This is a genomic window from Vibrio sp. HI00D65, assembly GCF_001635455.1.
Lineage (GTDB): Bacteria > Pseudomonadota > Gammaproteobacteria > Enterobacterales > Vibrionaceae > Vibrio.
The window spans coordinates 57,672-115,342 of the sequence record NZ_LWEH01000005.1 but is presented as its reverse complement, the minus strand read 5'-3'; the positions used below and the strand labels follow the sequence as shown (position 1 = coordinate 115,342).

Sequence of the window (57,671 nt, the reverse complement as noted above, 5' to 3'; positions counted from 1 at the left end):
TAAGATAAATACCTTTTGTTTTCATACCAAAGTATTTCATGGCTCTAATATGTCCGTATTCATGGAACATCAAGCAAGCGATCAAAGCGAGAGCGAACTGGATAGAAAATAGCCACGAATATGCCGCTAAACTTGCAGATGCAAGTACTACTTTAATCAACTTAGCGCTCTTGAGCGCTTTCATTCCAAGTGATATTAACCCAATCAGGCTAAAGCGCTTTTCAGGTTTAGGTGCCACAACCGGAGTTTGCTGCTCGATGTCTTTAGTATTACGGCTTCCTTCGGTGACGACTTGTCCGTTAACCAGCGCCTTATAAGCCATCTCAAAAGGTTGCCACTGAACCGTAGACTCAACGTGACACTGCAACGTTTCTTCACCAGAACGAAGCAAAAATGTGTGTGTACGCACATCACCGTCTTCCGAAGTCGCATCTAATTGAGACACTAATGTGTTGTCCCAAAATAGCTGCTGCCATCCTGCCATCGATCCTTCTAAACGAAGCGGTTTACCAAGAAACTCTATCGCGAGTAATTCCAAACTATAAATTCCAATTAAAAGACCATCAAAATGAGCCAATATTATGCCGATTTAGGGAATTGCGGTAAACAGAAACAAAATCGTTACACATTGATCTGTTGAACACTATTTATACCGCAATGGTGTATAAATGCTCTGGTCACACCTCCAACCACAAATAAATCATTGATTGCATTTATAATATTGATGTTAAAGTGCCGCCCCTTAAAAATATAAGTTCACAAAATAACAACTCTTTCTTTGACTTTATATAAAACATGAATTTAACATGCTGTTTACATTGGAGCTTCAACACCAAAAATGCTCAGTGTGTTTTCAAACAAAAATAATGAAATTTGATGCCCTAGGAGGGTCAAGGATGAAAACAATACAACGCTCTCTCGTTTCACTATCAGTGCTATTTGCATGTAATTCGCTTGCCGCTGGCTTCCAAGTTGCTGAGCATTCTGCTTCAGGTCTTGGTCGCTCGTTCTCAGGTGAAGGTGCAGTAGCTGACAACGCGAGTGTACTAGCGAGAAATCCCGCTGCAATGACCCTATTTGATACAGCCCAATTTTCAGGCGCGGTTTCTATCGTAGATCCTGAGGTTAATGTCACGCAAAACGACGTACCCGGTTCAGGTGGACAAAGCCAATCGTCCGATGACGTTGCACCATTGCAAATCGTACCAGCGGCTTACTACATCAGCCCGATAAATGACAAGTGGGCTTGGGGCATCGGTATGTTTACTAACTACGGTGTTGCAACAGATTATCCAGATGATATTTTTGCAGGTGATCTTGCTGGTGATACAGCGCTAGTGTCTGTCAACCTTAATCCTAACATAGCTTATCGTGTAAGCGAGCAAATAAGCATTGGTGGCGGTGTTAATATCGTCTATGCACATGCGGAACTAAACCGACATGTAGGTGCTATTTCTAACGTCACTGGAAATCCCGCATCTAAAAAATTAATTCAGATGACTGGGGAAACATTCGCTTATGGATGGAATATCGGTGGCTTATATGAACTAAACGAGAATAACCGCTTCTCGATTGCTTACCGCTCTGAAGTCGATCTCGACTTTGATGATGGTGAGTTCACCGATTACACAGGTGGAATCGTACAAGGTAGCGCAACCAAAACGACAGGAAGACTTCAAATCACCCTACCGTCGATTATCGAAATTTCAGCATTCCATCAGTTGAACGATCAGTGGGCAGTCCACTATGGGTGGCAACAAACACATTGGAGCAGCTTTAAAGAACTTAAAGCAACAAGCCCAGACTGTACTAGTGACGGTGTTGCTGGGCAATGTTTCCAGAAGTCAGAAAAGTACAACGACAATAATCGCTACTCTTTAGGGGCGACATATACACTAAACCAACAGTGGACACTTCGCGCAGGTTTTGCCTATGACGAGCAAGCTGGTGAAGCAACTCTAAGTATCCCTGATAGCGATCGTTATTGGTATAGCGCTGGCCTGACTTACACGATCAACCCAGACCTAACTCTCGATGCAGGCTTTGCGATTGTTCAGAGTAAAGAAGGTGACTTCACCGAGACTAACCAATTATTCCAAGACCTTTCATTCAGCGCGGAAGGTACAGCTTACCTATCTGCTGTTCAACTAAACTACACCTTCAACTAATGGAATGATGCTATGAAAAAGTTATTTAAAGTTTCAGTCTTGGCGTCAGCCATTATTCTTGCTGGCTGTGGCGACGATACATCCAGCTCAGGTGCTTCAACGACACCGCAATACGAACAACACATTCAAGACTCGTTAGCTCAAGCGACGAATATTAAGTTCCACTTGTCAGGAGAAAATACTTCGGTTCCTCTTCCAAGCTTTGCGTTGATGGATACGACAGACGGCACACTTGGCCTACCGACAGGCGGTGATGACTCATTGACTAACCCTATTGCCGCAATGAATACCATGGATGGTTGGTCGACCTCTATGCCGATCACCATGGATTTTGAAGGTGCAGGATTAGGGGATGGTGCTGCGACTGGTGGCGTTTACCTTTTACAACTTAGTGGTTCACTTACATCTGAAACCACACCAAGTGTTACAAAAGTATTGACACTAGGTAATGAATTCAGGGTTCTATCTAGTGCTACAACCGACACATTCACGATCGTATTTAAAGATTCACTTGATGCATCCAGTGAATATGTGTTGGCACTATCAAATGAACTTACGGATGTGAATGGTGACCCTGTTGGTATGTCAGCAAGTTACGCAGCACTTAAATCGAGTGCCGTGATTTATACCGAAGGTAGCCTTGCACAAGCTCAACAAGTCACTCAAGGTGTAGAGAAGATCTTCGCTGGCGCGACAGCAACAGGTGCAATTAACCTTGATATTGAGGACATCATTTATTCTACGTGGTTTACTACTGAGTCTGTGGGAGACACGCTATTTGCTACTAAAGGCGCTACGGCAACAGGATTGGCAGCGACAAACCTAAATGGTGTCTGGAAAGGCAGCGCAAACCCTAACTCTGTCGATCTTACAGCAGCTTACACAATGCAATTCGGTTCTACAGAACTCTTCACTACAGCATTAGCAAACGATACAGACTTTGATAAGTATGTTGCTGGCGGTGACGCGAAAACTATCGCTACTCTAAAGGTTGCGATTAACGAACTATACGGTGGTACTGACAACGTTGATGTGACTCAGGGTTTCGTTCAGTTACCTTATTACCTAGAAACCAGTACTAGCGAATGGAATTCTCAGCCATTCGAATCAGGTATGCCTAGCTTAGCTAAAGTATCAAATGCTCTAAGTGATGCTAACGAGCAAGCTAACATGGCTGCTCAATTAGTTGCAGCAGGTATTGATACTAGTGTATTAGCGACTGACCAAACAGAACAGCTTAAACTTGTTGGCCTAAACCTGACTCTAGCAGATGGTTCACCACTTGATAGCGAAAGAGTTATTACGAAATACTCGCTAGTTCCTCAGGTAAAATCATTAGAGTCTGTAGAGTTTTTGTTATTTACACCTAATGGTGCAGATCCTACTGATGTGGTGATTTACCAACACGGTATAACCTCCGCTAAAGAAAATGCTTATGCGTTCGCTTACAATTTAGCGAGAGCTGGCGTTGCTGTTATCGCAATTGACTTACCAATACATGGTACGCGCAGTCTAGATGATACCCGTTCAGCAAACGCAGATGTGTTGGCTTACTTGAACCTTGCTAACCTACCTGTAGCTCGCGATAACGTACGCCAAAGTTCATTGGATGTAATGGGCTTAAGAGCCTCTTTAACTGCTTCTTTGCAAGCTGGTTTACTTGCCGGTTCGCCTTTGAAAGCATTTGCTGGATCACAGGTTAAGTTCTTGGGACATTCATTAGGCGGTATTGTTGGAACAACTGCTGTCGCGGCTTCAAATCGCTCGCTGGGAAACACAAGTGCCGATGCTTTATATAGCTTCAGTGCTGCAGCTATTGAAAACTCTGGCGGACAAATATCTAACCTTTTGTTGGGTTCACCGTTCTTTGGACCGCAAGTTAAGCATAATGTAGCTTTGGGTGCTTCTACTGATTATGCAAGTTTCGCTTCTGCAAGCTGTACAGGTTTAACAGATCAAGTTTGTTATAGCACGTTTGAAGGTAATGCTACGCCGGAACAACTAGCTGCAATGACGGCCGCGTTCCAACAGTTCGCTTATGCGGCACAAACCGTGTTGGATACTATTGATCCATACACTAATGTTGATTACTTGCTAGCAGCTTCTACTCAGATGCCTATTTATATGGGGCAAGCACAAGACGACCAAACAGTGCCAAATACTGTTGCGGATGCACCTTTTGCTGGTACAACACCGCTCGCTACGAAACTTGGCTTAACTGTGGTAGATGCAAGCAATACATCACCAAACGGCACTAAAGACTTTGTAAAGTTTAGTGATGTGGAATCGCATAGTACATTTGTTGCTCCGCAAGATGACACTACGCCTATGCCACTAGATTTAAACCATCACATTAGCATGCAGACACAAGCTACAGATTTCTTGGTAAACAACGCTTTATCAGCAGGCTCAATTAATGGAGCGGTATTGGAATAATAACTCTCCATCACTAAAACTAAATGCCAGCCTAACCGCTGGCATTTTTGTATCCGCAATTTTTACCAAAGCCTAATTAACCGTATGCATAAAACTTTAAAACACAAATGGTTGATCTCGGCTAAAATTAATCAAGACAGAATGCCGTACGACCTCTTTATTTATTGTAAATAAAGTGGATAATAGCCCCGTATATTAATACCTAATAAATGTGAGTCCATTATGTCTTCTGAAGCTACTATGCTAGAACGCTGCCAATCTAAATGTGAACTATGTGGTTCTGATTCTTCTCTTACTGCATACGCAGTACCTCCACACAGCCACGTAACAGTGGATCACGGCATCATGGTATGTGACAAATGTCTTGGTGAGATTGACGAGCCTAAAGATATTAACCACTGGCGCTGCCTAACTGACAGCATGTGGAGTCAAGAAGCCCCTGTTCAAGTAACAGCATGGCGCCAACTAACTCGTCTTAACTCAGAGAGCTGGGCTCAAGACGCGCTAGACATGATGTACATGGAAGAAGAAACATCTGTTTGGGCTCAGATCGGCATGTCTGCTGATGACAAACCGCTTGATGTAAACGGCGTTGAATTGAAGAAAGGTGACGACGTAACAGTCATTAAAGACCTTCCAGTTAAAGGTACTAACCAAGTAATTAAGCAAGGTACTGTTATCCGCGGTATTAGCGTTGGTGACGACCCTAAGCTTGTTTCTGGTAAAACAAACGGCGGTCAATCAATGTACGTAATCGCTGAGTTCTGTCGTAAGAAGTAATCTCGCATTAAGTAATTGATAAAAATGAAAAGGCGCTCGATTGAGCGCCTTTCTTGTATCTGCTATCTAACTATTTTCAATTTAGTTGTTTTTCAGCCAAACATCTTGATTTTGTGCTGCTTTTTTCTTCTTTTTCTTCTTGCCTGTGCCAGCAGGTGGAGCAACAGGTTTAAGTGCTGCAATCAGTTCAGCAACCGCTTCAGCATCGACTTCAAAGCCTTCGATTTGTTCACGCTCAAGACGAATCTTGTTCTTCTTCTCGATGATTTTGAAGTGATGGTAGTCTTCGTGATCGATCAGAGATAGTGCTAAACCAACCTCACCGGCACGACCACTTCGGCCAATACGGTGTATGTAATCTGATGGGCTACGCGGTAAATCAAAGTTGATAACAACTGGAAGCTTTTCGATATCCAGACCACGTGCTGCGATATCTGTCGCGATCAGAACGTCGATCTCGCCAGATTTAAAATCTTCAAGGATACGTGTACGAGAACCCTGCCCTTTATCGCCGTGGAAGACTTCTGCAATAATACCGCGCTTATAAAGCTTGTCTGCTAGGTGTTCACAGCTGTTCTTTGCATTCACGAAGATCAGAACTTGGCGCCATTCGTGTTGCTTGATCAAATGTGCTAATAGAGCGGTTTTGCGGCCTTTCTCTACTTCGAATACACGCTGAACCAATGTACTTGCGTTAGCGCTTTGCAGTTGAACCTCTAGAGGATTATTAAGTAGCTCTTCAGTGAGAGCTTGAACTTGCTCAGGGAAGGTTGCTGAGAACAAAAGAGTTTGCTTCTTGCTCGGTAATAGCCTCAAGATAGCGCCTAGTTCTTCTGTAAAACCAAGGCTTAACATACGGTCGGCTTCATCAAGCACTAGTGTTTTGACTTTATCAAGCTTAATTGCATTGCTTGAGATTAGGTCAAGCAGACGGCCTGGCGTCGCCACTAGGATATCCGTACCGCCGCGTAACGCTTGCATCTGCGTGTTCACAGACACACCACCAAATACACAAACTGTCTTAATCGCACCGTTAAAGTGAACAGCGTAAGACTTAACGCTGTCAGCAACTTGTTTCGCCAGTTCACGAGTAGGCATTAAGATAAGACCAGAAACGAAGTTACCTTTGCCCGAACGACGGTCTAAAGGTGCGCCTTGGTGGATCTGTTGTAACAGAGGAAGTGCAAATGCAGCGGTTTTACCAGAACCCGTATTCGCGCCTGCAATCAAATCGCGTCCTGCTAACACACAAGGAATAACTTGCGCTTGAATAGGTGTTGGCTGTTGATATTCGAGCTCTGTAAGGCGAGCCATCAGCGGAGAAATTAAGCCAAGATCAGAAAAGTTGGTTGGTGTCGTGGTGTTAGTCATTAATTGCAGGAACTCAAAGCTAAAATAATAGCGCGCTATATTAACGCACTTCAGCACTATTACGTAACTAAATCGCCTCTTTCTCACCAGTCACGACAAACTAAACCAATTCACACGCTATGTAGAACGACAGCGCGAGCAGCTTTATCGCCTCTATAGGTTTATAGAAGCTACTTATCTAAAGGCCGCGGCACATAACTCTTTCTTTCAGAAACTAAGTTATTTAGATACAAAAACGCCAGCTTAAGAAGCTGGCGTTTTTTAAAATCTTTATTTCATCTATTCTATGCGTTTACGCTGATATTAACGGTTGATACCGATATCGCGCTGCATGTGACCTGATAGGTTGCTTTCGTAGTAACTACGTGGAGAGTTGTCTACGAAAAGAATATCAAAAATGTGTGCAATCAATCCTTTGAAGTTAACCGAGTAGGTTTTCTTATCCATAGAGTTAGGAACAGCGATAGTATTCATTTGTATTGCTTGAGCCATGATTGCCTCTCTATAAATTTGTTTGTATGTTTCATTCTGATGGCAAGAATAATAAGTGATCTTTTGCAAGTTAAAAAATGACTAAATTTAGATTTATAGATTAGTTTTTCTAATGAAACAAGCCATTAACAATGCTCAAAAATACCTATTCAGCAAATCTGACTAAAAATTCATAATAATGCTTAAATCATGAATTTAGTCTAAAAAAACCACAAACAAAGGTGGTCAATATCACAAAATATTTACATAAATAAATTTCTTGCTTCATTGACCACGTATTGCTTATCGAGTTTTCGATAAGTTATATTTGTTTCAATTTACTTGTTCAATAGCTGGCTTCTTTGCATAAATCGACGCTATAACCGCAATCGTCATGGTAGAAACCAATACCGCTAAAGACCAATGTGTCGGGATAGCCCACTCGCTATCAACCAATAGCATTTTCACACCAATGAACACCATGATGAATGAGAGTGCAGGCTTCAAGTAGATGAACTTGTCCATCATGCCTTGAAGTACAAAGTACAACGAGCGAAGACCAAGTAACGCAAACACGTTAGCCGCAAGTACCAAGAACGGTTCTTGTGTTACCGCGAAGATTGCAGGGATAGAGTCCAGTGCAAACATCACGTCCATGACTGCAATCGCACCAATCACCAACATCATTGGTGTTAGTACCCATTTGGTGCCCTGCTTAATCATTAGTGCAAGACCATGGAAATCTTCTGTCACTGGCATAACTTTACGAAGTAGCTTTTCAGGTAGTGTATTCACACTCTCCTCTTCGCCCTTGTCTAATGCTAGCTTAATACCTGTACCAATTAGGAACGCAGCAAACACATAAAGTACCCAGTGGTATTCAGTAAGTAACTGCGCGCCTAACGCGATCATGATTGCACGTAACATCAACGCACCAATAACCCCCCAAAGAAGCGCACGAGGTCTTAAATGTTCAGGAACTTGGTATTGCGCGAAGATCATCGCAAACACGAATAAGTTATCGATACTAAGTGATTTTTCCAACAAGTAACCCGTGATAAATGATACGGTCGCTTTCTGCGAAGTGTAATCACTGTTTGGCGCGTAAATATTCCAAAACAGGTAGATAGAACCTGCAAACAAGAATGCTAGCAAGAACCAGAAAATACTCCAGATTGCCGCTTTTCTGATTGTGACGTTGCCACCACGAGTCTGATAAATGTCAATAGAAACGAGAATGACTACCAGTAGGAAAAAGCCCACATACGTCGTCATGATTGACGATGAGAAAAAGGATTCACTATTGGTAGATAATAGAGATTGAGTTGAGTTCATTATTCCTCCGGGCGGAAGAACTGTTCAAAGACCTTCCGCAAACAAAACATATCAAGCTCCACGACGGATCTTGATTGTGATTGCGTTGGTCTCGTTGAAGTGAAATATGGGATTTCACCTTTACGCACCGGATAGACAATTGGCCTAACGAGATGACGATACGTAAACTTGCGCTAACTACTCCCCAAACACATGGATAGTATTCGGCAAACTTTGTTCCGTCTAGAAAAATTTTCTGAAATTAATAAAAAAGGAGCAAAGCGCTCCTTTTTTATTTGTGCCCGTCTGTCAATAAGAGTCTCGTATTGATTCAAACAATACCACTCATGCTGATAGCTCGCCCTGAAGCCTGCTAACAATACGTTCAATGACATTCGTTCAGTTATTGAGTCTCGTTGAGATAATGAGCCTAGGTATGCTATATCCCCGCCATTGGAATGAGATACACTAATGCAGACCAAACGGAAATCCAGCCAACAACAGCGGCTGCATCCAACCAATCTTTCCTATTCATGCTTTGCCTCCACAGGAACTTGCCCTAGAAACCTAGCATAAACAGTGCCAATTTTATAAATGGTTATTTTTTGGAATGTTTACCTAAAACACTCCATGCAATTTAGTGGCTCGTTGTATTTTAGTGACTCTGGGTTGTCTTGTAAGAACGCAATAAAACAATCGGCCATCGAGTAAGTCGTTACAATTCCGTCACCAATCATATCCAACACAGCGTTGTAACCCTCTTTCCCTTTCATTGTGTAAGCCGAAGATGTACCTCGGTAAATACGTTCACGGGAAACTGGCTGCCAACCTGACTCGTCTGAATGAATTTCCAAGTGATGGATGCGATGCCCGATTGGCGCTTCTTTGTGGTAACAAAACCTTAAGTTATGGGTATATGGAAAACTTCCTGATCCTGTCCCTACCACGCCGTTATCTAACGCATTATTAATGGCACCTTCTAGCATAGCGGCGATTGTCTCGCCTTTTATCTCATACATCCCAATAGGTACGGCAAACGGTAGTAGCTTTCCGGCAATATCGGCAACGGACACATCACCGCTATTGAGTGAGTTTCTTACACCACCAGAGTTATGGATTGCGAAGTCTACCCGATGACCTTTTTGGTTCATTAAATAGTGGAATGATTGTGCGACAAGCGGTGCAAGTTGGCTTGGTCCGTTTTCGTCAGGGATTCGAACATGGCGAAGTTTTGTGTCTGCATGAGCAATCACTTGTTGCTGCAGTTTACGAACCCTAGGTTGATACTTATCCGTAAGGATGCTTTGCAGCTTAGGATCTTTCTTACACACCGAGATGTTTGGGTGGTTATTAAGATACTCGCACGCCATATCATAAGCATCGTCCTGCCCGACCTCACTCAACTTAGCATCTATAAATAGTCGACGCCCTAACAGCAGTTCATTTTTGCCATTGAACTGAATCACTTTACCTTGTGAATCAAACTCTATTTCGCAATGACCCAGACTCATTGCGTGGAAACCCGCTTGCACAACGTAGGTGTCGCCCACTTTAACGCCGTAATCATCGTCCTTGACCAAGCCGATATCCGAGAAGTCGCCTTGTAATCGGTGACTATGCCCGCCAACAATCACGCCAATACCAGATACATTAGCCGCAAGATCTAAATCGGCTTCGTAACCGAGGTGGCTGAGTAAAACAATTTTATTGATACCGGCTTTATGAACCTGCTCTATGGTCGATTTTGCTGTTGCTAGAGCATTTTCAAATGGTGTATCGATATCAGGGTTAGCAATACTGGCCATCTTGTCGATACTCAATCCGAAAATAGCGACTTTTTCGCCACCGAACTCCTTCGTTATAAAAGAAGCACTTCGTGTTTCAGTTAAGTAAGGCTTAACAATTTCGTTGTCCGCTAACGTATGAGTTTTATTGATATCCTCATTCGACAAATTCCAGTTACCAGCTAAGAGTGGAAATTGGATCTTCTTTGCGAACATAGCAACAGGTTCATTACCCATGTCCAACTCGTGATTGCCAAGGGTCATTGCATCTATATTCAGCGCATTCAGTAGATCGGCGTTGGCTTTGCCTTTGAAGAGTGAGAAGTACAAAGTGCCTTGAAAGCAGTCCCCGGCATGAAGGAAAAGGGTTCCAACCTTTTGTCGCTGAGCGTCTTGTTGGAGCTGTTTAAAGCGTGTTGCAATTCGTGCGAAACCACCGGCACTGACATAAGGTTCGATGATGTGGTTGTTCATTTTAAGTGATAGCTGTAATGACGTTGGTTCAAAGTATGAGTGGGTGTCGTTAATGTGTGCCAACACAATCTTTGTCGGCTTGTTCTTTTTAGTCATATTTTCTTCTCTCTTTGTCCCTTCATACTAGGTCGGGAATCATGACAGAATCGTGAATTTTATGAAACTGCACTGCAAAAAAATACTCGATATAGATCAAAAACCTCATTTTGCGGCGTATAAATGAAGTGTGGGTTTTGTGACAAACGAGCATACCGAATATCTATTTTTCGATTATGATTAAAGATATCTGTTAGCTTTCAAACAATTAGCAGAACCTTCCCTTAGGAGTAAGCCTATGCAACTAGAAAGAATCGAGATTTCTGGCTTTAGAGGTATCAAGCGCATGTCATTGGCATTTGACGAGCTAACCACGCTTATTGGCGAAAATACTTGGGGTAAGTCTTCGTTACTGGATGCCCTGTCCGTCGTTCTTCCTTCAGACGGTGTGCCATACCGCTTTGAAATGACCGATTTTCATGTCGATTACTCAGTTTCACACCCGCAGTCTCAACACCTTCAAATCGTCCTGTCGCTCAAAGCTAACGACAAGAGCGAATTGAATGCAGGCCGTTACCGCAAGCTCAAGCCTATCTGGGTCCAAGATGAATTTGGTGTTTATCGCATTTATTACCGAATCAGCGCGACGTTGGAGCAGTACGAAACCACCACCCACTATGCATTCTTAGGGTTAGATGGTAATCCTCTCAAACTGCACCATTCAGAAAAGCTCGCACAAGAATTGATGACCTTGCATCCGGTCATTCGCTTACGCGATGCAAGGCATTTTGATCGCCCTTTCAACGCTAAGTCGGTCACCCCAAACGGAAACGGAAACGGAAATTCAAATAATGGCAATAGCAATAATGGCAATGGCAATGCGCGCCAAGCTAGAATCGAAAAACGAATCGATAATACCTGCCGTCGTTTAATGGCGATCCCTGGTCATGTAAACAAAGGTGAAATGCGCAGTAGCTTACAGTCAATGCAAAGCTTGGTTGAACACTACTTTTCTTTCAAAAGTAATTCTCGCCGAAACCCAAGAAAACAAAGAGATGGATTGCTTTATTCTGCTGGTGCTAACGACCAGAGTATCCATCAGCTCGTAGAAGAAACTAATAATAAACAAACACGCCTGTTGTTCATGGGTTTATTGAACGCATATCTGCAAGCCAAAGGACCAAACGACTTGAGGCGTTGCGCGCGTCCACTTTTGATCCTAGAAGATCCCGAAGGTCGATTGCACCCTACTCACTTAGCAAGAGCTTGGAGCCTGATGCAAAAGCTGCCAATGCAGAAAATCCTCACTACTAATAGTGGTGAGCTGCTTGCCGCAGTTCCATTGCAATCTATTCGCCGTTTGGTTCGTCAATCAGACAAAACCATCGCTAATCAATTGAACATGAATCACTTTAGTAAAGATGAACTAAGGCGAATAGGTTTTCATATCCGATTCCATCGTTCTGGTGCACTGTTCGCTCGGTGTTGGTTGTTAGTCGAAGGAGAAACAGAGGTTTGGCTGTTTAACGAGTTGGCAAACCAATGCGGATATAACCTTGCAGCCGAAGGTGTACAGATCATTGAGTTTGCACAGTCTGGACTAAAAGCGCTAATTAAAGTCGCACAAGAGTTTGGTATTGATTGGCATGTGGTTACTGATGGTGATGCGGCAGGAAAAAAGTACGCCGCCACAGTTCACTCTAAACTCGGGAACGACCAAGAGCGTCACCGCTTAACAGAACTACCCGATAAAGACATCGAACACTATTTGTATATGAATGGGTTTGAGAGCTTTTTCAGGGACATGGTTAAGATCCCATATGACCACCCTATTCCTCCGAAAAAAGTGGTGGCTAAAGTATTGAAGAAACATGCAAAACCTGACCTCGCTTTGGCGATTGTTTCGCATTGCGAAGATCGAGGCCAAGAATGTATCCCACTGCTGTTGAGGTGGACGTTGAAACGAGTGATCACCATGGCAAATGGGAATACCTAAGCCTCTAGCTTTTCTGATAGACGGTATAAGTCCTTCTGCGAAAAAGCTTATTGAATTCTTACAACCACCAAAAACAAAAAAGGCACACCAAATTGTGTGCCTGTATAAATTGATATACAAATTAATTGGGGGTTATCTTGCAAGAGTTCACAGTAACTAGAGCATCTTTGCTTAACGCATTCGTTAGGCTTTTGCTTGCTCAGCGTGTTGTTCAACAACTTCCAAAGATTGAGTTGATTTTGCGTGAAGCCACAAGCCCGTTGCTTTCATTAAGTATCCAAACACGCCACCAAGCAGCAAAGAAGGCACAACCAGTTGCCAATCACCGCCTGCAGCAAATGTCGCGCAACAACCAATGAAGGTTCCGGGTATATATCCTAACCACGCTTGTTTTGCTTGAATACACATAAAGAAAGCGACAATAGCAGTAATTACATAGCCAAGAATCTCTAACCCAGCGAAGGCTGAGCTTTCGATGATTACCATTGCCCAGAATACGCCTGTCATGTTGGTTAATAAGCTATACGCCAACCCTTTAATACCACCGGTTGGCGAAGCAAAGTAACTGGTGCAACCTAAGAAACCCGCCCATGACAATAAGCCAAAAGAGATAGCTATCCATCCCCAAAGACCTGATAAAATACCTGTTGTTAATGAAATCGCGACTAATGCACTCATACTATTTCTAAAGCCTAATTACGTTATTGAACGCAACCGGTTTTAGCCTCACTTAAAATCAAGTAAGCATACTATGGTAAGAACGCCTTCTTTGGGGCGATCGTGATCACATTAATAATGTATGCAAATATGCATTTATCACCAAATAGAGACAGGAATCGCCTTTTCAACATATTTGGTTATAAGGGCTATTAACCTTTCGAGCTTTATTTTGTAGATTTTGTGGGAAATTTAGACAAGACAGAGGCTTTAACGTGCAGCTAACCTAAATGAAAAGCCGATAACGCAGTAGAAGTGAACTATCAAGCAAATCATGAACACTCAACCAATTACACTAAGCGTAGAGATGCTTACATCAGTGGCAATTGATTCACTTTTAGACGCTCAACTGGTTAGCGCTCCTGTTTGCGGTGTTGAAGGTCGTCTTGTTGGTATCTTCTCTGTTCACGACGTAATGGTTGATTTATGGTGCTAAGACTACATCCCAACTAAAGGCCAAAAAGTCGTAGACCTAATGAGCCGTGACGTTGTGGCCAGCGATGCAAACGACAAGCTAGTTGATGTGGCTGAGTTCCTATGTATCGACAAGGAGCAACTGTACCCTACTACTAGCATCGGCTTCGCGACTCGACTGACTTCTCTTTCTCTAGAAGAACGAGCTAAAGCGATGAAAGTAAGTCAACCACATATGTAGAAAACGGTGTAATGGTGGGTGTTCTGACTCGAACTGAGGTGGTGCAAGCACTTCGCACTATTTACGGTGACCGTCTAAACGTGGTTGCTGAAGCTGAATTAGAAAGAGCATAACTAGTTTATCGTCAAACTTACAACAGTTTAGCTAGGAAGAATTTAGCTAGCGATGGGATATGCGAAGGCAAAGGTAGTCGATTAGAGATTAGTCGCTTTCGTAAATGAATTAGTCATAGCAACGTTGACAGGCTAATAGTAAATGATGGCTTAAAACGCGACTAAAGATATGACACAAAACAGATTAAAACGCGTTGCCATTTACGTTAATAAAAAGGCGCAAGGTGAATACTTTGCGCCTTTCTCTATTTCTAATTGTCGTGTTTAGGTAAAAAGATTGATACCTACAAGGGACCATTAATCGTGAGATTACTTCTTGATACCTTCAACATGTAGATCCATATCTACATAGCTTGAGGCACCCATTACTGGAATGTTGAAGTCAGCAAGTTCTAAACGAGTTGTACCAACGAAACCAGCACGCTCACCACCCCATGGGTCTTGACCAGCACCGATGAATTCAGCTTCGATAGCGATTGGCTTAGTTACACCGTGAAGTTTAAGGTCACCCATAACTTCAAGTTTGCCGTCGCCTTTATCAACAACTTTCGTGCTGTTGAATGTAGCGTCTGAGAACTTGCCAGCGTCAATGAAGTCAGAGCTACGAATGTGCTTATCACGCTCAGCGTGGTTAGAGTCTAGACTCGTTGTATCAACAATAACGTTTACTTTTGATGCTTCAACGTTGTTTGCGTCATACGAGAAATCACCAGAAAATGTGTTAAAACGACCTTGGATAAAGCTGTAACCTAGGTGGCTAACTTTAAAGTTAACTGATGCATGTGCACCTTTTGTATCAATCACGTAATCAGCAGCGTTAGCAGCGAAAGGCATTGCCATTGCGAATGCTAATCCTGTAGCGATAATTGACTTTTTCATTTTGAAGCTCCTATCATTTTTCGTAGCGTATCGTCTTTGTCGATAGCGTGGTGTTTTATCGCCGCTAAAGCGTGCACTGATGCCATAATGATCAGTACCCAGGCAGCATAGTAGTGAACCGTTCCTGCAAGATCAGATTGGTTGGCAAATAGTTCGCCCATACTAGGCACGGTGAACCAATTAAAAACATCGATCCCACGGCCATCTGATGTAGAAATCAAATAACCAGAGATAAATAAAACCGCTAAGTTAAGGTACATAAAACCATGAGCAATCTTCGCAGCTACCACTTCGTGAGCCTTACCTTCCACTTTCGGTGACGCGGTAACTAACTTCCAAACCAAGCGAACGACAGTAACTACAGCCAAAAGAATGCCTGTCGAACGGTGGTAGTCTGGTGCTGTTTTGTACCACTCGCTGTAATATGAAAGGTCAACCATCCACAGGCCAACGCCAAATAAACCAAAAATTGTTAGCGCTGAAATCCAATGCATCGCTCTTGCTAAAGGGTTGTAATTTCTAACGTTGTTTTCCATACATCTATTCCGAAAGTTAACGAGTCGTATAGTTTTCAAAGCGTACCCTACACTCAACTTGTGTAACATAGTATTTACTAAGCTTTACATTGGTAACATCATTTCCAATTAAACAAGTTATTCAAAATTTTTGAATAAGTTTGGGCACGACGTTAGATTTCAATGATTTGTTCAATCTCATACAGTTCATCTGAGATATCCATCATCTTCTGTTCCATGACCTTTTGTGCGTCTTCTATCCCCTTGTTGTAGTAGACCGCACCAAACTTTTTACTGATGAAGTCAACCAAGAATTCAGCGTCGAACTGACCAAGTTCCACATCAAGTTCATCCTGAAGGTACTTCTGAAGCGTATGAGTAAGTTCTGACTTCTGTTTCGAATCTAATTGAATGGTCATTAACGTGTCCAAATAAAATGTAAGTAGAAGAATTGTGATTAACTGACTAAGCTTACGATAACTGGCTGCCACTTTGCTAACTAACCAAATCCTTCTAACTGGTTAGAATTCCTCATAATTTAGAATACAGACCTACGAAGTGCCAGTACTATCCAGAAAATCACCCGGCAAACGCTAATTTTGATATAGGGATCAAGAACTCGGACTTTGCTAATAGGTAATGACACATCAATTACCGTACTATTGCCCATCAATAAGATAGTAACTATGTATAAGGGACTTCATTGTTATTAGATCTCGTGATTAAAAGCGTTAATCAGTTTCAAGACGATTGCCTAAAGCTATGTGAACACCATTACCCTACAGTGCACAACCAAGGGATCAGTGAGCATCACATTGGCAAAGCATTTGCACGCCGAATGGAACACACCTTCATTAGCTTTAATCATGCAAGTATCATCAGCTCTTTAGAGATGCTTTCTTCTGGAGATAACCCACGACACTTTCGAATCTCGTCTGAGGTCGGGACCGTTTGGATGATAAGCCATCATATGGTCAGCGCAGGAAAGACCTGTCGAAAAAAATTGATGTTAGATATTCATAACTGGCAACAGGAGTACGGGTTTGCAATTCAACCCAATGACCTTCTAATTATCGTTTCTGACCATTGGATTAGCCGCAGCAAGAATAGTGGAGAGTTACTACACTGGTGGATGGGCGAGTTGCCTGATGAAATAAACGAGTACAGCCAGCAAGGTATTACACTTAGAGAGAGCGATTCTCAATTTTCGGCTGAACTAAATAATAACTTTAGGATTAGCCCCTGTTTTATAAAATTTGGACATCCCTTAAAACGTTCAGGTAATCAGCAATTGGTCCGCAAATACCTACAGCTTTATGCTGTACTTCAGTGGCAATAAAAATATCTGCCAGCTTTTCTCTTCGTGCTTAAAATACAAATTCTAGACCTTCATCTCGATATTTTACAAAAATCTATTTTCCATGCGCTTATTATTTATCCAAAAGTTAGCTTAGGTTAAATAATAACGACTTGGTGTTTCGAATGTATTTTGAGAAGTAGATATCATTTCTATGCAAAAATCAAAGCTGTTCGATTTTACAACTTTTACATTCACCCATTAACTAGTCTTTTAACCCTATTTTTCTCTTGTGTATAGTCCGTACTGCCTAAAAAATTGGTGCATCTTGATGTGGACAATTGTGCCCACCAAATGTCGCCTTCGGACGATAGCTATTTGAGCGCATGTTAGGGCTAATAGACGCTAAAATCGAATCTGACACCTGTATACGTACATACACTTTGTCGTTTTGGTACAAGCTTAATAACGTTTCACCCGGTGTCACGTTTTCAAAACGTTGTTTGTCTACGTTAGAAACGGTACCCGCAAAAGGTGCAGCAGCTTGGTGTAACTGAGTTTACGCTCCGCCGATGCCAAGTTCGCAGAAGCGAGTTTGTAGTTGGCTATTAGCTGATCGTGCTCAGATTGCGATAGCATCTTGCTTCTCAACATTTCGTTACCACGAGCAAGTTGCTTACTGGCAAGTTCAAACTGTGATTTAGCGTTTGTCAGCTCCTGGATGTAGGTTGCATTGTCCAACGTTGCGAGCAGCCGCCCTTTTTCTACATCGTCACCGGCTTCTACTGTCACTTGTTGAATCTCACCTGCAAGCTTGAATGACAATGGGGTCAGTTCTGCAGGCATTACCTGACCATTAAAGCTTCTGAATTGCTCCGTCAGTGGCGCACCAACTTCAAAAGTAGAAACCAGTAAAGAAGGTTGTTCGCGGTGTTCGATTTCACTATTACAAGCTTGGAGCAGCAACGCAGATGCAACGACTACCAATAATTTAGAAAGGTTCATTAAATACCACCCTCGCGTAACCATGCTTTTACTTGTTGCCCTTCAGATAAAACGTCTACACCAGCTTCAACGATTAAGTCGCCAGACGTAAGACCATCAATCACATTACCTTGTTTATTCAAGGTTACTTGTACCTTAGAAATCAATTGCGAATCTGGGTTTTAACGCCACAACTTACCATGGTCCGCGTCTTTGCTTAACCAAGCAGAATCAACAATGCCGATGCCCGATTCTGATCTGTTTTTCTGCACTTCAACTTGCGCTGTCATACCCGACAGTAAATTGATACCGTTAGGTTTTTCGATAGATACAACCGCTTGATAACTGTTGGTATCTTCGTCTGGTTGAGTAGAGATTTCTTTAAAGCGTGTAGGAATACGAACACCATGATGTCTATCTATTATACTACCCACATATTTGAACCGACAAAGTCTTGAATCGAGCGGTCTTCAAGTTTTGAAACTGGAATAGAGAACGTCACATCCATTTCGCCATTATTCAAAATATTAAGAACGGGTTGTTTCTCGGCAATCAACTGATATTGCTTACCAAACACCATGGATACCACGCCATCGAAAGGAGCAACTAATCTTGTGTAACCAAGGTTTGTTTTCGCTTGCTCCAACTCAACTTCAGCAGCAGTAAAAGTGTTTACGGCTTGGTCGTAGTAATCGGTACTCACGAGTTTCTTCGAGTACAACTCTGACGCCTGTTTGTATTGGCTATTGGCTAGGTCGAATTTAGCTTGCGCAGCATCGACTGCAATACGGTAATCCATTGCGTCTAATACAGCTAAAACTTGGCCTTTTTTAACTTCTTCTCCCATGCGTGCGAAGAACACTTCAATATCGCCCCCCACTTGGAACGATAATGCCGCGCGATCAGTAGCATCGACTTTTGCAATAAAGCTATCAAGCTCGATATCTGTTTGCTGAGGGGTTTCAAATAGCTTTACCGGCTTTACAACTTGAATACTTTCTTCTGACTGAACCTTATTACATCCGCTCAGTGAACCAGCGAGTAATAGCGCGGCAGCTACCGCTCCTAACTGCTTACTCGCTTTGCCTTGAATAGACACCTTGGATTGCATCTTGCGTGTCCATTTAACTACTATGACTTACTACACAGGTGTGCAGAATATTGAAAATTTTAAGATCCTCAAGATTTACTTTCCACTTGTGCAGTATTTTTTATTTGAGTAAAAACAGTGTAGAATGTGTTAATCAGATAAGTGTGTAAAATGAAGATGACTGAAAAGAAACAAGGTAGAAGAAGCGCAAAAGACGCTGAACAAACTCGATTTCAAATAATGACTGTGGCTGCAGAGATGTTCTGTGACTTAGGTTACGAGCGGGTATCATTACGTAATATCAGTGAGAAAGCGGGTGTGTCTCATAGCCTTATTCGCCACCATTTCGGTAGTAAAGAGAAGATATGGCATGCAATAAGTGATTGTTTGCACGTATATTTCCAGTCTTACATCAGTAAAATCATGCAAGAACTACCGAAAGACGTCGCACCGAATATCGCTATCTATATGTTTTTTATGCGTTTGTTTACCAACATGCTCCATTCACGCAGACCAATGCAACTTCTGTCTGATTCGGTACGTCAAGAAGACAACTTGGTTGATTATTTTATCGACAACGTGGGTGACCTCGAATACGAGATCAACATGCTTGCTGACCAGTACAACCAACAAAATCCAGACAGAGCCATCAATATCTTCGAAATTAGGTGGCAAATGATCATGTTTGCTAATGGTGCAGTCTGCCTTACTCCATTCATGGAGAGCACGTGGAACGAAGGTGATATGGAAGCAACGGCAGAAGAAGCGCTAATGAAGCACTGGCAGATGTTCAATAAACAAATGGTCAATCAATTTGCTATTGAAGAAGAATGGGTACTTAACCCGAACACTCTAGAAGAATTAATTTATGAAGTGCCGTGCGAGTGGAAATGCAACCCATAACACAACCACGACTAACATCAATTCTATACAAAAAATAATTTGAACGAGACAAAAACGCACCGTTACCTCACTTATGTAACGGCGCGCTTTGTTAGAAAAAGTTTAGATAGCCCGATTAACGGCGTGCTTTACCACGGTTTTGGTGGATCTTAAGCTTTGCTTTCATCTTACGTTTTTCTGAAGAACGGCTCTTGCTACGTCCACCTCGGTCAGGGGTAACATCTTGTTCTAAGCTAGGTTCAAAACCTTTTAGCCACTCTTGCGGCAGGCGAGTATCAAGTAGATGCTCAATAGCGCCAAGTAAGTACTCTTCGTCATTGCTCATAAGAGAAATAGCTAAACCACTATTACCAGCACGGCCTGTACGGCCAATACGATGAACATAGTCTTCCGCTTTGTAAGGCATATCATAGTTCACCACTTGCTCGAGCTGCTGAATATCAATACCACGAGCCGCTACATCAGTTGCAATCAATGCTCTTACTTTACCTGATTTAAAATCATCGAGAGCCTTTTGGCGCGCACCTTGGCTTTTATCACCGTTGATTGACGCCGCTTTGATCCCATCTAGTTTAAGCTCTTTAACCAACACATCAGTGCCCTGCTTAGTTTTGGTGAAAACCAATACTTGTTGCCAATTATTTGAGCCAATTAGGTACGCCAGTAATTCGCTTTTACGCTTTTTATCGACTGGGTAAACCATCTGCTTAACAGCCTCAGCAGTGCTGTTAGTAGGCGTTACTTGGATTGCACTTGGTGATTGCATCATACGATGTGCGATCGCCTTAATTTTGTTATCAAATGTTGCAGAGAAGAACAGAGTTTGACGAACCTCGTTCATACGCGAAAGAATGCGTTTAATGTCGGGCATGAAGCCCATATCTAGCATGCGGTCAGCCTCATCAAGTACCAATACTTCTGTTTGGCTTAACATGATGTTCTTAGTAAACATATGATCAATTAAACGACCCGGTGTCGCGACTAAAATATCAGCGCCTTGACGAAGGTTATCAGTTTGGACCTTCATACTGACACCACCGTAAGCCACGACCACTTTAAGATCGGTACCTTTTGCATAACTGGTTACGTTATCAAACACCTGTTGTGCAAGCTCACGGGTTGGCACTAAAACCAAAGCGCGAACCAGTTTAGGATTTGGAATTACGTTATCTTTATTGGCAAGTAATCTTTGAATAATTGGTAAGCCAAAAGCCGCCGTTTTACCCGTACCCGTTTGAGCACCAGCCAGTACATCTTTGCCTTCTAAAACCAAAGGAATCGCTTGTTCTTGAACACTGGTCGGAGCCGTAAAGTTGAGCTCTTCTAGTTTAGCAATTAAATGCTCAGACAATCCTAGTTGGTTAAAAGATTTGGTAGATTCAGACATAGTAAGATGCTCAAAGATTAAATAGGCGCGGATTGTAGCAAACCTACATTACACTGTTTACCTTTCCTTTTGATTTTTCTTCAATTGAAGCGTATTAAACTCTCTTGCTTCCTTTAAAACCATAGGATAAAGCTCATTAAAGTGACACTGCAACGTATCATAATGGTTTTCCAGGTCAGCGTAGCATGCTTTTAGCATGCCAAGCTTTGGCCGTCTCAACGCCATTCGCTGTAACACCATTTCGATGGACTCCATATCCTGATAACTCTCCAGCCAGCGTTGTTCTGCCATTTTCTGATGAATGACCACAAATCTTTCTGGCCAATGAGGTTCTTGATGAGCAAATATTTGTTGATGGCTATCGAGACAAAAACGCTTTAGTGATTGCTTAGAAAAATGAGCCCAATGATTGGCTAAACAGTGATCCCAGAATACATCAAGTGCGATAGGTGCAAAGCGTTTCGTTTGATTTGAAAAGAGTGATTTAGCAGAACGAGAAACATTGTGCCTGTCTGTATAGCTGTCTACAAACCGATGAAGTCGAATGCCATCGGAAAGCGAATCTGAATAGTGTTTATTTGGGTCGCCTTTCACAAAATCACCTAACAAGTTGCCTGCTAGGTTGCTGTTACAGTGTTTGGCGATATGAAGGTGTGCGAGAAAGTTCATTGAACCTCATTAAAGTGTCGAGAACTAAGTAACATGGTAAACGTACTTGTTTAACTTCGCGAACTTTAATGAGGATAGCTTTTGGTATGACGAATGAGCGAATCAGATTTACTCAGTACAAGAATCGAAATGAAACGTTAGTTAGAAGACGGAAAAAGCTCTTCAGCTAACTGTTTAACTGTTTGTTCGTAGTCAGATAAATCAATGCCAATTTCCATAGCATCTAACAACTCTAGACTTTCGTCATTTAAAGATTGGTCACTCATAGTGCCCCCTCTATTCCTTTATGTGGACGTTATGTCCAATTAACCAGTGCACCATCTTGGACTTATATTATGTCACTTTGATGAACGCACTCTACTCTACCCATTCCATATTTATAGCTTGAAGCTACACGCGATCATTAACGGTTATTTGCGTTAAAGGGGTATACGCGAACGACATATGTACTGCCAGCATACATCAAGTACAATAAATTACTCTAATTATTTTGAAGCCGATCATGGTCAAACGTTTGCTCACCTCGTTTTCAGCACCTCAACGCCATTGATGTAAAAATAAATTTACAGTGGATACTTAAGATTACATTTACCGTTGCAATTGGAATTAAACTCAATCAGAATACTCCAAAATCGAGATATTCTTTGGGTTTACGCGCTTAAGCTAGAAGAATTACAATCAAAACACAACATAACGTAAAGAATTATATACAATGAATAAATCAAAGGTTTTTGGTAGTACTTTGATCATTGCTGGCACAACAATTGGCGCCGGCATGCTCGCTCTTCCTCTTGCTTCTGCAGGTATCGGCTTTTCAACTTCACTTTTCTTGATGCTTGGTTTGTGGGCATTAATGGCGTTCACAGCGTTATTAATGGTGGAACTACACCAATTCGTTGAATCTGATGCCACCCTACACACTTTGGCTCACACTATTCTAGGAACAAAGGGAAAGTGGATTGCGAGCTTCGCCGTTATGTTTTTATTCTACGCATTGTGTGGCGCTTACATCGCAGGTGGTGGTACGCAGTTTAATCAGCGAATTGCCGACATTGCAGGAATTGAGCTCAATGGCCAAGTGACGACTTTGCTGTTTACATTGTTGGTGGCTGGCGTTGTAACTATTGGGACGCACAGTGTTGATAAGGTTAACCGTGTATTATTTGGGCTAAAACTGGTCACGATGGTTTTGGTTCTGAGCTTCTTAGCGCCCAACATCACTTCTCAATACCTATTGAGCATGCCTTTACAGCAAGGTCTGATTGTGGCGGCAATTCCAGTCGTGTTCACGTCTTTCGGCTTCCACGGCAGTATCCCTTCTATCGTTAGATACCTTGATGGTGATGTACGCTCTCTACGCAAAGTTATGATTGTAGGTTCCGCGTTACCTTTAGTTATCTACATTTTTTGGCAAGGCGTTACTTTAGGTGTTGTGAGTCAAGAGCAGTTGCTCTCTGACACTAGCTTGGGTGCACTTTTGGTATCGCTGTCGCAAACTGTGCATCAGTCAAATCTCAGTGTGATCGTTGGTGTGTTTGCTGACCTTGCACTTCTTACGTCTTTTATCGGAGTTAGCTTAGGTCTGTTCGAATTTATGGGCGACTCATTAAGCAATAAACTCGGTAGTGCAAAACGAGTAAAGACTGCCGTTATTACTTTCTTACCACCGCTAGGCTTCGCGTTATTTTACCCACAAGGCTTCATCATGGCTTTAGGTTACGCAGCCATTGCACTTTCTGTACTAGCCATTCTTTTACCTACTGTCATGGTCTACAAAGTACGCTACACAGGTTTCACCGTTGCGACTAACGGCTCACAATCTAATTACCAAGTTTTGGGCGGGAGCAAAGCACTGTTTTTAGCGGGCGGCGTTGGTGTATTTATCATTGCGATTCAAATCCTTATATCTGTAGGGTTATTACCGTCACTCGGCTAATAAAACAATTCACCAATGATATGATCGATCAAGCTCTCATTTATGGAATTTCTATATCATTAGTTTTCACAATTACTTGGCTTGCATCACATTTTTATTGATGTCGGTTATTTAGAGTCCACGGTAAAGGATTTACCGTGGAGTTTTTATGAAAGAAGTACAATTTCGAACGATAGACAAACTATTTATCAAAATGTCTATTAACGACAAATTTTGGGTTATTTTCTTAATCTTTCTCGCCGCTGTGGCAAGCTTGTCAGGCTTAAATTACGTTAATAAAGTGGAATATATTGACGCTAGTGCGAAGCATCAAGCTGAGTATAAGCTCCAAGGCATTTTGTCAGCATCAGATATCCCTACAAACGTGAGTGGCATTGCTCAACAACCTCGTCCACAACAAACTACGATTTCAAGTAAAGGTATTGTTACTGCAACGGCAATCGCTAATGATGGCAATTATTACTCACTAACCGTTTCTAATAACGATATTCAAAACCAAAAGCAGCAAGCACTGTACACCTTATTACTCAGCTTTTTATGGTGTGTGCCTTTTGGTCTTTTCTGTTACTGGGTCGCTACTTTCTTAGGTGGTGCACTTTGGGTCCTTTACACAACCACTCAAAAGATTGGTGACGGTGATTTAACCTCACGACTCGGCTTCCATCCTGGACGCGATGAGTTTGGTACGATCGGCTGCGAGCTAGATCGTTCAATGGATACATTAACTAAGCTTGTGAATAATGTGAACCAAAGTGCTGCAACGCTAAGTGAAACCTCCTCTTCCTTCGAAACGGAGATGAAGCGCAGCGAAACACAAATCATGAGCCAGAACGCTTCTCTCGATTCTGTTGCAACGGCTATGGATCAAATGACGGCTTCAGCAAATGAAGTGTCAAACATTTCTGCACGCTCTACCGAGCAAACTGAGCAAGACGCACAACAAATCAATAACAGCCACGCTAAAGTTCAGCAAGCTATCTCAGAGATCACCACACTTTCCTCTTTGATTGAGCAAACCTCTTCTTCAGTAACAAGCCTGAACGTTAACACTAGCCAAATTAATGAAGTAATCACCACAATTAACGCAATCTCAGAACAAACAAATCTATTAGCACTCAACGCAGCGATCGAAGCCGCTCGTGCTGGAGAACAAGGTCGAGGGTTTGCAGTTGTCGCCGATGAGGTAAGAACGCTTGCAAGCAGAACTCAGTCTGCAACGGTAGAAATCCAAGCGATGATAGAGCGTTTGCAACAAGAGAGCCGAAATATCGCTAAGATCACTGAGCAAACGGTCGACCAAGCACAAACTAGCAGCCAGTTGATTTCTAATATCGGTGACGACGTAAACTCAATCGCAGATTCAGCTCAAGCGCTGATGGATATGAGTATTCAAATCGCCACATCAGCGAATGAGCAAAGCAACGTTGCAAATACCATTGCAGCTGAACTTAACGATATTCGCAGTCAATCAGATGTGATTAAAGACGTGGCACAAAACTCATCGAGTGGCGTGTCTAAGTTGACAGAAGCGTCTGTAACCCTATCGCAAACATTGGCGAGATATCGCACCTAAACGTTTGTAGATAAGTGGCACCTAGCTCGCGAGAAAGAATCATCCCGTTTTAGAGTAAAGGGACAACAACAAATAAGGGCTCACATGAGTCCTTTTTTATTGGATGGCGTTAATACCATAAGAAAAATGCGCTTACTAACGATGAAGTTATCATTACCATGAAGCAAGTCGTAAAGGAGAGAATATAAAGGAGCAAAACTGTCCAATAAACGAGCTTAAGAGTAGTCTATCTATGCGGATCTTATTTTCGCTTACCCTCTTGTTGCAGGTGACACATAATGAATAATACAGAAGCACCAAACATCGAAGACGTGACATGCCCTTTATGCCAACATGACGAATACTTACTTTCAGAAAGTGGACAGAAGTTTACTTGCGCATCCTGCGGGTTTCACACAAAACAATTTAGTAAAGTAATCAGCCTTCAACTCTTCGCTAAACTACCAAAGCTGCAGAGTTCGGTTTATACCACTTGAGCAATGCTTGCCATTTATTGATTCGTCTAGATTTGGTCTTAACCTAAATGACTGAATGCCAGCACGGACCCCAGCTTCTATGCCTTTCAAGGTATCATCAACATAAATACACTCATTGGGCAAAAAGCCCATATTCATTGCTGTGTACATGATCAAATCAGGTTCTGGCTTCCAGCTATTTGCGTCGAATGCAGAAAACACCTTACCTTTAAAATCGTCGAGCATACCTGTCATCGCAAGGGAAGATTCAACACGAGATCTAGGTGCGTTTGAGGCGATACAAAATTCTATGTCTTGTTTCTTTAGAAACTCAATCAGTTCAACGGCCCCATCCATTGGCTTTAGGTGACGTTGAAACAGTGCTTCTAGTTCTGCTCGATATAATGGCTCTAGTGTGTCAATGGAGATAGACAGACCCAGGCGTGTCTGTGTGTCCATTAAAATATCGGCTAGCTTTCCCCCTTGAAAGTGAGTGTAGCAGTCGTTGAGGCTTAGCTTGGCCCCAAATTCGCTGAAGACATTGACTAAGGCTTGGCAGCACAGCTTTTCACTGTCGATAAGCGTGCCATCGCAATCAAATATCACACATTTAGTCTGTTCTAACCGCATAGTTCTCTCACTCAGATTAAATCCAAGTTTTATCCTATAGGGTTATTTCAAAGTGAGAGATGACTGAGGTAACAGTTTATTGATGTGTACTTATTTCTCTTCGCGAAATATGCAGCAGATCACCTTCTGTGTCGACACAAGCAAAAGTTTTCGTCAAATTATCAGCAGACTCGCAGTATCAATGCCTGAAAGCTTTACAAAAAACTGAGGTTAATAGGAGAAAATATAAATATTAGAATGCAAAAATCATTGTACGAAGTACTAACTGATAGCCGACTCTTGTTCGACTCTGGATTTATCTTCTATCTTGAAGCTATATTCAAAAACTGCGGTGTCAGGGTAAGTATCACGTATCGCGACAAACTCAGGCAAATGTTTTAGAAGTAATCGAGTGAGTTGTGGGTCGAATTGATAACCGCACCCGCGTTCGAATAAATCGACAACCATATCTGTGTCTAAGTCATTAATACCAACCGCAACAACAGGTGTTGAACGATCTATGATTGCACCTAGTGACTCAAGGAAATTGGCGGCATTATCATCAGTCGCGATAACCCCATCAAACTCATAACCTGAATATTTTGCTTCGGATTAATCCACGAGAGAGTCGTGGTAGTCTTGGTTATGGATGCGTTTGGTATCTAAATACTCGATAGAGAGCTTTACTGCGCCATGGGATTACTTGAACGCGTTGTCGATCTCCTTTTGGAAATCAGCGGCCCATTGATAGGAAGGTTCGTAGGAGTGTAATACTAGGATTTGTTTAACATCCCAGTCGTTAGCATAAATTGCAGGAGAAAAAGCGCTAGCACACAATACAGCGATTGAGATGAATAGCTTGTGCATACCGAACCGTTTTTAAAATACGGTGCATTGTAGTCAGATTAACGCTTTCTCAAAGAGTCATTAGTTCTCGAACAATACTTTATAGTTATTATCTTGATCTTGAGCCCAAAAATCATGTAACTGTTTAGCAAACCCGACAATATTTTGATCGTCCTGGTTAACAATATCTGATATCAGCAGTTCATCGTCACTCACCGTGACGATAGCACTCGCCATCACATCACCGCTCTTAGTACCTACGTACAGCTCATGTTCATCTGACAGCATGATTTGGCTTAAGAATTCGAGGATGTACGCCCTTTCCGCTTCATCTTGATAAGCACTAGCTTGGTTCAGAGAGAAAAGAACCGTTAGTTTGTGAAAATCTACTTTATGCAGTTCGTCAATTTGTGAGGGCGCTTGGTCTTGCGGGAGAGGTTGGTAAGTCTTTTGAGAAAGCTGATTCTTATAGATACCTAGACCTAAGAGGCTTTCTTTTGCGGGGTATGCAATATCAAGCTGGCTAAACAGCCACTGATTTTTCTTTAATGCGATTTCAGGTATTTCGTTATTCATTCTTTTAGTACCTACAGTTAGTATCCCCAAATATCACAGTTATTTGGCAGACATACGGTCGGCTGAGGCGCCGAGCTACATGCAGAGAGCATACAGAGCATCACCAAGGCCAACAAGTACTTTAAATGCTTCATATTTTTCATTATCCAACAACATCCTTTAAGAAATTAGCGAAAAGCTCTACACTCGTGTTCAAGCTTTCGATTTTCCTTATAGTAAACAGAACTATACAAATAAAAAGGACTTCTTATGAAAAAAGCCTTAATAGCAGCCGGTATCATGACAATGTTAGCAGGTTGTTCGGACAATGAGGTTGGCGACGTATCTTTAGGTTTCTTCACAATGAAGGACATTAAGATGTCATCTTTAGACGATGATAAAATCCCGGGCGTAACGTGTCACATAGCTTCCATCGAAGCGAACCTGAGTCTTTCAGATCCAAGTGATAGCTCTATTTCTTGCCGCCAAACGGGTGATATCACGCCTGAAATGATTGCGCAAATTGACAAAAGTAAATCTGGCGAAGTGGTATTCAAGCAGTCGAAGAGTATTTTCTTCAAAACCATGAAAGTTCGCCGTATCTACGACGCAGAAAACCAGTCCCTACTCTACTTGTCTTACACCACTAAAGAGACTGAAGGCAGCTTCAAACACAGCCTATCTACTGTTCCGCTGTGGGGTACTGCGGCTTACGTTGATCCAGCAACACTCGTACCAACAGAATAATCAATATGAATCACCTGTACAGACATTGTGCAGGTGATTCAAAATGTAATAAAAATGAAAGAAACAGAAACAAAATGTGATATCATGCGGCAAAATTTTTTCACTGTATTTTTCATATGAAGTTTCCTGGACAGCGTAAATCTAAGCATTACTTTCCAACTCACGCACGTGATCCGTTGGTCAACCAAATTCAACAAACACCTAAACTGCACCGCGCAACGATTGTTGGTGTAGGCCAAACCATAGTTGATATCGAAGCCCGTGTTGACAGTGCGTTCCTTGATAAATATGAGCTGAGTAAAGGTCACTCACTGGTATTGGAAGAAAGTAAAGCTGATACGCTGTATGAAGAGCTTGTAGAGCGCGGTTTGATTACGCATCAATACCCTGGCGATACTATCGGCAACACACTGCACAATTATTCCGTACTTGCAGACAGCAAATCTGTACTGCTTGGCGTTATGTCTAAGAAAATTGAAGTTGGCTCATTCGGTTACCGTTACCTTTGTCGCACTTCTTCTCGTATGAACCTAAACCACCTACAAACAGTAGATGGTCCAATCGGTCGTTGTTACACGCTAATTACCGAAGATGGCGAGCGTACATTTGCGATTAATGAAGGACACATGAACCAGCTGCTTCCAGAAAGCATTCCTGAGAAAGTGTTCGAGAAAGCATCTGCGTTAGTCGTTTCTTCGTACCTAATGCGCGGTAACCCTGAAGATCCAATGCCAAAAGCAGTACAAAAGGCGATTGAATATGCGAAAGCGCACAACGTGCCTGTTGTTCTAACGCTTGGTACTAAATACGTGATCAAAGGTAACGCTGAATGGTGGCAAGAATACCTGAAAGAGAACGTAACTATCGTTGCGATGAATGAAGACGAAGGTGAAGCGTTAACAGGCGAAAAAGATCCACTTCTTGCAGCGAACAAAGCACTAGAATGGGTTGACTTAGTACTGTGTACTGCTGGTCCAATCGGCCTTTACATGGCAGGTTACACAGACGAGCTAGCAAAACGCGAAACTACGCTTCCACTGTTACCAGGCAATATCCCTGAGTTCAATAAATATGAATTCAGCCGCGCTATGCGTAAGCAAGACTGTGAAAACCCAGTTAAAGTGTACTCTCACATTGGCCCATACCTTGGTGGTCCATTAGAGATTAAGAACACTAATGGTGCGGGTGATGGCGCGCTTTCTGCTCTGTTACATGACATGGCAGCAAACAGTTACCACTTCGTTAACGTACCAAATTCAGAGAAACATGAACACACGTGTCTAACATACTCTTCACTGTCTCAGATTTGTAAGTATGCAAACCGTGTAAGCTACGAAGTGCTTACACAGCACTCACCTCGCCTTTCTCGTGCACTACCAGAACGCGAAGATAGCTTAGAAGAAACATACTGGGATCGTTAATCCACGTTACTCATTACGTGAGTTACCTCTCCTATTTTAAAGGGCTGCGATATGCAGCCCTTTTTGTATTCAGCGTAAATACGTACACTTATTACAAAATCAAATCGAATATTTTGCTCATTTAAGATTTGATCTCGCGCAATGACTCTTCAGATCTGTTATCTTCCAGCACATAATCTGCGTGGTTTGCCTTTATACAGCACCATCGCTACACAAACGTTTACGTACCACCTTTCGGTTCTGATATAAGGATCAAATATGCTGTCTGATATCGATATTTGTCGCTCGACTCCACTTAAAAACATCAGTGAGGTTGCCAAGCACGCTGGCCTACAAAACAATGAACACCAGCCATTAGGGCAATTCAAGTCAAAGGTGTCTCTAGCATCACTCGAACGCCTATCTCAAAAGCCAGACGGAAAATTGGTTGTCGTGACAGCAATTACACCAACACCACTTGGTGAAGGAAAGACCGTGACGACTATCGGTTTAGCACAAGGATTAGCGAAGATTAACCAATCAGCAATGGCGTGTATTCGCCAGCCTTCCATGGGCCCTGTATTTGGTGTTAAAGGTGGTGCTGCTGGCGGTGGTTATTCTCAAGTTGCTCCTATGGACGAGTTGAACCTCCATCTGACTGGTGACATCCATGCCGTGACAGCCGCTCATAACCTTGCCTCTGCTGCTATTGATGCACGCTTATATCATGAACAGCGTGAGGGCTTACAAGCATTTGAAAGTCGCTCAGGATTGAAAGCACTGGATATAGACCCTAGCAGAATCGTTTGGCGACGTGTACTCGATCATAATGACCGTGCCTTACGTATGATTACCGTGGGTAAAAACGAAACGGGTAAAACGATCAACGGCTATGAACGCGAAGATGGATTTGATATCTCAGCTGCCTCAGAGCTTATGGCTATTTTAGCACTGGCCGATGACCTGCAAGATTTACGTAAACGTATCGGTCGTGTTGTACTGGCATACAATAAACAAGGTCAGCCTTTAACCGCAGAAGACTTTGATGTTGCAGGTGCAATGACAGTAACAATGAAAAACTCTATCGAACCAACATTGATGCAGACACTTGAAGGGGTTCCGATACTTATACACGCAGGCCCTTTCGCGAACATTGCTCATGGTAACTCTTCGATAATTGCAGATAAGATCGCACTGAAACTCAGCGACTTCGTTGTAACTGAAGGTGGATTTGGTTCAGATATGGGCTTCGAAAAGGCCTGCAATATCAAAGTCAAAGCATCTGCTAAGAAGCCCGATTGCGCGGTAGTCGTAGCGACATTGCGTGGACTCAAGGCGAACTCTGGTTTGTATGATTTGAGACCAGGAACACCACTACCCGATTCGCTCTTCAGTAACGACAACGACGGGTTACTCTCTGGCTTTGAAAACCTAAAGTGGCATATCAATAACGTTAAGCAATACGGTGTGCCTACCGTAGTCGCGATCAACCGCTTCCCGCAAGATTCACAACAAGAACTCGACAAATTGAAACAGCTGATTATAGAGTTCGATAGCAATGTCGCTGTAGAAGTCAGTGAAGCATTTGGCCAAGGCGGTGACGGCGTTACTAAACTTGCACAAGCGGTTGTCAAAGCATGCCAAAGTGACAGTGACTTTAAGCCACTCTACGAAACAGCTCAAAGCTTAGAAGAGAAACTCATGGCGGTTGCGGAAATTGGTTATGGTGCAGCGAGTATTACACTTTCTCCGAAAGCAAAGCAGCAGTTGTCTGAATTTAAACAACACGGCTATCAAGACCTGTCGGTATGCTTGGCTAAAACACCACTTTCTATTTCAACGGAAGCACATATCAAAGGCGCACCAAGCAAATTTGATGTGCCCGTAAGAGAACTAAAACTGTGTGCAGGTGCTGGTTTTATTTACGCTTTATGCGGCAATGTAATGACCATGCCCGGGTTACCAGATAAACCGGCATTCATGTCGTTAGATATTGATAGTTATGGAAATATTGTGGGCCTTAGTTAGACACCTTTATCCAGATAAATTTCGAAATATCGGGATTTAATCACCTCGTTTTTCGGAGCACTATTCTATATTGAGCAATCATTTTATCGTTAAGTGATTGCTCATCAATCAAGCCAAACTGCACAAAGTTGCACTAAAACCACACTAATATTAAAATCTTGTTTTAAGTTCTGGGTAAAGATCACATTAAAATCCTATAAGATATATAGTATTGCGCTGATTCTTTGAGGACAGTGATGAATACAAGTATAAAAAAACTAGTCGGCCAATTTCTGTGCACCATATTTGCCCTAGGATTAGTCCCTGCACTCTATATCAACTCTGAATTCGATAGAGTCGAAGCCCAGCACGCGCTAAACATAAAACAATCTAGCCAAAACCAAATTGAGTATAGCTTTCATGAGTTCGCTGTCATTGTTGAACAAGCCTTCAACTCCGTTCCCTCTATCGCAGATTCCAAAACGTTACTTCGAGCGATTAAAGAGCCGTCGGTCATTCACACAGAGGCACTACAAGACCTTTGGGTAATGCTTGCACGTGGCCAAAATTACTATTCTCAATTACGTTATCTTGATTTAACCGGTAATGAAGTGTTCCGAATCAATTATAAAGATGGTCAGGCTTTAGTTGTTCCGGAAAACGAACTTCAAGATAAATCATCACGTAGTTACTTCTCCGCACTCCAAGAACTTAAGATCGGTGAGGTCAGAACTACAGGCATCGATCTTGAAGTCGAAAACGGTCAGATAGTTCGCCCGTTGATACCGGCGCTGCGCATTATGGCCCCTGTCACTGACAGTCATCGCATTATTGGCTACTTCATTGCTAACTTAAACATGTTAGAAATCTATAAACGCCTTCAGTACCAAATCGGAGACTCCTCTGCTGTCCCAGTGCTTCTCAATAAGACTGGTCACATCATCATGGGGCCAGATCATTCAAAGTCATTCGGTAATGTTATTGACTCTCGCTCAGACCAAACCTACGCCAAGCTGTATCCTAAGCTTTGGGCTGCGATAAAGGACGACACATCGTTTAACTACTTTGATGGTACAAACTGGTATTTTCACACTGATATCAGCACCAAGATCAAGCAGTTTAAAGGCCCTATCTACATGGTATTTCACATTAAGAGTCAACAGTTTAATAGCCAGTATCAACGTGAAAACCACGCTATTGTCATACAGATCATTACCCTGACGGTTTTAATATCAATGATCTCAGCAGGTTTTGTACTGTGGAACAGAAACCACAAGAAGAACAGTATCGAAAGCCAGCTAGCAAAAGCTGCGATGAATTGCATGTCGGCGTTGGTTATTACTGACAGTAATAACCGCATCATCAAGGTAAACCAAGAGTTTACCCGAGTCAGTGGTTATAAGTTAGCAGACGTAAAAGGCAACCAACCTTCAATGTTTGCATCAGGGCGTTACAACCAAGATTTCTACACCAAAATGTGGAGTGCTATTCAAAGACAAGGCATGTGGGAAGGTGAAGTCGTCAACCGCCGTAAAGACGGCTCGTTGATTACTGAGATACTCCGCATCCAAACCATTAAAGATGCTAAAGGCGTAATAAAATTTTATGTCGCGTCATTTGTTGATATCAGCAAACACAAGGAACTAGAGAATAAACTTAGAAACTTGAGCGAAAAAGATGCGTTAGCAGGGTGCTGGAACCGACGAAAGTTTGATCTGGAGCTGCGCAATGAATGCTCCCGTATTAATCGTTACCCTACCCGAGAACATTCTTGTTTGGCGATCCTAGATATTGATAATTTCAAACGCATTAACGATAGGTTTGGTCATGACTACGGCGATCGAGTGATTCAAACCGTTGCACAAGTATTACAACGTGAGTGTCGTGAAACCGACTTCGTTGCTCGTATTGGTGGTGAAGAGTTTGCCGTTATTCTGCCTCACACCACAACAGAAGACGCTGACTACGTACTCAATAGACTGCGAATTGCGGTTAATATTGAGCTAGACACTGTTGTTACCGTTAGTGCTGGTATCACGAATCTAACTGGAGACCCTACCCTAAACTATAAATGTGCCGATCTAGCGCTATACGAAGCGAAAGCCGCAGGGCGTGATAGCGTATGTCTGTTCTTAGACACCGAAATGAGTGAAATCGCCTAGCACGTAATAACACCTAAGCGGGCTCACATCTTGATGCTAATCAGTTCGGCGCAGAGTGAAATTATAACGTATCTTCATCCATCACTAGAATACGGTCCATTTGGGCAGCGTGAGCAGCTTGTTTACCAAGGTCCGCACCTTCAAACACCACGCATTGCTCCAGTTGTAGTCCCATTCCAAAATCCGCTTCTAAGAAGGTATCAGGGTTCTGCTTATAATTCTTGCCGACTGTAGTCGTAACAATAATATCGAGTTTACTAAGAATTTTCGTCTTTTCAAGCACTGCTCCGCGCTTTTAAACTGGCTTCCTGTTCCAACCGCAATCTTCTTATTTCCTAAATCTTCGAGTAATAACGAATGTATACAAGGGATGAAATCCCATTTGTCTTCAATCGCCGCGAATGATGCCATCTTAAACTTAGACACCGCCTGCAGGTCGAGAGACAAACCGTATTTACTGTTCACTTAACCTGCTATTTTGTAGCTCGGCATGCCACTTAAGCTGTCCAGCCAAGATGCTTCAAAGTGAAATCCATACTCCTGTGCCGTTTGCTGCCAAGCCTGGACATGAGCCGGCATTGTGTCGCTCAACGTACAATCCATATCAAAGATTAATCCTCCATATATCGTTAAGTCTATTTTCACCTCTGTTACCACTCTTTAAGAAAGTTACTGATACCATAACCAATATTCAGTATCATGACGCCAAATTACGGTCCAAAATGGAAGTTTATGTTACAAATATCTAATTCTGTATCAATTCAAGACTGGGAACTTCAGTTAACTGCGATCAGAGCTCAAGGCGCGGGAGGCCAAAACGTCAATAAGGTTTCAAGCGCAATACATCTACGCTTCGATATCAAGCACTCTACTCTGCCCGATTTCTACAAAGAAAAGCTGTTAGCCTTCAAAGATAGCCGAATTACTAAAGACGGTGTGATCATCATTAAAGCGCAACAATACAGAACTCAGGAACATAACCGAGAAGATGCGTTAGTACGCTTGAAAGCACTGATATTGGAAGCAACAAAGGTTCAAAAAGTAAGAAGAGCGACTAAGCCGACGCGAAGCTCGCAAAGAAAACGCTTAGAAAACAAAAAACAGAGAAGCACAACTAAGCAACTAAGAGGAAGAGTGAGCTAGCTGTTTCCTTCCCCATAGTGAACCCTCTACCATACTCGCTTTACTCCCACTGTTTCACGTGTACATATTCACTGTGGCTTTTTAAACGCGAGAATTAGCTTTATCAGCAACATGCGTTCTTCATTTGTGAGCAAACGACTCACCGCAGCGACGTCTTCTGCCGTTGCATGAGAAGCGCCAACAACATCTAATACCACATCTAGATCTGTCGCTTTCAATGTCCTAATGATCGAGCGATACTGCGACATTTTAATATCCGCTTCACCACGTTCGATGCGCTGATAAGTTTTAAGGCTCATTCCTGCGCTAGTAGACAGCTTCTCTTGCGACAAATTAGCGCGCTTCCTACGCTCGATGAGCGCCATGACAATCGGCTCTTGTGACATAAGCTTACTCCCACTAGACAGTTATGACCTATATTCAGCAAGAAGCAGACCATATTGACTCACTCATGTTTACATAAGTCATTAAAGGCATATTATTCGTTCCCTAAAAAACCTTACGTATCATAAACATTTACACATACGTCTATAACAGCTATTCAGGCTAGTAAACTTGATTAACCAAGTCTTGGGAAATAGTAGAAATTGCATATTGCGAACAAGAAAGAAGTCGAGTTGGAAATTGCGAATAACTACAAATTAGCGTTTCCTTGTATAAAGCAGGCTTTAGATTCAAACACAACACGTGCCGATATTATCGAAGTTCAGCACAGACTTCTTACTTACAAAGAGGTCTTACTCCACGGCGATATGCTAGAACGCAAAGAGCTTAAACGTGTTTTTTCCGCTTTAAGTACTAATGAGAAAAGTGTCGCGCAAGGCGGAATAAGAAGCATCAATGGTGCTATTAAAGAAATAGATGAGATAATCGAAAGATACAGTAGGAAGACCAATGTAGTGTTGGCGTAACCACCAACGTCAACATAGCTATATAAAACACCGTCAAAAACTCAGCAATACAGAATCAAAAAAGTCGACGTCATCGTTCGATGAAACGTCGACTTATTCAAAGCAATCAACTTCTAGCGTTTAAGCGCTTTTCTCACACCAGCGATCAACATTAATATGCCTAATAAACCGAACGAAACGCCGCCACCACTGCTAGAGCCTGATGAATTACGAGCATTCACATAAGCAGTACGCTTAGCATCTGTAGAGACAAATTTAGGCGTTTCATTGCCAGCAACTACACTATCAATCCAAGCTTCATAGTCGAGGATCTCGGTGAATACAGATGTCACTTTCACGCCCGAAGTTATACTACCGCCACCACAAGTTTCAGTGCCAAAACTGGTAATACCTACTTGTCGGTAGTCAGCACCATCCTTCCAATACACTGGCCCCCCTGAGTCGCCCTGGCATGTACCACCATATAGCCGAGTGAACACACTATAATCACCAATAAAACAGAGTTGATTATCAGTTAACGCAGAACCATCTATAAAGGCTGAAGCACAAGTACTGTTATCCACGTAGTTAAGTGGCGCTTTCTGTAATATCGTTGTGGCATCAAAGTCAGATTCTGTATTACCATGTCCAACTGCAACAAAGTCATTTACACCAATACGGTAGCTATCATCTGAAGGACGTTTAACTACGTCATTAACAGAGTCAATGTTCAATGCACTTTCAAGCTTTAAAACAGCAACGTCGTTACGTAGAAGATCACTTAGGTTATCGGAGTAGTCACTTCGATAGTAAACTTCAACTACGCGCGATTTCTGGATATTACCATTAGGAAATTCAGACGTATCTTCAAGTTGCGGTACCACTATTGTAAACAGCTGACCTTCTTCATTACCGTAGATACAGTGGGCGGCGGTCAGAATATGAGTCGGGTCTAAAATGGTTGCGCCGCAATAGGCACCTGTTGAGTACACACCATCATAATCAATGCGATCGATAAACAAACTCGCCATTGAAGGGAAATCGCTAACTGATGCATCGCTACCATTAACAATATAAGGAGTCACACTCACGTTAGGAGAAACTTCAACCGAACTTTCTGCCGCCATAACACTTGCTGTACACATTAATGAAGCCGAAAGCCCAACTATGGCCTTACGAACCGGACTTACTGTATGGCTCACATTCATAGATAACTCCTTGTAACCCCAACTACTTATTAACAAATTTGATGAATAGACACCATAACACGTACCAGCCATCATTATAGTAAGTATTTGTAACGATATTGCCGCACCTCCTAATTTATAGACGAATTTTACAGCCTGACCACAATTGTTCTATTGAGTCTTGTATACGGTCCAAAAAACAAAAGCCTACCGTTAAACATCCCTAAAAAGAGAAGCTAACAATAGGCTTTAGTTATACTTTGTAATTTCTCTTAATAGAGATTAGCCACGGTAGTAACGTTGAGGTACGAATGGCATTTTTTCTACTGTCATTGGTAACTTCTTACCACGAACTTCAGCAAATACCTCTGTACCGATAGCCGCTAGATCAGTGCGTACATACGCCATTGAAACAGGCTTACCCGCGTTAGGGCCAGCAGTACCACTCGTGACCACACCTACTTTGTTTCCTTCCGCATCGAACAGCTCAGCGCCTTCACGTACAGGAGCTTTAGTTTGTCCCACTAGGCCAACACGCTTACGTTGAACGTCTTTAGTTGCGATTTGTTCAAGGATGATACCAGCACCTGGGAAACCGCCAGCACGCTCACCGTCAGTGCGACGAACCTTTTGAATACCCCACAGAAGGCTAGCTTCTACAGGTGTTGTCGTTGTATCTAGATCGTGACCGTATAAGCATAGACCACATTCAAGACGAAGTGAGTCACGCGCACCAAGGCCAATCCACTCTACTTCAGCTTCTGAGGTTAGTTTACGTGCTAGTGCTTCAGCATGATCGTTCGGTACAGATATTTCGTAGCCATCTTCACCCGTGTAACCGCTGCGGCTTACGATGCATTCAACACCGTCAACATCAACTTTTTGAACATCCATAAATAGCATGTCTGCAACGCTTGGTTGGAAACGAGCAAGAACTTCAGCCGCCTTAGGGCCTTGAAGTGCTAATAGTGCACGGTCATCAATCACTTCCATCTCTACATCTGCAGGAAGATGAGCGGTAAGGTGATCGATGTCTTGTGTTTTACAAGCTGCGTTAACAACAACAAATAGATGATCACCTAGATTTGCGACCATAAGGTCGTCCATGATGCCGCCCTGCTCGTTAGTAAAGAACGCGTAGCGCTGCTTACCAGAAGGAAGATCGATAATATCGACAGGTACTAAAGATTCTAAAACAGCGGCTGCGTTTTCACCGTGCAGACGCAGTTGCCCCATGTGAGAAACATCAAAAAGACCAGCAGCGTCACGAGTATGTAAGTGCTCTTTCTTTACACCTAGTGGATACTGAACTGGCATGTCGTAGCCAGCGAAAGGAACCATTTTTGCGCCCACTTCTACGTGAAGTGCGTGCAGAGGTGTTTTTAGTAGGTCTTGATTAGCGTGTTCTTGAGTCATTTTCTTCTCCATGAAGCGTTGCAGGCTTTCCAACGTCGAGTCTGCCGCTTATATCTCTATTTAGAGTCGCCTCTAACGATATGGATTAACGTTAGAAACAGTAGATAGTAAAAAGTGATGTCTTATATATAGGCTTATATCGTCAGCGTTATAAAAACAGACAGCTGTACAAAACCTCTACAACTCACTTTCTAAGAATTCACTTCAGTAAACTTCAATCAACATGAGTAAACCGTGTTTACTATAGTAAACAAGCCTGAGTCAGTTTTACACCCTTAACAAGATTAAAACAGCTCAAAATGTGACATTTAACAATTTAAAAACAATTTTCAATTGCATAAAAAAACGCGATATTGATGTTTTTCACAGCACTATCGCGCCTTTTGGCAAACGTTAGAAACAAAAGCAAACGTTTGCATTCACTATAAGAAATTCTAGCTTTGTTAACTTATTTTGCAGTCACCCATAAAATAAGAGCATCTTCTGTACTGATGGAAATCAACATGTGGCCCATGTTTGCGTCGTAATACATGCTATCCCCTTCGCTCATCGGTACAGGTTCATAGAATTCTGAGTAGAACATCACATCACCGGAGATAACCATCAAGAACTCTTCACCATCGTGGCGAACCCAATCGTTGTACTCTTCAAAAGTACGAGCTCTAACACGGCTTTTGAATGGCATCATCTTTTTATTGGAAAGCTCAGTCGCCAGTAATTCATGCTCGTAAGTTGGTGTTGGGTGAGGTTTACCCTGGCCTGCCTTAGTTAAGTCACGACGCCCCGTAGCAACTTTTTTCCTTGGTGGTTCAAAGAGTTGCGGCATGTCGATTTGCAACCCCATTGCCAGTTTCTGCATTGCTTGAAACGTTGGCGAAATTTGTTCGTTCTCAATCTTACTCAACGTAGAGCGTGCCAAGCCAGTACGTTGGCTCGCCTCTTCTAACGTAATACCTAACTTACCGCGGATATCTTTAATACGCTGACCAAGCTTAAGTGGCTCGATATTCTGATCTAACGTTTCCTTCGCTAACGTTAAAGATGGGTACTCATCATAAATGTCTTCTGACATAGGTCCCTCATTCATTTCTTGCTTCCTGTCTAATAGATTCATTGTTGCATGAAGCGCTTTGTTGATTAAAGAGCACACAGGGAAATAAAGCGTGCTCCCTGTAGCAAAACCAGAAAAACTGTTTCCTATTGGAAATTTTTGTTGAAAATTGATTTTATCGGAGCTATGTTATCGACTTGTTAGATGAAGAGATGCTACTTCAGCTTGTCGCAAGTGATAGATTTAACATTTGTAAGAGCTGTTTTTTACCCGATATTTTGGGAACCAATTCGTGCTGCATTGACCCTACAACGATCGCTTTGACGCTATGGTCGTATAAATAATAAGCAACTCACTATTTATACACCTACATAACGCAAACGATACCGATGCAGAAATCAACGTAAGACCTAATGGACTATAAAAAAAATCACCATTAGCTTAATGAAAGGTCTCGACAATGAACGCTTATCAAAACCATAGCTTAGACAGTTTTTTCTCTACGAACCTATCTGCGACTGACGACGCAGTATTTGCTGGAATCCAAGCAGAGAACACTCGTCAAAACGAACAAATCGAACTTATTGCTTCTGAGAACATCGTTTCTAAAGCAGTAATGCAAGCTCAAGGCACTTGCCTTACCAACAAATACGCAGAAGGCTACCCAGGCCGTCGTTACTACGGTGGTTGTGAGCACGTAGATACAGTAGAAGCTATTGCGATTGAACGTGCTAAACAGCTATTCAAGTGTGAATACGCGAACGTACAACCTCACTCAGGCGCTCAAGCGAACGGCGCAGTTAAACTTGCCCTGCTTCAACCAGGCGACACTATCCTTGGTATGTCTTTAGACGCTGGCGGCCACCTTACTCACGGTGCACGCCCTGCTCTTTCTGGTAAATGGTTCAACGCAGTTCAATATGGTGTAGACCGTGACACACTAGAAATCGATTACGAAGCGGTACGCGCTCAAGCGATCGAATGCCAACCAAAAATGATTATTGCTGGTGGTAGTGCTATCCCACGCGTTATCGACTTCGCTAAATTCCGCGAAATCGCCGACGAAGTTGGCGCTATTCTAATGGTAGATATGGCACACATCGCTGGTCTTATCGCGACAGGTGCTCACCCTAGCCCACTACCACACGCACACGTTGTAACGACAACAACGCACAAAACTCTTCGCGGCCCACGCGGCGGTATGATTCTGACTAACCACGAAGACATCAATAAAAAGATCAACTCTGCAGTATTCCCTGGCCTACAAGGCGGGCCATTAATGCACGTAATTGCGGCTAAAGCTGTAGCATTTGGTGAGGCACTTGGCCCAGAATTTAATACTTATATTAATTCAGTGATCGATAACGCAAAAGTTCTTGCTGAAGTGTTGCAAACTCGCGGTTGTGATATTGTGACTGGCGGAACTGATACGCACCTAATGCTGGTTGACCTTCGCCCTAAGGGTTTGAAAGGTAACATAACTGAAGAAGCATTAGAGCGTGCGGGCATCACATGTAACAAAAATGGCATACCATTCGACTCAGAGAAGCCTATGATTACTTCGGGTATCCGTTTAGGTACGCCAGCTGGAACCAGTCGTGGTTTTGGCACTGAAGAATTCAAACTTATCGGTGAATGGATCGGTGATGTTCTTGATGGCTTAGTTGAAAGCCCTGAAGGCAACGCTGAAGTTGAGCAGCGTGTTCGCAAGCAAGTTAAAGAGCTTTGTAAACGCTTCCCTCTTTACCGTTAATCCGTTTTAAAATTTAAATTAAAACCTCATAAATTTTTGGAGAATAAGCAATGGACAATACACTTAAGTTTGCAGACAGCCACGAGTGGGTAAAAGACAACGGTGACGGTACTGTAACTATCGGTATTTCTGAGCACGCTCAAGAGATGCTGGGTGACGTCGTGTTTGTTGACCTGCCTGAAACTGAAGACGAAATCGAAGCTGGCGAAAGCTTCTCTCTAGTTGAGTCAGTTAAAGCTGCTTCTGATATCTATGCACCAATCTCTGGTGAAATCGTAGAAATCAACGAAGAACTAGAAGATAGCCCAGAGCTAATCAACGAAGAACCTTATGAAGGTGGTTGGATTGTTAAAGTGAAGATGTCTGATGCGTCTGAACTAGACAACCTTAAAGATGCGGAAGATTACCTTAGCTCTATCGAAGAAGACTAATAGGTAACCTCATTACGATAAAGCTGCTCTTGTGAGCAGCTTAATTTTAGGGGCTAGCTCACGGCTCCAGAGAGAAAGTAGAACGATATCATGACTGAATTACTTCAAAGCCAATTACTGAAAGACTTGGGTACACAAAACGAGTTTGTTGCTCGTCATAACGGCCCAAATAAAGCAGACCAGCAAAAAATGCTTGAAACGATCAACGCGACTAGCCTAGACGCACTGATCGACGAAACGGTTCCTGCACAAATCCGTCTTGAAAAACCAATGACACTTGCTGCGCCACTGAGCGAAATGGACATGCTGACCTCTCTTAAAGAGATCGCTAACCTAAACCAAGTGAAACGTACTTTCATTGGCCAAGGCTACTACAACACATTCACTCCAAACGTTATTCTACGTAACGTTTTAGAGAACCCAGGCTGGTACACAGCGTACACACCATACCAACCAGAGATTTCTCAAGGTCGCCTTGAGTCTCTGCTTAATTACCAACAAATGGTCATGGACCTTACAGGTATGGAAATCGCGAACGCGTCTCTTCTTGATGAAGCGACAGCGGCTGGCGAAGCGATGACACTTTGTAAGCGTGCTGGTAAAAGCAAGAGCAAAGTATTCTTCGTTGCTGACGATGTTCACCCTCAAACACTAGAAGTTGTTAAAACTCGTGCTGAGTACATCGGTTTTGAAGTAATGGTTGGCGCTCTTGAAACACTTCCAGAGCAAGACGTATTTGGTGCACTAGTTCAATACCCAGGTACAACAGGTGAAGTACGTGATCTAACAGACATTATTGCGAAAGCTCAAGCTAACAAAACACTAGTTACAGTTGCTACTGACCTACTTGCTTCTGCTTTACTAAAGCCTGCCGGCGAAATGGGCGCAGACGTAGTTATCGGTTCAGCACAACGTTTCGGTGTTCCTATGGGCTACGGTGGTCCACACGCTGCATTCATGGGTACTCGTGAAAAGCATAAGCGTACAATGCCAGGTCGTGTAATCGGTGTTTCGATCGATACGCACGGTAACCAAGCGCTACGTATGGCGATGCAAACTCGTGAGCAACACATCCGTCGCGAGAAAGCGACATCGAACATCTGTACAGCTCAAGCACTTCTAGCAAACATGGCGTCTTTCTATGCGGTTTACCACGGTGCAGAAGGCCTACGTACTATTGCTCGTCGTACACACCACATGACAGCTATCCTAGCAGCCGGCTTGACTAAAGCAGGTTACGAGCTAACGAATAACAGCTTCTTCGATACCATCACTATAAACTCAGAAGAGAAGACAGATGCACTGTACGCAAAAGCGCAAGCAGCAGACATTAACTTACGGCTACTTCCAGGTAAGATTGGTATCAGCTTAGACGAAACAACCACAGTAGACGATGTGAATGCCCTATTCGCTATCTTCGACGTGAAAGAAGACGTTCAAGCACTTTCTTCTGACATTGCATCAAACGAGTTTGCAGCAATTCCAGAAAACTGCCGTCGTGAATCTCAGTTCCTAACTCACCCAGTATTCAACACGCACCACAGCGAAACGCAAATGATGCGTTACCTAAAACAGCTGGAGAATAAAGACTTCTCACTAACGCACGGTATGATCCCACTGGGCAGCTGTACGATGAAGCTGAACGCTGCTGCTGAGATGATCCCAGTAACATGGCCTGAGTTTGGTTCTATTCACCCATTCGCACCTCTAGAGCAAGCGGCTGGTTACACAGCACTAGCGAAAGATCTTAAAGAGAAGCTATGCGAAATCACCGGTTACGACGATTTCTCACTACAGCCTAACTCTGGTGCATCTGGCGAATACGCAGGTCTAATCGCGATTCAACGTTACCACGCAAGCCGCGGTGAAGCTCACCGTAACGTTTGTTTGATTCCAAGCTCTGCGCACGGTACTAACCCTGCAACAGCATCAATGGTTTCAATGAAGGTAGTGGTTGTTAAGTGTGATGAAGATGGCAACATCGACATGACAGACCTAGCAGCGAAAATCGAGAAGCATAAAGACAACCTATCAAGCATCATGATCACTTACCCTTCTACGCACGGCGTATACGAAGAACAAGTGAAAGAAGTGTGTGAACAAGTACACGCAGCGGGCGGTCAGGTTTACCTAGACGGCGCGAACATGAACGCTCAGGTAGGTCTAACTTCACCTGGCTTCATCGGTTCAGACGTATCTCACTTGAACTTACACAAAACATTCTGTATCCCACACGGTGGTGGCGGTCCGGGTATGGGTCCAATCGGTGTTAAATCGCACCTAGCACCTTTCCTACCAGGTCACATCGAAAATGGTGTACAAGGTTCTGACTACGCGGTATCAGCAGCAGATTTGGGTAGTGCTTCAATCCTACCTATCTCTTGGGCTTATATTGCAATGATGGGCGAACCTGGCCTAACAGACGCGACTAAAGTTGCGATTCTGAACGCGAACTACGTGATGGAAAAACTACTTCCTCACTACCCTGTTCTTTACCGTGGTACTAACGGCCGCGTAGCGCACGAATGTATTATCGATATTCGTCCACTAAAAGAAGAAACAGGCATCAGCGAAGAAGATATTGCTAAGCGTTTAATGGACTTCGGTTTCCACGCACCAACTATGTCTTTCCCAGTAGCTGGTACGCTAATGGTTGAGCCAACTGAATCAGAAGATTTAGAAGAGCTAGACCGTTTCTGTGAAGCGATGATCGCAATCCGTCATGAAATGGCAGCAGTGAAAGCGGGTGAATGGCCACTAGACAACAACCCTCTAGTGAACGCACCGCACACACAAGTTGATTTAGCTGGCACAGAATGGGATCGCCCTTACTCTCGCGAGCTTGGTTGTTTCCCATCGAAAGCAACGAAGTACTCGAAGTACTGGCCAACGGTTAACCGCGTAGACAACGTATACGGTGACCGTAACCTTATCTGTTCTTGCCCAAGCATCGATAACTACGAAGACTAATTCGTAGCGGCGCTAAGCAGCAAAACATAACAAAAGGCGAACCAAATGGTTCGCCTTTTGTGTTCTGAAATCTCATAAAAAACACATTGACCTTACCGTAAGGGAAAGGTTTAAGGTGAATAAATCCAATGAAGAATGAGGAAACAATTATGGGATGTTGCAATAAAGCGCCAAAAGGTGGGAGCCCTCTTGGCTTATTTCTAAAAGTAACGCTTGTGATTGGGCTATTTGTGTTTCTGCTGGCTTTGTGGCAGTAAGATTGCTTATATGGCGCTAAGTCTGAAACTAAGACGTGTTGGTATGGACAAGATAGATAGCGCCAAGTTGATATTGGCGCCATAGTGTTTATGGGTGTTTACCCTATTGGTTTACATGTTCCTAAAAACGTTTATAGGATTCAATTACACCTTGATCATCCGTGATAAAGGTATACGTGCAACTGTCGTTAAAAATTCTATATTCCGCCTCAATCACACCATCACCTTTAGACTTCATTTGGAGGGGCTCCTCCCACTGCTCTTCGAGATTATTTATATGATGCCCGGTCCAACTTTCACCAAAGTAGCTTTCAGTCACAAGCAAAGAACAACCACTTAGGGCGACCGCGAACACTAAACTCAGCAGTCTTAATTTCATAAAGGTTAACCTAATCATTCATACGGATGCGAGCGTAACAATTAAATGATTCACATAAAAATTAAAACGAGAGCGGAGATAGGGGCAGATAACCTTCAGTCATTGCTATAGGCAACTAGCTACTTTAGTTATTTTGGCATTTTAAAGAAACAACTATATTTACCACTCGTTGCGAACCACTCTAAACCGTTTATTAACGGTGGTTAGTTGGAGATAGTAGTCTCTTTGAAGACCAACTTAAGTGGTTTAACTAGTGAGAAAATCCACAAACCGAACGCTGCAAAACACCACATAAACAACGTTAGAAACAAACTAAACATCGGCCACATTGCCAAAGCTAGTAACAGACCAGACAGCCCTGTGACTGGTGTCTGTTCCCACTTTACCGTTTCCGCACCAAAGATGGATGCGACGCCACATATTAAGAAGAAAACAAAGAAGCTCAGACTAAAGCCGATAAAGAGCATTTTGAAAAGAGACCTTTTAGAGATTTTCTTAACTGTAATTTCCATTTGCACCCCTGTATTTGCATAACACCTGCCAGATAAATAGCTTTACACTTAGCGACACAGCTTTTCTATCTAGTTTTTTATTCCATCAATTGTACTAGCCTTTGTCTCTTCATAACAATCACTTATACCTACTACTTAGTGATTGATGTGGAAAATAATAAATTTATATCCCTAGCATCATCCCCGATAAATCATGCATTTATCAACCTTGGAGCTCGGTTTTAAGCATTAGAGCCACCACATACGTTTGAGCAAGTGACACTCTATGAATCCAATGCTTGACTCTATACAGTAAGGTGTTTACATTGTCGCCGCTCAAACGGGGCACATCCTAAAATGCACACAGGCCATCCTGCCATCACTGGTGCATTTATATTGGTGTTTTGAACTTCCATGCTAACGAAACTTCGTCCTATTACTCGCGAGTCGGGTGCGCTTATGCATCTTTCGATTCCAATCATTTTGACTCAAATAGCTACCCAGGCGATGGGATTTGTCGATACAACAATGGCTGGCCAAGTCAGCCCTGCCGATCTTGCCGCTATTGCTCTTGGCACTAGCCTTTGGATTCCTGTGTTACTGCTGCTACGTGGTGTGATTATGGCGTTAACGCCAGTAGTTGCTTACCACCGCGGCGCACGTGACTTCCATAGTATCTCTGTAGAGTTCTTCCAGATGGTTTGGCTTGCATTAATAGCGAGTGTGCTGCTCATCGCTTATTTGGTGAGTGCTAAACCGATCTTAGAATGGATTGGGGTTGCCACTGAGATCGTCCCAATCGGCAGTGACTACGCGTTTGCCCTAGCCTTTGGTGTGCCGGGTATTGCCCTGTTCTACACTTTGAACAGCTTCTGTGAAGGTATGAACAACACCAAAGTACCAATGATCATTTCGGTAGTTGGTTTGCTGATTAATATTCCAGTCAACTACGTGCTTATCTACGGTAAGTTTGGTTTCCCTGAAATGGGTGCTGTGGGCTGTGGCTGGGCGACGAGCTTAGTTTATTGGCTTATGTCGGGCATGCTGTATTCCTACATTAAATGTCATCACCACTACAAAACCATTATCAGCTTTGCCGATGCGAAGCCAAAAGCGAAAGAGATGCTTCACCTTCTAAAGCTTGGTTTACCAATCGGCATGAACATCGCTGTGTGTGGCAGTATCTTTGCGGTTATCGCATTACTGATTGGCCGTATTGGTGCAGAGAACGTGGCAGCAGCTCAAATCGCTCTCAATATATCGAGCCTGACTTACGTGATCCCAATGAGTATCTCGTTTGGCATTACGATTCGTGTTGGTCACGCTTTGGGTGAAAAAGACGAACTTGGTGCGATTGAGCGCAGTAAAGTCGGTATTTTGGTGGCAGCATTGATCTCGTTGCTTTCGGTAGCGATGTTCCTACTGTTCCCGGAATTAATCATTAGGCTATACACGACAGACCCAGTAATCAGCGCAACGGCAGCGGTATTGCTAACCTTTACCGCTATGTACCAATTCAGTGACGCTCTGCAAACCTCAGCAAATGGTGCTCTACGTGGCTATAAAGATACTAAGATCCCAATGATCTTAGCCATCGCTTCATACTGGGGCTTAGCGCTACCTATGGGCATGATGTTGGGCTTAACCGACTACGTAGTTCCAGCAATGGGCGAAGAAGGCTTTTGGATTGGCATTCTAACGGGCTTGAGTGTTTCAGCAGCTCTGATGCTACTTCGCTTACGATACGTGATTAAGAAACGTGACTTACCACCAGCAGATGCGGTACCGACAAATTAAGATAAACCAATAAACTGATACAAAAAGCGCGTTACTTCCAAATGGTAATAACGCGCTTTTTTATTCCGCCTCTAAATGCTATGAATTCATATGTTTAACACTCATCGTTCACAACACGAACAGTACATACACACCCTTCCGTCGGACATTGACTGGCATTAGAGCGTCCGAAAGAGTCATAAAGTACATAACACTCTGACGGTAACGCGTCATCAGTTATATGGTTCTTATTTAAATCATCGTCACTAAAAGGTTGGTTATATCCGACGACAGTGTGTCTATTGCCAAAGTCAGAAATTATACTGCCATCATTAGACAAGATCATAAAATCGATCATAGTTAATTTGTCGCCCGACTCCCCTCGGCTCTCTGGGCAAAGTGTTCCCCAGTCAACTTCAACACTACCGATACCAAAATCGATCACATAGTTGCTCTGATCACCTGGATTTGATGCATCTGGGTTAAGTCCAGCGATAATAGCTTTAGACGTTACTTGTGTAATAACCCCTTCCATTGCACCCGCAACACCTTCAAGCATCGCTTCTCTCGCTGATTCTTGGATATTAAGAAACCTCGGCGCTGCCGCTACAGCAATAATGCCGATTATCACGATCACAACGATTAGTTCAATTAACGTAAAGCCGTTTTTCTTCATAACACCCACATCAGAGACAACTTAAAGATTCGACAACTCAACTATTAGATAACTTAATGATTTATCATTAACTATACACCCTGAGTAACACACTTAAAACTCTATCCATTTCGCCACAAATAGCTTGAAAGGGCTCACTTTATAAACCCAGAACTAGTTGCAAGCGTTGTCACATAAGGGATAAATAAGCTTTCTATCAATAATACTTTCAGATCAAATGAGGCTATATACGGTTCAACTTTAATTCAATTATTTGAGCTAAAGCATGAACGACCAAATAGAATCTACATATAGCTAACGAAAAGGCGAACCAAATTGGTTCGCCTTTTTTAAATAATCGAGCTTAACAAGTCATTGTTATCGATTAATCGCCAGATATGAGCCTGCAGCAATCATTATTCCACCAGCGCTTTGATTTAAGCGTTTCTGCGCGCGCGGGGTTTTCAGCAAAATCACCATACGCCCTGCTCCCATTGCAATTAGCATTAAGCCAGCCATTAGTGCAATAGAGGCTAATACAGAAACTAAGACAATATCTTGTAAGCGTAAAACTGTCAGATCAACAAACGTGGGTAAGAAGGAAATATAAAACAGAATCACTTTAGGGTTTGACGCCGAGATCAGAAAACCTTGCGCAAAGCTCGCAAGTTCTGATTTCTGACTTTTTTTGGCCGCGTGTTCTGCTGAATCTTGTACTTCAGGTAATGCCTTAAACATCTTGTATCCGAGGTAAATAAGGTAGGCAGCACCGACATAACGAATGATCTCGAAAGCAAATGACCAATTCTCCGCAATGGTTGCTAAGCCAAAACAAGCAAGCGCTAAATAAATAAGATCACTGCATATCATGCCTAGAGAAAGAGAAATGCACTTTCGCCATCCATCAACCATACCACGAGCCAAAATCGCAAATACACCTGGCCCCGGAGTAATGCCAAATATAAACATGGCAATAAAGAATGTAACCGCACCCTCAAACGACATTGACTTGTCCTTATTCAAAGATCAACATGATATTTTCTGAACGTAATATGCGAACTTAAAGGAAGTAAAGGAACTATTCATCGATTCTTTACTAACGTTACCAAGGCGTTTAAATTTGCCTTTATTACTGGCTTAGAATATTCACCTAATGACAGTGGCTCGCGAATGAACAACACTCAAAAGCCCTTATTACTAAAAAAGCGAACCGTATGGCTCGCTCTTAATATTTAAGCTTCAGTTGAAAAAACTGAACTAGTTGGCGATTGGTGACAGCAACTTAGGGTTTACAACTAAGTTTCTCACACCGTGTGCGTGGTCTTCATTAAAATCGTTACCCTCACACCAGCTACCAACTGTTGCGATGTTCACTTTCGCCACTTGTGGTCTCACGCTCCATGTTACTTGGAATGGTGAGCCTTGCTCATTGTAGCCAGGTCCGGTAGTAGAGCCTGCATATTGAATCGCAGAGCCAGTATTTTGTGGAATGTTGGTCGCTTGGTGCAAACCGTTCACTTTAGAGTGTTTAGCTAGCTCTTCAAAATCGAGAGCGTTGTCGTCGTTCACTAAGACGTAAACTTGGGTTTCTACACGCAACTGAGGGTTGGTAATCGCATCATTGAAACACGCCCCCAATGTTTCCCCAGGCCCCACTTGTGCGGTTGAGTAAACATAATGCACCTCGATAGTATCACCAGAATGAAGTGAACCATGGTCGCTCGGGCATATATCCTGACCGAATGGCTTCAGCTCAGCCTCACTTAGCTTACCCGTGTATTTGAATCCACTTTGGAAACCTTTGCCGTCACCATTACCTGCATACTGGGTAAACTCGCCGCCTTTGTGCTCTGCATTTTTATGAAAGTGAATATTACATAAGTTCATCGCGGAAGAATCTGGCGCATCAGAGAAGAGACGCTCGTTAGTCCCTTCGTATGAAGCTAGATCACGTGGTGCCTGTGGACCAAAACCTTTGCCTTGTGTATTTTCGGACAGTTGTGCCCTTTGTTCGGCGATAACGCTGTCTGAAACCGCCTCATGGCTAGTATCAGACGCACTCGTCTGTGCCGATAACATAACCATGGCGACGCTTAAAAACACACTTTTGTTTTTCATATCTCTTCCCTAGACTCTTATTTATTTAACCTAACTGACTGTGTCACAACGGCATATTACTATGCTCACGAGTGAATATAAGACATTGTCTTTGTAAGATTAGATTTCAATGCTTACTTTGGGAGAGTATTCAAACCCTTGGAGCATATCACAAGAGCAATAGGTTAAATACGGCGACTCCCTGCCATAACAAGTAAATAGCGAACTGCGCTGACGCACCCCTTACTCAAATCCAACTCTTATTGTGTTAGTGAGCAGAAACAAAACGTTACGTAATCATGACGAATTTACTGCCAGTCACCAAGTTCAGGATCAAAAAAGGCGAACCCATTGGCTCGCCTATTTTTTAGTCGCGATTTTTAACATCTAGCTATTGTGCTGGTCGCGTTCCTGAAGCAAATATTCCGAAAGTCATGACATTCAAAGCATCTGTCACCCCCTCCAATGATTTGACGACTTGCTTCGTAGGCCCGTTATTGAATATATGGTTGCCCAAGCCTTTTTCGCTATGAACCTTAGCATGCTCCTCAGGGGCTTGTTTATCTGTCTCTTGGGTATTTTCATTAACTTCAGGAAATTCACTCAGCTCATGAGAAGCCGAACCTTCATCGCTGTTGATATCACTGTATTCTGGAGTAATAACGGAGCTGTCGTTAACGTTATTTGCGGCAGACTCAATGAGTGCTTCACTTGCCGTCTCATTAACCGCAGCCTCTTTTACACTGCTATCTAGCACTTTTCCATTACTTGGTGTGTTTTCGTCAGTTGGATTTTCACTGGTCGTCGCACAAGCGGATAAAAGCAACAGGCTAATAGTTATTGTGATTGATTTTCTGACCATTACGATTGAGACTGGATTAATAAAACACCATTCAATTGTAAGTAAATTAAACCAGAAGTTCCAGTTACACGCTTGTTTTGTCGTAACGAGATGTGTACATAATTACATACTACTCAGAGGCTCTTGGCTTTACGGAGTCTTACTTTAAGCTTAAATAGAGTAGCTGGTTTATGGATAGCACAACCCACCGACATCGACCTTCTAATAATTCGATACTTCAATTAGGCTGCCATCAGGATCTCGTAGATAAATTGAGGTGATCTTGTCCACCGCACCCGTTCGCTCCAAAGGCCCTTCTTCGATGATCACACCTTGTCCCGTTATATGACCGGACACCTCATCAATGGGCGTGTTGGTAATGAAACAAAAGTCCGAGCTCCCGGCTTGAACATGTTTAGCCTTAGGCTCGAACTCTTTCCCTTGCTGATGGAGATTTATCTTTTGGTTGCCAAACGATAATGCCCAGCGTCCCTCTCCAAACTGTATAGGTTTCATTCCTAACACTCTCTCATAGAAATCTACAGTTATCTCGATATTTTTAACAGTTAATACAAGGTGATCTAGATGACTTACTCTCATATATGATAGCTCTCCATGAATAACCGACTTCCTAGTTAAACCGTTCTACAAAAGTCCTGAATATTTATCATTTATAATCTAGCGCCTAGAAGAGTGACACAAGCATCTTATACGTCGTTACATCTCATTATTAACGAATAAAGGGAGTACTTTTTAGCACTCCCTTTGTTCGACTTTTCTATTGGATTAACGGGTTAAGTTAGTTACACATCCCGTCAAATGTCCAATGCCAGTAACTCTGGAATGGATCTGATCCCCAGTTATCAACGTTGGCCGTAAAACGGTTACCCCAATACTGAATGGTAGCGCCTGCAGGATAGAAAATGTTTGAGCTCCATTCAGGAATATCAACACAAGAACCTTCTGGCTCTGGCTGTGGTTCAGGCTGAGGCAGTTCCAATACACTGCTTATCGCTACATAAGCGTCCGTTGCCCCTTGTGCGCCAGATACCATTACGTAGATATCATCCCCTTGTATACCGCCAAAGCCGCAATACTCATAGTTATCCAAGTTGGTAGACGAGCAATCATAATCATTCAAGGATGCAGGGCGACCAATAGCAACATACAAATCAACGTTACCGTAACCATTGTAAGTTTGGATCCAAACATCGCTTTGAGAGCTGTTCTTTAGAACGAATTGCTGCTGATCGTTACCGCTTCTCAACACAGGTGCAGGCACATTAAACTCAAGAGCCGTGATGCCCGGTGTTGGTGTTGGTGTTGGCGGATTAGGGTTCGGATTCGGCTGACCGGAACCACAATCTTGAACACTAATTCCAACCTGGCTAAATGCAGTACGCACCGCTGATGATTCATAACCTAGTTGTTGTGCAGCCTTACAAACCCCTTCAGCACCTGATTGGAAGTTCGATCTTGATGACCAGTAAAGTTGGTTAGCCGTTGCGTAAGCCATGAACGCCTTTTTAATGTCCCAACCGTTGCTAGTTGCTAGGTGGTAGAAGGCTTTATTAAAAATACCCGAGCTGTGGTGGACATCAATGCCATTGTAGTACTGGTTAACATGGTCGATAGACATACCATCTTCGCTAGGTTGAATGAAGTAGCGCATCGCAGGACTATACTTCATAACGTGCTCACCCATCTTCCAGTTAAAACTGCCATGAACATATTCACTTAAAGCCGCCGCTGCCACATCCGAGAATGACTCATTCATACCCCCTGACTGACCACGGTACTCAAGGTTTGAATTTTGTTCAGTAAAGCCATGGCTTACTTCATGCGCAATCACATCCCACGTAGCCAACGGGTACATAGACTGGTTACCGTCACCAAACGTCATTTGTTGGCCATCCCAGAACGCGTTTCCATAATTCGACCCGTAGTGTACACGCATCGTTAGCTTTTGCTGGATAGGACGAGTGTTCAACCACTCTTTGTACATGTCGAATACACGTTGGCCAAAGTAATGCGCATCGTTCATTGGTGCATATGCGCCGTTAATCGCGCGATAGTCATTGACGTTTCTACCGTAGTTACCATTACAGGCAAACTGGTGAACCTGACCGTAATCTTGGCGATTATTCATATTCATGGTGACAACGTTTTGGCTGTCCATCTGGCAATATGAGTTAACTTGGAATCCACCATACTGGGTATTTGGGCCAAAGTAGTAGCGACCACTTTTTTGGTTACCACCAGGGCCTTCCGCTTCAATGAAAGCAATCCCTTCCCACTGATCAATTATTTCACCAGATTTTGCATCAACGAGCGTAATTGGGCGTGAAGGTGCCATACCTTTGGTTTGCAGGAAATCAACCTTATAGATCAGGCGAGCCTGTTGTTGGTCATCAAGCCAAATGAAAAGATCAGCATTAGGGTTACGCACTGTCATCGCTGCAATGCCTTTATGCTGAGACTTGGCTATATCAATCGCTTGCTGCGCGTTGATCATTGGCAAAGTAGAACCAATATCAGCTTCAATACCCGTTAACACCTCTCCATCAACGCCTTGAGCGATACCACGTTGGGATAGATCAACAACGACTGAATGCCCGTAAACTGGAACGCCATAGTGAAGTTGTTGTTTACGAAGGAGTGTCGTTGTTCCGGTCTCAACTCGACTTGATTCTTGGTAAGCAAGTGGTTGATTTGCCATACTAAAGCCCTGATTTTTTTGATTTAGAATGGTTGATAGATCGACATCGGAATAATTCACGACATTGGCAGCTTGAGAAGTAAACGCTATCGGGAATAGCATTAATAAATGTGTACCACGCATACATCACCTTTATAATTTTGTTTTTATAGATTCACCCTCTGGATGAGTCTGCATCTTAACGATAGATAAAACGCATGATTAAGTGCGTCTGGTTTTATATGTGATGTTGATTCAAAAGATAACCTTTCACGAAATGAAAAGTGAGATGCGGAGTCAAAAAACCTATAGTTTCATACACTTAGAAAAGCCTCAGTAAATACACCTAAAATTTGAAGGGACATCAAATTTTGATAATTCCCTCAAATTTGACGCTTCAAATCGTTACCAGATTAGGGTTCGATATCGTTTTTAAAATAGCAACGCCAACTCACCATCACAAAATTCAACGCTCCCATTCATAAGGGGCCAATTAAAATAATAATGAGAGTGTGTTCGCGATGAATATGATAGTTGAGGTTGGGGCTTAGCCTTTGAATTTATTGAGTGTGTAAGTGATTATGTTATCGTACCCTATATTAAACACCCAAGTGCTGTCACCGCTGGTAAAGTGAAATTCACCCTTGGACGATGTTGGTGTCAGTTTGGCGATGAACTCGGTTAGTTGAGGCTCATCTAAACGAAAACTCCCTCCGAAGTATTGGTGTCTAAATCGTTATTTACTTCAATCTGTGTTGCTGAACTAGGCACGATATCTGGCAACTAACCTCTATCAAACAAGCGATCTTGTTGAGCTAGTTTGTAGGTTGCATATTCATCGCTGACCACTTCCGAACCACCGGACAGTAGAAGTAAAATTGGGAGTAACAGATTGATTTTCATTTAATTCGCTCATGTGAAGATAAGGCCTTATCCACTCTCAGTTGTATTCAAATAAAGAACAGCTCAGAGTGACAAGTACCATAACAAAAACAATTTATGAATTAGTTGTTAACCCCATTCAATTTAGTTGACTTTATTTACATACAACCCACATTTAAATTATTGATAATTCAAGCTTTAAATGTAGGGTTTTGCCAGAAAGCACCCTGTCATTTAGAATATATTCAAGCCAAACACGCCCTTCACATCGATTAAAACGGCTTCTGTTTTCTCTCTCGAGACTTGCGTACCTTTGCGTAAAATATCAATGAGCTGTGGTTTGTCATTTAATAACTCAGCTCTACGTGCCCTTATCGGCCTTAACGTCTCCTGCAAGCACTCCTCCAATACCTTCTTAGTTTGTCCGTCCCCTAACCCGCCTCTGCGGTAATGATCCTTTAACTCACTGACATACTGTGTGTCACTATGGAACGCATCGAGATACGTAAACACGATATTCCCTTCCACTTGGCCCGGATCTTCAACTTTTAAATGGTTTGGATCGGTATACATGGACTTCACCGCCGTTCGAATCTCTTTCTCAGTCGCACCTAGGTTAATCGCGTTACCCATCGACTTAGACATCTTGTTTTGCCCATCCGTACTTGGAAGGCGTGATGCGTTACTCAGAAGCGGCTTACATTCGTTCAAAATTGATTTACCTGCGAGTGAGTTTAGCTTTCGAACAATCTCGTTTGTTTGCTCTAGCATTGGCAGTTGATCATCGCCAACCGGGACTAACGTCGCATTGAACGCCGTAATATCAGCAGCCTGGGATATGGGATAAGTGAGAAAGCCTGCAGGAATAGAACGACCAAACGCTTTGTTTTGAATTTCACTTTTGACCGTAGGATTACGCTCTAAACGTGCGATAGATACAAGGTTACTGTAAAACATGGTCAGTTCAGCCAATGCCGGAAGCTGAGATTGAAGACAAATTGTCGTTTTAGTTGGATCAATGCCCACAGCCAAATAATCGGCAATGACATTGAGAATATTTGAAGATACCTTTGCGGGATTATTCGCGTTATCAGTCAAGCCCTGCATGTCGGCAACCAATATTGTTTGGTCATGAACATGTTGTAAAGACACACGTTGTTTTAAAGAGCCTACGTAATGCCCTAAATGCAAAGGACCTGTCGCGCGGTCGCCGGTAAGAATAATTTCTGACTTATTATTGCTTTGATTTGTTTTCATTGTGTATCTCCAAGTTAAAAAGGCTACTGGAGATATAAAGAGAGGACAATCTTGATGACACTCTTAGCTACCTTCCAGCAGCGTAAGAATGTGAGTATTCCGTGCTGCTCTAGATAGAGCACCACCAGAAGAAAACTGAAGTTGAAGCGGAAATAAAATTCATTATTAAAACGTATCAATATTATTGGCTAACGACAAGCCATTTTGTAAATTCTATTTAATCTACTGTATTATTTGAATAATCGGCAACTCTAGAGCACGACTTGGCAAGCATCAGAGTAAGTTTTTTACTCAACGATCTGCGCAACTAAACTGATGACTTAGCAAGGTATGCTGCCATTTCTTCTTCAGGTACCATGCCTCCACCCGTTGCCCAAACAAGGTGTGTGCTGTTGCCTAGTGTCGCATCGTCGATACCTAATCTCGTCAGATACTCACTATCGTGTTCGACACGGAACGCGCCCGGCATGCCAGCTAAAGCAGAGGGTTCTAGTTTGATACCTTCTGTAAGATTCAACTCACCTAACAGCTGATACATGCGATCATCCGTTAATGTATAGTAACCATCTAACAAACGCTCCATCGCTCTGCCAACAAAGCCTGAAGGGCGGCCTACGGCTAACCCATCAGCGGCAGTAAGGTTATCAATACCAAGATCTTGTACGGCAATCTCGTCATGTAACCCAGTGTGAACGCCTAATAACATACAAGGTGAATGGGTTGGCTCTGCAAAAATACAGTGAACATGGTCGCCAAATGCCATCTTCAGACCAAACGCTACACCACCAGGGCCACCGCCTACGCCACACGGTAAGTAGACAAACAGCGGGTGCGCTTTATCCACGACAATCTGTTGCTGCTCAAATTGCTGTTTCAGCCTTTCTCCAGCGACGGAATAACCAAGGAATAGTGTTTTCGAGTTTTCATCATCAATGAAGAAACAACTTGGGTCTTGCTCTGCCTCTTTCCGTCCTTGTTCGACCGCTACGCCATAATCTTGCTCATACTCAACCACATTTACGTCATGTTCGCGCAGTTTGTTCTTCTTCCACTCTCTAGCATCAGCAGACATATGAACCGATACTGTAAAGCCCAGTTTCGCGCTCATAATACCGATCGACATGCCTAGGTTGCCTGTTGAGCCTACCGCAATGCTGTATTGTTTAAA

Annotated in this window: 46 protein-coding genes and 6 pseudogenes (2 of these 52 cut by a window edge); 19 read left to right on the top strand and 33 right to left on the bottom strand. The window is 42.8% G+C overall.

Going from position 1 to position 57,671, the window contains the following annotated elements:
* A protein-coding gene (locus A3712_RS01495; protein WP_063521979.1) for a site-2 protease family protein crosses the window boundary here: on the bottom strand, positions 1-538 show its 5' portion. It extends 545 nt beyond the left edge of the window; 538 of the gene's 1,083 nt are visible here — the first part of the coding sequence; the start codon lies at positions 536-538; its stop codon lies off the left edge, out of view.
* Between the two features lie 358 nt (positions 539-896).
* Here A3712_RS01495 and A3712_RS01490 point away from each other — a divergent pair, with 358 nt between their 5' ends.
* From A3712_RS01490 to A3712_RS01480, 3 genes are all read left to right on the top strand, one after another.
* The gene (locus A3712_RS01490; protein WP_063521978.1) at positions 897-2,168 is read left to right on the top strand and encodes a porin; all 1,272 of its coding nucleotides are present in this window, start codon (positions 897-899) and stop codon (positions 2,166-2,168) included.
* Positions 2,169-2,180: 12 nt separating this feature from the next.
* Positions 2,181-4,604: a VolA/Pla-1 family phospholipase gene (locus A3712_RS01485; RefSeq protein ID WP_063521977.1), complete on the top strand. Its 2,424-nt coding sequence runs from the start codon at positions 2,181-2,183 to the stop codon at positions 4,602-4,604.
* 222 nt (positions 4,605-4,826) lie between these two features.
* Positions 4,827-5,384, top strand: a complete 558-nt coding sequence (locus A3712_RS01480) for a PhnA domain-containing protein (RefSeq protein ID WP_063521976.1) — start codon at positions 4,827-4,829, stop codon at positions 5,382-5,384.
* Between the two features lie 81 nt (positions 5,385-5,465).
* Here the strand turns inward: A3712_RS01480 and A3712_RS01475 are convergent, their stop codons facing one another.
* From A3712_RS01475 to A3712_RS01460, 4 genes are all read right to left on the bottom strand, one after another.
* On the bottom strand, positions 5,466-6,755 hold the full coding sequence (locus A3712_RS01475; RefSeq protein ID WP_063521975.1) for a DEAD/DEAH box helicase: 1,290 nt from the start codon (positions 6,753-6,755) through the stop codon (positions 5,466-5,468).
* A gap of 303 nt (positions 6,756-7,058) precedes the next feature.
* Positions 7,059-7,247 carry a hypothetical protein gene (locus A3712_RS01470; RefSeq protein WP_063521974.1) on the bottom strand — a complete coding sequence of 63 codons (189 nt, stop codon included), beginning with the start codon at positions 7,245-7,247 and terminating at the stop codon, positions 7,059-7,061.
* Positions 7,248-7,559: 312 nt separating this feature from the next.
* Complete coding sequence (locus A3712_RS01465; protein WP_063521973.1) at positions 7,560-8,561, bottom strand: TerC/Alx family metal homeostasis membrane protein; 1,002 nt, start codon at positions 8,559-8,561, stop codon at positions 7,560-7,562.
* A 593-nt stretch (positions 8,562-9,154) separates the two neighbouring features.
* Entirely contained in the window at positions 9,155-10,894 is a 1,740-nt protein-coding gene (locus A3712_RS01460; protein WP_063521972.1) for a bifunctional metallophosphatase/5'-nucleotidase, read from the bottom strand.
* Positions 10,895-11,132: 238 nt separating this feature from the next.
* Between A3712_RS01460 and A3712_RS01455 the strand changes: the two genes are divergently transcribed.
* Positions 11,133-12,830 (top strand): ATP-dependent endonuclease, encoded by a 1,698-nt coding sequence (locus A3712_RS01455; RefSeq protein WP_063521971.1) that lies wholly within the window; start codon positions 11,133-11,135, stop codon positions 12,828-12,830.
* A gap of 183 nt (positions 12,831-13,013) precedes the next feature.
* On the opposite strand, the gene A3712_RS01450 is transcribed toward A3712_RS01455, so the two are convergent.
* Entirely contained in the window at positions 13,014-13,508 is a 495-nt protein-coding gene (locus A3712_RS01450) for a DUF1097 domain-containing protein (protein WP_063521970.1), read from the bottom strand.
* Between the two features lie 298 nt (positions 13,509-13,806).
* Here A3712_RS01450 and A3712_RS01445 point away from each other — a divergent pair.
* Positions 13,807-14,315 (top strand): annotated as a pseudogene (locus tag A3712_RS01445) (CBS domain-containing protein); the annotation flags it as partial.
* Between the two features lie 309 nt (positions 14,316-14,624).
* Here A3712_RS01445 and A3712_RS01440 read toward each other — a convergent pair.
* The 3 genes from A3712_RS01440 to A3712_RS01430 form a co-directional block, all read right to left on the bottom strand.
* Positions 14,625-15,194: a YceI family protein gene (locus tag A3712_RS01440; protein WP_063521969.1), complete on the bottom strand. Its 570-nt coding sequence runs from the start codon at positions 15,192-15,194 to the stop codon at positions 14,625-14,627.
* The gene (locus tag A3712_RS01435) at positions 15,191-15,730 is read right to left on the bottom strand and encodes a cytochrome b (protein WP_063521968.1); all 540 of its coding nucleotides are present in this window, start codon (positions 15,728-15,730) and stop codon (positions 15,191-15,193) included. The genes A3712_RS01440 and A3712_RS01435 overlap by 4 nt, the downstream gene beginning before the upstream one ends.
* A 152-nt stretch (positions 15,731-15,882) precedes the next feature.
* On the bottom strand, positions 15,883-16,128 hold the full coding sequence (locus A3712_RS01430) for a DUF2164 domain-containing protein (RefSeq protein WP_063521967.1): 246 nt from the start codon (positions 16,126-16,128) through the stop codon (positions 15,883-15,885).
* A 284-nt stretch (positions 16,129-16,412) separates the two neighbouring features.
* On the opposite strand from A3712_RS01430, the gene A3712_RS01425 reads away from it, so the two are divergent.
* The gene (locus tag A3712_RS01425; protein WP_063521966.1) at positions 16,413-17,048 is read left to right on the top strand and encodes a hypothetical protein; all 636 of its coding nucleotides are present in this window, start codon (positions 16,413-16,415) and stop codon (positions 17,046-17,048) included.
* Positions 17,049-17,349: 301 nt separating this feature from the next.
* Here the strand turns inward: A3712_RS01425 and A3712_RS01420 are convergent.
* Together A3712_RS01420 and A3712_RS01415 are read right to left on the bottom strand one after the other, a co-directional pair.
* Positions 17,350-18,011 (bottom strand): annotated as a pseudogene (locus A3712_RS01420) (efflux RND transporter periplasmic adaptor subunit); the annotation flags it as partial.
* Positions 18,011-19,101, bottom strand: a pseudogene (locus tag A3712_RS01415) (efflux RND transporter periplasmic adaptor subunit). The pseudogenes A3712_RS01420 and A3712_RS01415, both read right to left, overlap by 1 nt.
* 150 nt (positions 19,102-19,251) lie before the next feature.
* On the opposite strand from A3712_RS01415, the gene A3712_RS01410 reads away from it, so the two are divergent.
* Positions 19,252-19,983 (top strand): TetR/AcrR family transcriptional regulator, encoded by a 732-nt coding sequence (locus tag A3712_RS01410; RefSeq protein ID WP_063521965.1) that lies wholly within the window; start codon positions 19,252-19,254, stop codon positions 19,981-19,983.
* Between the two features lie 115 nt (positions 19,984-20,098).
* On the opposite strand, the gene A3712_RS01405 is transcribed toward A3712_RS01410, so the two are convergent.
* The 3 genes from A3712_RS01405 to A3712_RS28595 all read right to left on the bottom strand — a co-directional run bounded on the left by A3712_RS01405 (position 20,099) and on the right by A3712_RS28595 (position 22,305).
* Positions 20,099-21,370 carry a DEAD/DEAH box helicase gene (locus A3712_RS01405; protein WP_063521964.1) on the bottom strand — a complete coding sequence of 424 codons (1,272 nt, stop codon included), beginning with the start codon at positions 21,368-21,370 and terminating at the stop codon, positions 20,099-20,101.
* Positions 21,371-21,427: 57 nt separating this feature from the next.
* The gene (locus tag A3712_RS01400; RefSeq protein ID WP_063521963.1) at positions 21,428-22,039 is read right to left on the bottom strand and encodes an acyl carrier protein phosphodiesterase; all 612 of its coding nucleotides are present in this window, start codon (positions 22,037-22,039) and stop codon (positions 21,428-21,430) included.
* 137 nt (positions 22,040-22,176) lie between these two features.
* A complete protein-coding gene (locus A3712_RS28595; protein ID WP_004738089.1) occupies positions 22,177-22,305 on the bottom strand; it encodes a hypothetical protein in 129 nt (42 codons plus the stop codon).
* Positions 22,306-22,751: 446 nt separating this feature from the next.
* Between A3712_RS28595 and A3712_RS01395 the strand changes: the two genes are divergently transcribed.
* Both A3712_RS01395 and A3712_RS01390 read left to right on the top strand, forming a co-directional pair.
* Positions 22,752-23,975 carry an aromatic amino acid transport family protein gene (locus A3712_RS01395; RefSeq protein ID WP_063521962.1) on the top strand — a complete coding sequence of 408 codons (1,224 nt, stop codon included), beginning with the start codon at positions 22,752-22,754 and terminating at the stop codon, positions 23,973-23,975.
* A 148-nt stretch (positions 23,976-24,123) separates the two neighbouring features.
* On the top strand, positions 24,124-25,548 hold the full coding sequence (locus tag A3712_RS01390; protein ID WP_063521961.1) for a methyl-accepting chemotaxis protein: 1,425 nt from the start codon (positions 24,124-24,126) through the stop codon (positions 25,546-25,548).
* 440 nt (positions 25,549-25,988) lie between these two features.
* Here the strand turns inward: A3712_RS01390 and A3712_RS01385 are convergent, their stop codons facing one another.
* From A3712_RS01385 to A3712_RS01380, 3 genes and pseudogenes are all read right to left on the bottom strand, one after another.
* Positions 25,989-26,633: an HAD-IA family hydrolase gene (locus A3712_RS01385; RefSeq protein WP_443083538.1), complete on the bottom strand. Its 645-nt coding sequence runs from the start codon at positions 26,631-26,633 to the stop codon at positions 25,989-25,991.
* A gap of 444 nt (positions 26,634-27,077) precedes the next feature.
* A pseudogene (locus A3712_RS26425) lies at positions 27,078-27,479 on the bottom strand (HD domain-containing phosphohydrolase); the annotation flags it as partial.
* A gap of 60 nt (positions 27,480-27,539) precedes the next feature.
* Positions 27,540-28,034 (bottom strand): hypothetical protein, encoded by a 495-nt coding sequence (locus A3712_RS01380; RefSeq protein ID WP_063521960.1) that lies wholly within the window; start codon positions 28,032-28,034, stop codon positions 27,540-27,542.
* Positions 28,035-28,283: 249 nt separating this feature from the next.
* On the opposite strand from A3712_RS01380, the gene A3712_RS01375 reads away from it, so the two are divergent.
* The 4 genes from A3712_RS01375 to A3712_RS01360 all read left to right on the top strand — a co-directional run bounded on the left by A3712_RS01375 (position 28,284) and on the right by A3712_RS01360 (position 34,329).
* Positions 28,284-28,760, top strand: coding sequence for a CreA family protein (locus tag A3712_RS01375; protein WP_063521959.1), 477 nt, complete (start codon positions 28,284-28,286; stop codon positions 28,758-28,760).
* Positions 28,761-28,876: 116 nt separating this feature from the next.
* On the top strand, positions 28,877-30,181 hold the full coding sequence (locus tag A3712_RS01370) for an inosine/guanosine kinase (protein WP_063521958.1): 1,305 nt from the start codon (positions 28,877-28,879) through the stop codon (positions 30,179-30,181).
* Positions 30,182-30,439: 258 nt separating this feature from the next.
* Entirely contained in the window at positions 30,440-32,188 is a 1,749-nt protein-coding gene (locus A3712_RS01365) for a formate--tetrahydrofolate ligase (protein WP_063521957.1), read from the top strand.
* A 236-nt stretch (positions 32,189-32,424) separates the two neighbouring features.
* On the top strand, positions 32,425-34,329 hold the full coding sequence (locus A3712_RS01360) for a sensor domain-containing diguanylate cyclase (RefSeq protein ID WP_063521956.1): 1,905 nt from the start codon (positions 32,425-32,427) through the stop codon (positions 34,327-34,329).
* A gap of 61 nt (positions 34,330-34,390) precedes the next feature.
* Here the strand turns inward: A3712_RS01360 and A3712_RS01355 are convergent.
* Positions 34,391-34,974, bottom strand: a pseudogene (locus A3712_RS01355) (HAD hydrolase-like protein).
* Positions 34,975-35,061: 87 nt separating this feature from the next.
* On the opposite strand from A3712_RS01355, the gene arfB reads away from it, so the two are divergent.
* Positions 35,062-35,472, top strand: a complete 411-nt coding sequence (gene arfB / locus A3712_RS01350) for an alternative ribosome rescue aminoacyl-tRNA hydrolase ArfB (RefSeq protein WP_063521955.1) — start codon at positions 35,062-35,064, stop codon at positions 35,470-35,472.
* 68 nt (positions 35,473-35,540) lie between these two features.
* Here the strand turns inward: arfB and A3712_RS01345 are convergent, their stop codons facing one another.
* Positions 35,541-35,858 (bottom strand): helix-turn-helix transcriptional regulator, encoded by a 318-nt coding sequence (locus A3712_RS01345; protein WP_063521954.1) that lies wholly within the window; start codon positions 35,856-35,858, stop codon positions 35,541-35,543.
* Positions 35,859-36,059: 201 nt separating this feature from the next.
* Here A3712_RS01345 and A3712_RS01340 point away from each other — a divergent pair, with 201 nt between their 5' ends.
* Positions 36,060-36,383 carry a hypothetical protein gene (locus A3712_RS01340; protein WP_063521953.1) on the top strand — a complete coding sequence of 108 codons (324 nt, stop codon included), beginning with the start codon at positions 36,060-36,062 and terminating at the stop codon, positions 36,381-36,383.
* A 113-nt stretch (positions 36,384-36,496) separates the two neighbouring features.
* Here the strand turns inward: A3712_RS01340 and A3712_RS01335 are convergent, their stop codons facing one another.
* The 3 genes from A3712_RS01335 to A3712_RS01325 all read right to left on the bottom strand — a co-directional run bounded on the left by A3712_RS01335 (position 36,497) and on the right by A3712_RS01325 (position 40,037).
* The gene (locus tag A3712_RS01335) at positions 36,497-37,570 is read right to left on the bottom strand and encodes a S1 family peptidase (RefSeq protein ID WP_063521952.1); all 1,074 of its coding nucleotides are present in this window, start codon (positions 37,568-37,570) and stop codon (positions 36,497-36,499) included.
* Between the two features lie 261 nt (positions 37,571-37,831).
* Entirely contained in the window at positions 37,832-38,965 is a 1,134-nt protein-coding gene (gene gcvT / locus A3712_RS01330; protein ID WP_063521951.1) for a glycine cleavage system aminomethyltransferase GcvT, read from the bottom strand.
* 448 nt (positions 38,966-39,413) lie between these two features.
* Positions 39,414-40,037, bottom strand: coding sequence for a helix-turn-helix domain-containing protein (locus A3712_RS01325; RefSeq protein ID WP_063521950.1), 624 nt, complete (start codon positions 40,035-40,037; stop codon positions 39,414-39,416).
* Positions 40,038-40,476: 439 nt separating this feature from the next.
* Between A3712_RS01325 and A3712_RS01320 the strand changes: the two genes are divergently transcribed.
* The 3 genes from A3712_RS01320 (at position 40,477) to gcvP (ending at position 45,170) form a co-directional block, all read left to right on the top strand.
* Entirely contained in the window at positions 40,477-41,769 is a 1,293-nt protein-coding gene (locus A3712_RS01320; RefSeq protein ID WP_063521949.1) for a serine hydroxymethyltransferase, read from the top strand.
* Positions 41,770-41,819: 50 nt separating this feature from the next.
* Positions 41,820-42,200: a glycine cleavage system protein GcvH gene (gcvH, locus tag A3712_RS01315; protein ID WP_063521948.1), complete on the top strand. Its 381-nt coding sequence runs from the start codon at positions 41,820-41,822 to the stop codon at positions 42,198-42,200.
* A 90-nt stretch (positions 42,201-42,290) separates the two neighbouring features.
* A complete protein-coding gene (gene gcvP, locus A3712_RS01310) occupies positions 42,291-45,170 on the top strand; it encodes an aminomethyl-transferring glycine dehydrogenase (RefSeq protein ID WP_063521947.1) in 2,880 nt (959 codons plus the stop codon).
* 378 nt (positions 45,171-45,548) lie between these two features.
* On the opposite strand, the gene A3712_RS01305 is transcribed toward gcvP, so the two are convergent.
* Complete coding sequence (locus A3712_RS01305; protein WP_063521946.1) at positions 45,549-45,806, bottom strand: hypothetical protein; 258 nt, start codon at positions 45,804-45,806, stop codon at positions 45,549-45,551.
* A 203-nt stretch (positions 45,807-46,009) separates the two neighbouring features.
* Positions 46,010-46,324 (bottom strand): hypothetical protein, encoded by a 315-nt coding sequence (locus tag A3712_RS01300; protein ID WP_390903411.1) that lies wholly within the window; start codon positions 46,322-46,324, stop codon positions 46,010-46,012.
* Positions 46,325-46,711: 387 nt separating this feature from the next.
* Between A3712_RS01300 and A3712_RS01295 the strand changes: the two genes are divergently transcribed.
* Entirely contained in the window at positions 46,712-48,094 is a 1,383-nt protein-coding gene (locus A3712_RS01295) for an MATE family efflux transporter (protein ID WP_063521945.1), read from the top strand.
* Between the two features lie 94 nt (positions 48,095-48,188).
* On the opposite strand, the gene A3712_RS01290 is transcribed toward A3712_RS01295, so the two are convergent.
* The 9 genes and pseudogenes from A3712_RS01290 to A3712_RS01250 form a co-directional block, all read right to left on the bottom strand.
* Positions 48,189-48,725 (bottom strand): hypothetical protein, encoded by a 537-nt coding sequence (locus A3712_RS01290; protein ID WP_063522101.1) that lies wholly within the window; start codon positions 48,723-48,725, stop codon positions 48,189-48,191.
* A gap of 381 nt (positions 48,726-49,106) precedes the next feature.
* A complete protein-coding gene (locus A3712_RS01285) occupies positions 49,107-49,733 on the bottom strand; it encodes a LysE family translocator (RefSeq protein ID WP_063521944.1) in 627 nt (208 codons plus the stop codon).
* Between the two features lie 252 nt (positions 49,734-49,985).
* A complete protein-coding gene (locus A3712_RS01280; RefSeq protein WP_063521943.1) occupies positions 49,986-50,846 on the bottom strand; it encodes a delta-class carbonic anhydrase in 861 nt (286 codons plus the stop codon).
* A gap of 370 nt (positions 50,847-51,216) precedes the next feature.
* Complete coding sequence (locus A3712_RS01275) at positions 51,217-51,687, bottom strand: hypothetical protein (protein ID WP_063521942.1); 471 nt, start codon at positions 51,685-51,687, stop codon at positions 51,217-51,219.
* Between the two features lie 201 nt (positions 51,688-51,888).
* The gene (locus tag A3712_RS01270) at positions 51,889-52,266 is read right to left on the bottom strand and encodes a VOC family protein (protein WP_063521941.1); all 378 of its coding nucleotides are present in this window, start codon (positions 52,264-52,266) and stop codon (positions 51,889-51,891) included.
* Between the two features lie 199 nt (positions 52,267-52,465).
* On the bottom strand, positions 52,466-54,508 hold the full coding sequence (locus A3712_RS01265) for a M4 family metallopeptidase (protein WP_063521940.1): 2,043 nt from the start codon (positions 54,506-54,508) through the stop codon (positions 52,466-52,468).
* Positions 54,509-54,911: 403 nt separating this feature from the next.
* Positions 54,912-55,267 (bottom strand): annotated as a pseudogene (locus A3712_RS01260) (hypothetical protein).
* A gap of 213 nt (positions 55,268-55,480) precedes the next feature.
* The gene (gene trpS / locus A3712_RS01255; protein ID WP_063521939.1) at positions 55,481-56,503 is read right to left on the bottom strand and encodes a tryptophan--tRNA ligase; all 1,023 of its coding nucleotides are present in this window, start codon (positions 56,501-56,503) and stop codon (positions 55,481-55,483) included.
* A gap of 307 nt (positions 56,504-56,810) precedes the next feature.
* Positions 56,811-57,671 carry the 3' portion of a D-serine ammonia-lyase gene (locus A3712_RS01250; RefSeq protein WP_063521938.1) on the bottom strand. The gene runs 471 nt beyond the window's last position, so the window shows 861 of its 1,332 coding nt (coding positions 472-1,332); the start codon falls outside the window, past its right edge; its stop codon occupies positions 56,811-56,813.

What these genes read in the sequence shown, in the direction of transcription:
- A3712_RS01490 (WP_063521978.1), top strand. Translation starts at nt 897, where the DNA reads ATGAAAACAATACAACGCTCTCTCGTTTCACTATCAGTGCTATTTGCA.
- A3712_RS01485 (WP_063521977.1), top strand. Translation starts at nt 2,181, where the DNA reads ATGAAAAAGTTATTTAAAGTTTCAGTCTTGGCGTCAGCCATTATTCTT.
- A3712_RS01480 (WP_063521976.1), top strand. Translation starts at nt 4,827, where the DNA reads ATGTCTTCTGAAGCTACTATGCTAGAACGCTGCCAATCTAAATGTGAA.
- A3712_RS01475 (WP_063521975.1), bottom strand. Translation starts at nt 6,755, where the DNA reads ATGACTAACACCACGACACCAACCAACTTTTCTGATCTTGGCTTAATT.
- A3712_RS01470 (WP_063521974.1), bottom strand. Translation starts at nt 7,247, where the DNA reads ATGGCTCAAGCAATACAAATGAATACTATCGCTGTTCCTAACTCTATG.
- A3712_RS01465 (WP_063521973.1), bottom strand. Translation starts at nt 8,561, where the DNA reads ATGAACTCAACTCAATCTCTATTATCTACCAATAGTGAATCCTTTTTC.
- A3712_RS01460 (WP_063521972.1), bottom strand. Translation starts at nt 10,894, where the DNA reads ATGACTAAAAAGAACAAGCCGACAAAGATTGTGTTGGCACACATTAAC.
- A3712_RS01455 (WP_063521971.1), top strand. Translation starts at nt 11,133, where the DNA reads ATGCAACTAGAAAGAATCGAGATTTCTGGCTTTAGAGGTATCAAGCGC.
- A3712_RS01450 (WP_063521970.1), bottom strand. Translation starts at nt 13,508, where the DNA reads ATGAGTGCATTAGTCGCGATTTCATTAACAACAGGTATTTTATCAGGT.
- A3712_RS01440 (WP_063521969.1), bottom strand. Translation starts at nt 15,194, where the DNA reads ATGAAAAAGTCAATTATCGCTACAGGATTAGCATTCGCAATGGCAATG.
- A3712_RS01435 (WP_063521968.1), bottom strand. Translation starts at nt 15,730, where the DNA reads ATGGAAAACAACGTTAGAAATTACAACCCTTTAGCAAGAGCGATGCAT.
- A3712_RS01430 (WP_063521967.1), bottom strand. Translation starts at nt 16,128, where the DNA reads ATGACCATTCAATTAGATTCGAAACAGAAGTCAGAACTTACTCATACG.
- A3712_RS01410 (WP_063521965.1), top strand. Translation starts at nt 19,252, where the DNA reads ATGAAGATGACTGAAAAGAAACAAGGTAGAAGAAGCGCAAAAGACGCT.
- A3712_RS01405 (WP_063521964.1), bottom strand. Translation starts at nt 21,370, where the DNA reads ATGTCTGAATCTACCAAATCTTTTAACCAACTAGGATTGTCTGAGCAT.
- A3712_RS01400 (WP_063521963.1), bottom strand. Translation starts at nt 22,039, where the DNA reads ATGAACTTTCTCGCACACCTTCATATCGCCAAACACTGTAACAGCAAC.
- A3712_RS28595 (WP_004738089.1), bottom strand. Translation starts at nt 22,305, where the DNA reads ATGAGTGACCAATCTTTAAATGACGAAAGTCTAGAGTTGTTAGATGCT.
- A3712_RS01395 (WP_063521962.1), top strand. Translation starts at nt 22,752, where the DNA reads ATGAATAAATCAAAGGTTTTTGGTAGTACTTTGATCATTGCTGGCACA.
- A3712_RS01390 (WP_063521961.1), top strand. Translation starts at nt 24,124, where the DNA reads ATGAAAGAAGTACAATTTCGAACGATAGACAAACTATTTATCAAAATG.
- A3712_RS01385 (WP_443083538.1), bottom strand. Translation starts at nt 26,633, where the DNA reads ATGCGGTTAGAACAGACTAAATGTGTGATATTTGATTGCGATGGCACG.
- A3712_RS01380 (WP_063521960.1), bottom strand. Translation starts at nt 28,034, where the DNA reads ATGAATAACGAAATACCTGAAATCGCATTAAAGAAAAATCAGTGGCTG.
- A3712_RS01375 (WP_063521959.1), top strand. Translation starts at nt 28,284, where the DNA reads ATGAAAAAAGCCTTAATAGCAGCCGGTATCATGACAATGTTAGCAGGT.
- A3712_RS01370 (WP_063521958.1), top strand. Translation starts at nt 28,877, where the DNA reads ATGAAGTTTCCTGGACAGCGTAAATCTAAGCATTACTTTCCAACTCAC.
- A3712_RS01365 (WP_063521957.1), top strand. Translation starts at nt 30,440, where the DNA reads ATGCTGTCTGATATCGATATTTGTCGCTCGACTCCACTTAAAAACATC.
- A3712_RS01360 (WP_063521956.1), top strand. Translation starts at nt 32,425, where the DNA reads ATGAATACAAGTATAAAAAAACTAGTCGGCCAATTTCTGTGCACCATA.
- arfB (WP_063521955.1), top strand. Translation starts at nt 35,062, where the DNA reads ATGTTACAAATATCTAATTCTGTATCAATTCAAGACTGGGAACTTCAG.
- A3712_RS01345 (WP_063521954.1), bottom strand. Translation starts at nt 35,858, where the DNA reads ATGTCACAAGAGCCGATTGTCATGGCGCTCATCGAGCGTAGGAAGCGC.
- A3712_RS01335 (WP_063521952.1), bottom strand. Translation starts at nt 37,570, where the DNA reads ATGAATGTGAGCCATACAGTAAGTCCGGTTCGTAAGGCCATAGTTGGG.
- gcvT (WP_063521951.1), bottom strand. Translation starts at nt 38,965, where the DNA reads ATGACTCAAGAACACGCTAATCAAGACCTACTAAAAACACCTCTGCAC.
- A3712_RS01325 (WP_063521950.1), bottom strand. Translation starts at nt 40,037, where the DNA reads ATGTCAGAAGACATTTATGATGAGTACCCATCTTTAACGTTAGCGAAG.
- A3712_RS01320 (WP_063521949.1), top strand. Translation starts at nt 40,477, where the DNA reads ATGAACGCTTATCAAAACCATAGCTTAGACAGTTTTTTCTCTACGAAC.
- gcvH (WP_063521948.1), top strand. Translation starts at nt 41,820, where the DNA reads ATGGACAATACACTTAAGTTTGCAGACAGCCACGAGTGGGTAAAAGAC.
- gcvP (WP_063521947.1), top strand. Translation starts at nt 42,291, where the DNA reads ATGACTGAATTACTTCAAAGCCAATTACTGAAAGACTTGGGTACACAA.
- A3712_RS01305 (WP_063521946.1), bottom strand. Translation starts at nt 45,806, where the DNA reads ATGAAATTAAGACTGCTGAGTTTAGTGTTCGCGGTCGCCCTAAGTGGT.
- A3712_RS01295 (WP_063521945.1), top strand. Translation starts at nt 46,712, where the DNA reads ATGCTAACGAAACTTCGTCCTATTACTCGCGAGTCGGGTGCGCTTATG.
- A3712_RS01285 (WP_063521944.1), bottom strand. Translation starts at nt 49,733, where the DNA reads ATGTCGTTTGAGGGTGCGGTTACATTCTTTATTGCCATGTTTATATTT.
- A3712_RS01280 (WP_063521943.1), bottom strand. Translation starts at nt 50,846, where the DNA reads ATGAAAAACAAAAGTGTGTTTTTAAGCGTCGCCATGGTTATGTTATCG.
- A3712_RS01275 (WP_063521942.1), bottom strand. Translation starts at nt 51,687, where the DNA reads ATGGTCAGAAAATCAATCACAATAACTATTAGCCTGTTGCTTTTATCC.
- A3712_RS01270 (WP_063521941.1), bottom strand. Translation starts at nt 52,266, where the DNA reads ATGAGAGTAAGTCATCTAGATCACCTTGTATTAACTGTTAAAAATATC.
- A3712_RS01265 (WP_063521940.1), bottom strand. Translation starts at nt 54,508, where the DNA reads ATGCGTGGTACACATTTATTAATGCTATTCCCGATAGCGTTTACTTCT.
- trpS (WP_063521939.1), bottom strand. Translation starts at nt 56,503, where the DNA reads ATGAAAACAAATCAAAGCAATAATAAGTCAGAAATTATTCTTACCGGC.